Source organism: Streptomyces sp. NPDC088732 (assembly GCF_044751205.1).
Taxonomy (GTDB): domain Bacteria; phylum Actinomycetota; class Actinomycetes; order Streptomycetales; family Streptomycetaceae; genus Actinacidiphila.
Window position 1 is genome coordinate 114,323 of record NZ_JBIVLI010000009.1, and the last position, 55,812, is coordinate 170,134.

Sequence of the window (55,812 nt, forward strand, 5' to 3'; positions counted from 1 at the left end):
GGCCGCACGGCCCTTGCGCTTGAGATTCACGCGGCACCGCCCGTCCGGCCCGCGGGACCGTTGGCCAGCGTCCGCCGGGCGGCGAGCACACGCCGGCGAGCCCGACGCAGACGCCGGGCGTCCACCTCAGTGGGGGTGCGATCCAGCGTCATGATTTGTGCGTCCAGCAGTTCGACTTCCGCCAGGACGACGGGCATCTCACGCTCGATCGCGGACAGCTCGGCGTCCGACGGTTCACCGTCGGACGCGGTGCCGGTAACAACCGGCTGACGTGCAGCGATGTACGCCATGGGTCACAGTTCCTTTCACGGAGGAACGGCCCGAACAGCGGCCCCGGTGCTCGAACACCGGGGCCGCGTGCCGTTGGAGACAGGAGATCCGGCTCCCCCCAGCGCTGCTCGTACGAGACGAGCAGCGGAGGCAACCGGCCGCGGTAAAGAGCCGCGGAGAGGTCGAACAGTGCGCGGGCCTAGCGCCGCGCAGGACCGCCTTCTTTCGGCTGAGGACAGGCGATAGATCCTCGGTCCACTGTTCAGTTCTCAAGGAACGAGCGCTTCCTTCTGGCCCGTCTCACGGGGCCCTCCGGGCGTCGCAGGCAACCCAAAGAAGGGCCACCTCGCCTCGCTGTCCTAGGACTGTGAGGCGCTGAGAAGACGATGACGCACAGTCCCAGGACTGTCAACAGTCCTGGGACTGTGCTTCACTGGTCGGTATCGAGAGGAGTGCCGCATGGCGCCCAAGTGGCGGGAACTTGCAGACCGGCTGGCCAACAAGATCAGGAACGGCGACTACGCACCTGGTGACCAATTGCCGCAGATCAGGGACCTGGTGGAAGCAGGCGAAGGGTCGAAGTCCACTGTCCATGCCGCCTACAAGGCGTTGGAGGCCGAGGGCTTGATCACGTCGTCGCGCGGCCATGGAACGGTGGTGCGTGCGCAGGCGCCTCTCAAGCGGCTGGGCATCGCGCGGTACGACAAATCAAAGTGGAGAGACGGCGACGAAGTCGCGTTCATCGCGGACCGCGTGGCGTCGGGGCGTGGGTACCGGCGGAACGAGCAGACCCAGACGGTTAGCCGGGTGACGGCGCCAGCGATCGTGGCGGAAGCCTACGGCTTGCCGGAAAGTGCGGAGGTGTACGCGCGCGCCCGCTTGGTCCGGGAAGGCGTGCAGCCGACGCACACGCTGACCAGCTACTACCGTCCCGAGCACGTGGAAGGGACGCGCATCGTCGACCCGAGTCCGGGTCCGGCCGGCCGGGGTGGCGGCTTCCGCGTGTTGTACGACGCTGGCTACGAGATCGACCACATGCAAGAGACCTTGTTCGCGCGCGTCCCCACAGCAGAGGAGAGTCAGCTTCTCCAGCTCTCACCAGGCGAGTGGGTAGTGGAACTGCACCGCACCACGTACACCACCGACGGGACCGTGGTGGAGTTTGCGATCGGGGTCCACGCAGCCACCCGTTTCGCCTGGACGTACGAATTCAAAGTGCCCGACTCTGCCAGTCAGGATGGCGGGACCTCGTGATCTCGGCTCAGACGTGGGCGGACGCGCAACGGCTCTGGGACTTCCAGCAACTGGGTCATGAGCCGCGTCCTTGCTCGGTTGCCATCGGACTGGGTAGCCACGACCTTGGGGTTGCAGACACGACCGCGGACCTCTATCACCGTGGAATGATGCCGCTCATCGTGTTCACTGGCGCGACCAGCCGGACGACACGCGAACGCATGCCCCGAGGTGAAGCCGAGCATTACCGTGCGCGGGCGATCGAGTTGGGGGTCCCAACAGAAGCCATCCTCGTGGAGCCTCAAGCCCGGAACACTGGTGACAACATCCGCTTCTCCCGAGAACTGCTTGAAGGCCACCACGTCGCCGTCACATCGGCGTTGTTGGTCAGCAAGCCGTACGAGGAAAGGCGGGCGAACGCAACCGCCCGCAAGCTGTGGCCTGGGGTTGAGTGGATCAGCGCCTCTGCCTCGGTGTCCTTCGCTGAATATGTCGACTCAATCCAGGATGTCCGCCTCGTGATCGACATGTTGGTAGGTGCACAGCAACGCTTGGTGGTTTATCCCCGAGAGGGGTTCATGATCGAACAGCACATTCCTCATGACGTGGCCGAAGCGTACGAGCGTCTTTGCGCCGCAGGCTTCACGAGTCGGCTTCTGTCCTCAGCCTGATGCTGACAGGGTCCGACGCAAGCCCTGCCATTCTGAGCGATCTCGTACCTGGCGCCAGATACCATGTCAGAATGACTCTCCCAGGAAATGCTTCTGTGTCGTCATGAGTGCATGACACTTACATCTGAAGGGAAAATCTCGTGACTGCCCCCATAAACGTTGCCCTGCTTGGGCTGGCTCGTCGCGCGGAGAAGAACGATCCGCGCACACTGATGGAAACATTCGTGAACGCCGGCCCTCTTCTGACTCTCCTGCAGAGCCAGGACAATCAGGTCTTGTTCGGCAGGCGCGGAACGGGAAAGACGCATGCCCTTACATACCTCGCGGAATCGATTCGTGAAAACGAACACGATAAGGCAATCTTCGTCGATCTCCGCAATATCGGTTCCTCGGGCGGGCTGTATGCCGACAGTGCTTACAGTTTGAGCGAGAGGGGCACTCGATTGCTGATCGATGTGCTTGAAGTAATTCAAGGTCAATTGGTAGACATCGGGCTCGAAGGTGCCTATACTTCGGCAACCGAAGGTCATGCCTTGCCTTTGTTGGATAAACTTGCCGACGCCATCTCGGAGGTCCGGGTTTCGGGCCCAATTGAGAGAGAAGTTACGGGGCAGTCCGAGAATTCCAGTCAAGTTTCTATGGACGTCAAGGCCGGGAAGGGCGCACTCAATGTGGGTGCATCTTCATCCAGCACCCAAAAGGACTCGGAAGGGTATCGATACAAAGAATCTGGTGTGGCGACGCACACGATCCGCTTCGGCGCAATTTCGCAACTGCTTCCGAAGATCACGCAGTCACTCGGAATTCGCCGACTGTGGGTGCTGTTGGACGAGTGGAGTAGTTTGCCTCTTGAGCTACAGCCGCTTCTGGCGGATCTGCTCCGGCGTAGCATTATGAACCTTCCTTCTGTCGTCGTGAAGATTGCCGCTATTGAGGAACGCTCAAGGTTCTTCGTCCACGGGGAGCACCCGGGAACCGGTGTCGGAATGGAGGTCGGTGCCGACATTGCTGCCGACATCAACCTCGACGACTTTATGGTATTCGAGCAGGACGAAACCCGGGCCAGCGTGTTCTTTGGCGAACTGCTCTTCAAGCACGTGACGGCCGTTATGCGTGATCGTGGTGATGACCCTGCTTTTCGTGGGATAGCAATCCCGTCTAATAGGGATGACTTCGTACGTGCAGCGTTTACGCAAAATAGCGCGTTCACGGAGCTGGTGCGAGCCGCGGAAGCGGTGCCCAGGGACGCCATCAATGTCGCTTTCCTTGCCGCACAGCAGGCGGATAGCGAAAAGATCTCAGTCTCGATCATTAGACAAGCAGCGCAGACCTGGTACAACCGAGACAAGCAGAAGGATATTGCTGAGCACGAAAAGGCTCTTGCTCTCCTTCACTGGATTATTGACGAAGTAATTAAGCAGAAGCGGGCGAAGGCTTTCATGCTGGAGCAAGGGAGGCCGACTCAAGACCCCCTCATTCGGCTGCTCTACGATGCCCGGATTCTTCACATCATCCGCAAGGGGATCGCGCATAAGGACACGCCTGGCCGGTACAACGCTTACGCGATCGACTATGGGTGCTATGTGGACCTCATGACCACTCAGCGAGCCCCTCTCGGCCTCCTGCCACTCGACTTCGGAGACGTAGAGGGTTATGCGCAGCGAGCTGCGGACCTCGATGTACCATCCGAGGACTTTAGGTCAATTCGTCGAGGAATTCTCAAGATTGAAGAATTCGAGACGGTCTGGCTGGCCACTCACCCCGAAGATCATCCGGCCGGTTCGGTCGAGGAAAATCGTGAGGCGAATGTCTAGGGAGAGGGGACGTCAGCGAAGTTCGTTGCTGCGCCGCGGTCGAGGAGTTCAGTAGCCCAGGGTCCTGTGATGACCTCGTTTCACGGTTGGGTTCGCCTTGTGGGTGACGGGGAGTTCCGTAAATTATCCTATTCGGCTCCCCCGTCCCTTTTCCACCACCATCCAGCCTCCTTCCTTCTCCTATCCCAATTTTGCGCCGAATCGTCCAGCTTACGCTCCAGGCCTGATTGCAGGTGGCGATTTGATATCGCCAAAGACTTAAGCCTGTATTCTATTTCTTCCTCGCGTAAGTCCGAATATTCGTGGGCCATTGTGATGGCTAGATCTACCTCTCCGCTTAGGCGGCGATGTAGAGACTGTTTTGACACTCCGTAGAAACCGGCGAGGGCATCCCAAGACACGCCGCCCTGTCGTAGGACCGCACAAGTTAGGGCTTCCAGGGATTTTATTTCACCTCTGATCAGCGGCCAGGTACGGGGGGTGTTGGCCAACTCAGTGGTCGGGTCTGCCAAGTTAGCGAGGGATGAGGCAACCCCAAGTGCTGTCGCAGACCTTGCCACCAGCAGTTTTCGCATGCTTGCTTCGGAGGATGTACCCATAGCAGCCAGGATGGCAGGGAAACGTCAGCTTTTTGCTGACTTCCCGGAACCGCCTCACTGGAGAACCTAGAGGTGCAAACAAGGTCCGCCCGCACCGCAGAGGTTGGCGCCAGACACGGTACGGGCGGCTAGGACACCCTCAGGAGGCATCGACATGAGTCTCATCCATGCGCTACCCGGCCTGTCAAGTATTGACCAGCAGTCACGCTGGGGTCTCATCGTGATCGTGGTGGTGATCATTCTGCGTGTACCGCCTCAGAGTCTGCCTGGTGTGCTTACCGATCTGATCACCCTCGGTGTCTTCTTGGCTGAGCAGGCGCATACGACGCCGAGGCAAGTGGGGCGGGGAACCGATCCTCTTGGGTTCGGGCGGATGCGGGCCGCCTGATCTAGGTTTACCGACCTGAGTGGGATGTGGTGGGCCATGTATGGGCCAGCGCCAGCGGTAGCGAGACCGTTGAGGCATAACACGCAGGTCAGGTGACAGAAGGGCGCGGCCGGCGTGACGCCCTTGAAAACCGTCGTGGCAGCGATGTCACCGTGGGTTCAAATCCCACACTCTCCGCCCATGGACAGCCCCCGACCAGCGGTTCTGGTCGGGGGCTCGTTGCTGTCCGAAGGGCCGTGAGTGACCGCTGTTCCCCGGTGGCTACCGCCTCGTATGGCACGCGGAGGTGCGGCAACTTTCGCCGCTGGCCGGGACGCTCAGCTCCCGCAGGAGCATCCGCGGCCGACTGCGATCGGGGTGATGCCCTGGACGGCATCGCTCGCTTCGTCGGAGCCACAGCAGGTGGCCGGCGTTCCGTCCGCGCTCTTGCCGAGGGTGTCGGCGTCGGCCTTGACGACGTAGACCTCCCAGGGCTCCTTGCCAGGGCCGGTGACCCAGACCTTGTCCTGGAGGGCGTAGCAGCAGGAGGTGTCGTTCTCCTCGAAGGTGGCCAGCCCGGTGCCTTGGAGTCGGTCGGTGGCGGCGGTGACCTGCTCGGTGGAGGCGACCTCGACGCCGAGGTGGTCCAGGCGGGTGTCTTGGTCGGCCTCGCCTTCGATCAGGACGAGCTTGAGCGGGGGCTCGGTGACGGCGAAGTTGGCGTAGCCGGGGCGGAGTTTGGCGGGCTCGACGCCGAAGAGCTTGGAGTAGAACGCGATCGACGCTTCGAGGTCGGCGACGCGGAGGGCGAGCTGAACGCGGGACATGGCGGTCTCCCTCATCTGCTTCTGTATCGACATCCGTCGATACAGCTCGACGCGGTCGAGGTTGCCACCTGCATCGACAAGCGTCAACATAGACACATGTCGAAATCAGAGCTGCGGGTCCTCGGGCAGGACGATCAGGCTGTCGCGTGCTGCTCGCCGATGGTCCGCGAACCGCTCGGCGAGTCGGATGCCGTGGACCTGGCGCGCATGTTCAAGGCGCTGGCGGACCCAGTACGGCTGCGCCTGCTGTCGCTGATCGCGTCCTTCGAGGGCGGCGAGGCGTGCGTCTGCGACCTGACCGGGCCGTTCGACGTGTCGCAGCCGACGATCTCGCACCACTTGAAGGTGCTGCGGGAAGCGGGCCTGGTGGGCTCCGAACGGCGCGGGACCTGGGTCTACTACTGGGTGCTGCCGGCCGCGCTCGCCCGGCTCTCCTCGCTCCTCCAGATCCCCGCCGAACCGGCCACCCCCAGGTCCTGCTGATGGCCGTCACCGCTTCGCTCGGCCGCCGGGTCGCCGCCGAGTTCGTCGGCACGGCCGCCCTGGTCGCGGTCGTGGTGGGCTCCGGCATTCAGGCCACCGAGCTGTCCCGGGACGTGGGCGTGCAACTGCTCGCCAACTCCCTGGCCACGGTGTTCGGCCTCGGCGTGCTGATCACCCTGCTCGGCCCGGTCTCCGGTGCGCACTTCAATCCGGTCGTCACCCTCGCCGCCTGGTGGACCGGCCGGGCAACCGGTGACGGACCGGCCCCGCGTGAGGTCGCGGCCTACGTGCCCGCCCAAGTTGCCGGCGCCGTCGCGGGTGCGGTCCTGGCCGATGCGATGTTCGCCGAACCGCTGGTGGCCTGGTCCACTCACGACCGGTCTGCCGGGCACCTGTGGCTGGGCGAGGTCGTCGCCACCGCGGGCCTGGTCCTGCTCGTCTTCGGTCTCGGTCGTACCGGACAGCAGCGTCTTGCCCCTGCGGCGGTCGCCTCCTACATCGGTGCGGCCTACTGGTTCACCTCGTCCACCAGCTTCGCCAACCCGGCCGTGACGATCGGCCGCGCCTTCTCCGACACCTTCGCCGGCATCGCTCCGGCATCGCTGGCGCCGTTCATCGCTGCCCAGATCGTGGGCGCCGTCGTGGGGCTCGGCCTGGTAGCCGTCCTCTTCGGCCGTACCGCTCGGGCCACCGCGGGCGTCCCCGTCCCCCCAGGTGAGCCCGAACTCGCCATCACCAGCCGCTGACCAAGGAAGACCCCGTGACCACTCCCGCCACCCCGTCCGTGCTGTTCGTCTGCGTCCACAACGCCGGCCGCTCCCAGATGGCCGCCGCCTTCCTCGACCACCTCGCCGGGGACAAGGTAGAGGTCCGCTCGGCCGGCTCCGCCCCCGCCGACACCGTCAACCCCGCCGTGGTCGACGCCATGAAGGAAGTAGGCATCGACATCTCCGCCGAGGTCCCCAAGATCCTCACCACCGAAGCGGTGCAGTCGTCCGACGTTGTCATCACCATGGGCTGCGGCGACACATGCCCCGTCTTCCCCGGCAAGCGCTACCTCGACTGGCAGCTCGACGACCCCGCCGGCCAGGGCGTCGACGCCGTCCGCCCGATCCGCGACGAGATCGAGCAGCGCATCCGCGGCCTGCTCACCGAACTCGGCACCGAATGAGGCAAACGGCGTTCCTGCACGTGCCGATGTGGGCTCTTCCGGGCGCCCATCGTCCGTGGCCGGTGCGACACCCTCGGGTGCTAGGTTCTCGAACTCTCTGGCGAAATCTTTTGGGAGTCCGAATGGTGCGTGGGGCGGCGCGGGCCGTGCTCGGTGGTGCCGGGGCGTTGCTGCTGCTGGGGTGCCAGGCCGAGGCGGCGCCGGGGCCCGGGGCGCAGGCGGGCTCGCTGGTGGTGGGGTGCGCGCCGGTCGCGGTGTTCACGTCCGGGCAGGACGGGTACCACACGTTCCGGATTCCGGCCCTGGTCACGGCCGCTCAGCCGGGTTCCGGGGGGTCCGTGCTGATCGCCTTCGCGGAGGGGCGCCGGCACTCGGAGGCGGACTCCGGCGATGTGGACGTCGTCGAGCGCCGGTCGACGGACGGCGGCTGCACCTGGTCGCCCATGGAGCGCGTGTCCGACGCCGGGACCGACACGGTGGGCAACCCCGCGCCGGTCGTGGACGGCCGCAGTGGCCGGGTGGTGCTGCTCACCACCCGCAACGCGGGTACGGCGCAGGAGCAGCAGATCATGTCCGGGGCCGTGTCCCCGAAGGACAGCCGCAGGGTGTACGTCCAGAGCAGCGCCGACGCCGGTGCGACCTGGTCGCGGCCCCGCGAGATCACGGACCAGGCGAAGCTGCCCGGCTGGCGGTGGTACGCCACCGGCCCGGGCCACGGCGTCGCGCTGACCGAGGGCCCGCACGCGGGCCGGCTGGTCGTCGGCGCGGACCACTCGGACACGCCTCCCGCCGGCAGCCGTGACACCGGCACCGAGTGGCGCTACAGCGCCGGGAACTCCCTGCTCAGCGACGACGGCGGCGCGACGTGGCGGATCGGCTACGTCGACCCCGCCGACGACGACGGCATCAACGTCAACGAGACCGCGGTCGCCCAGCTCCCCGACGGACGGCTGTACTTCGCGGCCCGGGACCAGAACGGCCGGGCGCCCGGCAACCAGGCGCACGCCTGGAGTTCCGACGGCGGGGCGTCGGTCGAGGCACCGTTCCGCCAGAACACCGGGGTCACCGCGCCCATGGTCAAGGCCTCGGTGCTGCAGACCGACGACGGCAGCGGAACGGGGCCGCTGCTGATGGCCGCGCCCTCGGACGCGCGGGAGCGCGTCGGCATGGGCGTGCGGGTCAGCCACGACGGGGGCGCCGGGTGGTCCGCCGCACGGCGGCTGTCGTCCGCGCCGGCCGCCTACTCCGACCTCGCCCAACTCGACCGGGACCGGGTCGGCCTGCTCTACGAGACCGGGGTCCGCTCCGCCTACGAGAGCATCGTCTTCACCCGGCTGTCCCTGCCGGCGCTCGACGGCTGAGGGCCGGGTCCGTACGGGACGGGACCCGGCCCTCGGCGATCAGTGGTCGACGTAGACGGTGTCGAAGCCGGAGAGGGTGTCGAGGTAGGCACCGCTGGGCGTCCGGTACACGGCGCGCCAGGCGCCGTCCCACTGCGCGGTGAACCGCTTGCTGAAGTGCCCGCGGGAGTCGGTCCAGGCGTAGCCCACGGGGGCGAGCCGGTCGCTGCCGTGGACCTGGAAGTAGATGCCGACCTTCTGGTTGGCGAAGGCGGTCCACGTGCTGCCCGACTGCCGCTGGAGGTTGCCGCTGACCGTGATCGGCCGGCCGGCGACCACCGGCTCCGGGGCCGCGTTGAACGTGGTGATGCGGGTGGCGGTGCGCACCAGGTGCTTCACCGGGCTCGTGGAGGCGGTGAAGACGCCGTTCGCGGCGAGGCTGATGCGCCAGTAGCCGCGCGGGGTGGCGTGGACCTTGCGGTAGGTGAAGTTCCCGTTTGCCGGGGCGTCGAAGGCGCCGATGTTCTTCCAGGTCCGGTTGTCGGCGGAGTACTGGACGGCCAGCCTCGGCACAAGGCGGCCGCTCAGGGTCTTGGCGGTGCCCCTGAGGGTGAGCAGCCCGTCGGCGCCGATCGAGGCGCCGGTGATGCCGATCTTCACCTGGTCGTGGACGTCGACGGTGTACTTGGCCGTGCTGTGCTTGAGGTACCACCCGGCCGGTACGGCGTCGCGGTAGTCCACAACGCTCACCGATCCGCCGTTGACGTCGGTGGGCGGGGCGACGGCGATCGAGAAGCGCCCGTCGGTGTCGGTGCGCCCGACGAGACCGGCATTGTGGACCGTGGTCCGCACGGGCATGCCGGCCAGCGGCTTCCAGCCCTGTGCCGTGTGGTCGAAGTAGTCGACCCGTCCCGTCACCGCCGTGCTCTTGCCGCCAACCAGCGAGAGGGCGCTCTTGTCGAGCGTGATCCGGGTGTTGCCGGCGAAGTAGCCGACGTGGTGGTCCTGCCCGCACTGCGTGTACGAGAAGAGTTCCGGTTCCCAGATGCAGGGCTGAACACTGGGGAGCGGCGAACTCAGGCCCTGCGGGCCGACGGTGATCCGGTACGTGCCGTCCTCGGCGGTCACGGCACTGGCCGAGGAGAATTCCTTGACAACGATCTGCTTCCCGGCGACAGGCCCGATCAGGGTGCCGTCGGGGTGGGTCCGGATCACCTTGCCGGACAGGGTCACGGTCTGGTGCACCCAGTCCGTGGTCTCCGGCGCCATGTTGTCCTCGACGAACCAGTCCTCGTCGCCGTAGAAGAGGTCGCCGGACCCCTTGCTGTGGTTGCCCTCGGCGTCGGTGACGTCCGCGGTCACGAAGTAGCGCGGGTTGGCGGCCAGGCCGGTGGGCGTCGCCTGCCACAGGGTGTTGCCGGAGACGTCCGTGCCCGCCTGGTGGAAGGCCTCGGCGGGGACGGTCCCCACGGCGGTTCCGTTGGGCAGGATGATGGTCGCGGTGATCGACCGGGCCTGGATGTAGGGGGCCACGGCCACCTGGAGCGCGATCGCGTTGTTCGCGTCGTGCGTCCTGGCGACGTAGGGGACGGCCGGCCCGACGGGCGCGCTCTGCGCGCTCGCGGCGGTGGGCAGCATGCTCAGCATGGCCGCGGCGGTGGTCGCCGCCAGCAGGGCGTACCTGTTTCTGGAGGATGCGTTCACATGGCATGAGACCTGTGGGCGGGCGTTGGAGTTGTACGGGTGTGCGATCGCGTTCGGGCGTCGTGCGGCAGGCGGTCCGGTGAACGGGCCCCGTGGCCAGTCGAGTTCGTGCAGTTTCAGAAGGGAGGTCGAGGGACGAGCCCGTCAGGACGGGTGGCTCGGCGGCAGGGACTGCTCCGTCCAGATCGTCTTGCCGTCCGCGTCGTAGCGGGTGCCCCAGGCCTGCGCGAGCTGGGCGGTGATGAACAGGCCGCGGCCGCCCTCGTCGACGGTGCGGGCGTGGCGCAGGCGCGGGGCGGCGGGGCCGGCGTCGCGGACCTCGCAGGTGAGGGTGCGGTCGTTGATGAGGCGCAGGGCGAGCGGTGCGGCGCCGTGGCGGATGGCGTTGGTGACGAGCTCGCTCACGATCAGCTCGGTGTTGAAGACGATGTCGCCCTCGATGCCCCAGGCCGCGAGCTGCTCACCGGCGTGGTGGCGCGCGGCGGAGACGGCGGCGGGGTCGGCTTCGAGGTGCCAGGAGGCGACCCGGTCGGCGGGGAAGGGCCGGGTGCGGGTGAGCAGCAGCGCGCCAGCCCGGCCGGACAGGCCCTCGGGGAGGGAGTAGAGGATGTCGTCGCAGAGGTCCGCGAGGGGCCGGCCGGTGTGCCTGCCCGCGTCCGGGCTTTCCGTCTCCGGCCGGCGGCCGAGCAGCCCGGGGTGGCCGGCGAGATGGGCGGCGACGACGGGTGAGCTGGACAGGGCGAGGATGCTGCCCTCCTCCAGCCCGATGTCGCTGGTGGTGAACGGCGCGCCGCTGGTGACGCCCAGCGGCGGCCCGGCCGGGACGTCGGGGATCTCGGCGGTGCCGTCCGGGCGCACGATCACCGGGGCGAGATGGCCGGAGCGGGCGATGGTGCACATCCGGGTCAGGGGGTCGTAGACGGCGTACACGCACGCGGCGGTCAGTGCCTCGCGGTGCAGCGGGTCGCCGCTCGGCAGGGACGCCCGCTCGGCGGCCAGCAGCGTCGCGGTGTCGTTGAGGCGGGCGAGGAGCTCGTCCGGGGGCTGTTCGAAGGCGGCCAGCGAGCGGATGACGGTGCGGAGTTGGCCCATGGTCGCGGTGGCGTGGATGCCGTGCCCGGCGACGTTGCCGATGACCATGGCGGTGCGCGCGCCGGACAGCGGGATGGTGTCGTACCAGGAGCCGGCGCCGTTCGTGGCGGTCGGTACGTACGCCGTCTCCAGGGCGGTGTGCGAGGCGGGCCGGTGCGGCATCAGGTGGCGCTGGACGGTGGAGGCGATGGTGTGCTCGCGGGTGAAGCGCCGTCCGTTGTCGATGCACAGGGCGGTGTGGTCGGCCAGCTGGAGGGCGAGTTCGATGTCGTCCTCGTCGTACGGCTCCTGGTCCCGGCCGCGGTAGAGGCTGAGGAGGCCCAGGACGCTGCCGCGCAGGGCCAGCGGGACGACCAGGAGCGAGCACGCCCCGGACGCGAGGATCGCCTCGGCCCGGACCGGGTCGGTGGACATCCACGGCGGCTCGGCGTCCAGGGCGATCACCCGGGGCCGCAGGTCGGACAGCGCCTGCGTGAAGGGTGTCGGCCCGGGCAGGCTGAGCACGGCGCCCACCGGGTGCGCCTGCGGCTGGTCGGGGCCGCGGCTGTTGCGGGAGGCGGCCCGCAGCAGGGGCACGCCCTGGGGGAGCGGGGAGAGCGGGGGGTCGTCGCCGCGGAGCACCGCGTCCACCAGTTCCACCACAGCCCCCTCGGCGTAGCCCGGGACCAGGGTGCGGACCAGCTCGTCGCAGGTCACCACGGAGTCCATCGTGCGGCCCACCCTCTCGCGCACCATGTCCAGGACGCGCAGCCGTTCGAGCGCCCGTTCCCGGGGGGTGACGTCGATGACCGACAGGGCGAGCCCCAGCACCTCTCCCCTGGGGTTGTCGAGGCGGAACACCGACATGGCGTAGTACCCGGGCGGGGCCGTGCCGCCCTTGCGGCGCGCCCGCACCAGGCGCTCGCGCAGCGGCACGCCGGTCTCCAGCACCGTGCGGACCGCCGCCTCGTGCTGGTCGCCGTCGATGATGTCGTAGGCGTCGGCGAAGCGGTGGCCGATCAGGGACTCGGGCGTCACGCCCCGCATGGCGCTGGTGGCGGTGTTGACCCGCACCACGCGCAGATCGGTGTCGAGCAGGTGCAGGCCCACCGGCGACTGGGTGAAGAGGGCGTCGACCATCGCCGCCTCCGCCTCGCCCATCGGCGGGGCCGGGTCGCCGGATGCCACGTGGTCGTCCTTCCCGCCGGAGCCGCGGGCGGGCACTACTTGCCCCGTGTCTCGTCCCGGCTCCGGCCGGTGGGACGGACGATGTCGAGGACGGCCATCATGCCCATGTCCTCATGGTTCAGGATGTGGCAGTGCAGGACGGTTCGCCCGGTGAAGTCCCGGAACGGGATCCGCAGGACGACCTGGCCGCGGGCGGGCACGTTCACCGTGTCGAACCAGCGGCGGGACGCCGGGTGCGGTCTGCCGTTGGTGCTCATCAGCTGGAACTGGTTGGTGTGGACGTGGAACGAGTGCTCCTCGTCGCTGTCGTTGCGCACCGTCCACTCCTCGACGGTGCCGAGCACGGAGGTGAAGTCGTTGCGCTTCGCGTCGTAGGTGCGCCCGTTGACGTAGAAGACGGTGCCCGCCGCGTTCTCCGTGAAGACCACGGTCTTGCGGTCGGCGATCCTGGCCTTCGACAGGTCCTCGTTCGGGGCGAAGGCGCCCGGGATCGCGGCCGGCCGGACGGGGGCGCCGCCGGTGACGAGGGTGGCGAGGTCGGCGCGGGGGAACTGGTTCCCGGCCTTGCCGGTGTCGTACGGCAGGGTCTCCAGGCGCGTGGTGCCGGGGGAGCCGCCCTGGACCAGGACGTCGTAGCGGGCCCCGGCGGCGACGACGAGGGAGTCCGCCGACCACACGCGCCGGACGGGGTAGCCGTCCTGGGCGATCACGTGGAAGCGGTGCCCGGGCAGGTGCAGCTTGTAGTAGATGTTGGCGCCGATGTTGGCCAGCCGCCACAGCTGGGTCTCGCCGGGCCGGATGCCGATGACGGGGTTCGCCTGGCCGTTCACGGTGCGGTTGGTCGCGGCACCGATGCTCAGCGGGTGGGTCCTGATGGCGTCGCCCTCGACCTGGAAGTCCTTGAGCGCGACGACGTGCTCGGTGATGCCGCGCAGGGACGCGGGCAGGTACTGCCGCAGGCCGTCGACGACGATGACGCCGGACTCGCCTCCGGCGACCTGGGCGGCGGACATCATGTCGGCGTGGGAGTGGTACCAGTAGGTGCCGGGGGTGATGCCGCGCGGCAGCCGGTAGGTGTAGTGGTACGAGGCCCCGTACTTGATGGCGACGAAGATGTCGTCCGACGGGCTGCGCGGCGAGACGTGCAGCCCGTGGACGTGCAGGTTGGTGGCCTCGTCGACCTTGTTGGTCAGGGTCAGGTCGATGGTGTCGCCGGGCCGCACCCGCAGCGTCGGAGGCATGTACATGCCGTTGTAGGTGGTCGCCCACAGCCGGCGGTCCCCGACCCGGACCTTGCGCCGCTCCACGACGACGGTGGCCCGCAGGAGCCCGTCGCGGCTCACCAGTTCGGGCGGATCCTGGAGGCGCGGCCCCGTGGCGGCCGGTGAGGCGGGGCCGTCCTGCGGGCCGGGAGCGGGGAGGCCGTGGCCGCATCCGGCGACCCAGGCGAGGAGGAGCGCCAGGCCGGTGGCGAGCCGGGCCGCGGCGGAACGGGGCCGAGTCACACATCTCTCCCTACGGGAAGCCGTGCGGCGGAGCGGGTCGATCCACGATCGCCGGACGAGCCTATGGAGACCGGCGGCCGGCTCCCCGGCGCGCCACGCCCCCCGGCGCGCTATCCGCCCCAACGGCAGCACCCGCGGAACCCGCGGACCCGGGCCGGCCGCAGGTTGGCCGAAAGCCGTGCCTGAACGTTTTGTCGCTTGCCGCACCTGAGCGGTGTGCCCCGTCGTACGGCCGATCCGGTGAATTGCGACGACCATGGAGGTTTGTCGACAGATCGTCACGCTTGCGAGCGAAATGGGCCGGAGGGCCTGGTTGGCGGCCCGGGTGCTGGGCAACTCTGGTTGCGGCGACGTCGCACAGTCGGCGGAGCGGTCGGCCAACCGCCCCGCACACCCCCGTATCCAGTCCTCTGGAGGGAAAGACATGGCAAGCACCCGTACCGCCCGAGTCCTGGCCGCAATGGCCTCGCTGCCGCTGGCCGCGGCACTGTTCGCCGGGACGGCAGTGGCCGACAACGGCGCCCTGTCGGGCGGCGGTTCCAACGCGACCGTGGTGAGCAACAGCGGTGGCAGCGTGGGGCGTGACAACTTCGGGAGCGTGACCACGACGCAGCAGGCCGCCACCGGGGCGGGCGCGTCCAACCAGAACAACAACGCCAGCGTGGTCGGCTCGGCGTTCACCGAGATCCACCAGTCGAACGTGAACATCCACTTCGGTCCGCTGTGGTGACCGGGGCCCCTGGGGCTCGCTGACAAGGGGCGACTGCGCGACGGCAACCTCACTGCCGTCGCGCAGTCGCGTTTGTGTGTCCACAGGCTGTGGACAGTGCGGCGGCGCCTTGCCCCCGGCGCGCCCCTCCTCGACACCGTACCGGCCGGAGCGGGGGTGAGGAGCCGGGTCGGCATCTACCGGTGAACGCCCGCGGCGGCCAGCCCGGGCGGCCGGACCGCACGTGGTGCACGGCGGCGCGAACGGACTGCGCGGAGACCGGGGCAGTCGCGCCGATCAGCGGCCCGGCCTACGGAACGCGCAGGTCAGGGCAGGTGCGGGGCGTCCCGTCACCGGGCCGGCGCGCGGTGCCGCGGACCGGCCGGGCGGCACCGCGGGACCCTCGAAGATCACGACGTCCGCGTTGCTGCGTCCGGCTGACTCCCGGGCGTGGCGAACCCTCCGGCGGGCCCTCGCGCCCTTTCACTCGACGCATGCACGAACACAAGCCGATCATCCGATTTGCGGCGATCGTCGGGCTGGCGCTCGCCTGTCTGGTGACCGGACCGGTCTCCGCGGCAGGCGCCGTCCCCCGGCTCGCCGCTGCCCGCCCCGCCGTGCTCGCGCCCGTTCCGGCGTCGGCCATGGCGCCGCGCGGCGACACGGATCCCGGCGACCCACTGAGCGGGTACGACCTCGGCCCGGACCTGTCCGGACTGCTCATGCCGTACGACGCCTACGGCGGCGAGGAGACCGAGGACGGCGCCACGCCCGAGCGGCGCAACTTCAAGGGCTACGGCTTCGACACCTGCCGCGCCCCGTCCCTGGCCACCATGCGCGCCTGGCTGAAGTCCAAGTACCGCGCCATCGGCGTGTACTTCGGCGGCCGCGCCCGCGCCTGCAGCCAGCGCAACCTCAATCGCGACTGGGTCCAGTCCGTGCACAGGATGGGCTGGCGCATCATGCCGATCTACGTCGGCTCGCAGTCGCCCTGTGTGCGCGGCAAGCACCTGCGCAACTACCGCATCGACCCGGACAACGCCTGGGGCCAGGGCGAGAGCGAGGGCTATGACGCGGTCCAGAGCGCGGCCGACCTCGGCTTCGAACCCGGCAGCGCGCTCTACCTCGACATGGAGGCGTACCACGCCGGCAAGGCCCGCTGCGCCGACCAGACCCTGGACTTCATCCGGGCCTGGGACCGCCAGGTGAGCGACAACGGCTACCTGCCCGGCCTGTACAGCAGCTCCGAGTCCGGCATCCGGCACATCGAGCGGGCCCGCCAGCAGGGCGTCGACGACCTGCCCGAGGCCGTGTGGTTCGCCCGCTGGAAGGGCAGGCCGGCGGTGCGCAGCGAACCGGTGCTCAGCGACGACGCCTGGAACGGCGGCCGGATCCACCAGTACTCGGGCGCCGTCCGCGAGAAGCACGGCGGCAAGCGGCTGTCGATCGACCGCAACCGCCTGGACGGTCCCGTGGCCGTCGTCAACTGAACGGCCGCGCACGACGCGCCCGGCCGCCCCTGCGGGGTGACCCCGTAGGGGCGGCCGGGCCGTTCTCCGCCCTGCGGAGGTGGGGCACACCCCCCTCGTACGACTTCAGGGTGACCCCGCTTCGGCACCTGCGGCGGATCCCCGGGCCGGGCCCGCGCTCCTAGCGTGGAGCCATGACCACGCCCGTGTGCACCAGCGCCTCGCAGGCACAGTTCACCAGCTACGTGCGGGCCAAGGGCCCGGCGCTGCTGCGGACCGCGCGCTCGCTCACCGCCAACCCGAGCGACGCCGAGGACCTGCTGCAGACCGCCCTGGTCAAGACCTACCTGGCGTGGGACCGGATCGACGACCACCGGGCGGTCGACGGCTACGTCCGCCGCACCCTGGTCAACACCCGCACCTCCCAGTGGCGCAAGCGCCGCGTCGAGGAGTACGCCACCGACGAACTGCCCGAGCCGTACGGCCCGGCGGCCCTGACCGGCCCCGACGAGGCCGAGCGGCAGGCCCAGCGCGACTCCGTGCTGCGCGCGATATCCCGTCTCCCGGCCCGCCAGCGGGCCATGGTCGTGCTGCGGTACTACGAGGACATGAGCGAGGCCCAGACCGCCGAGGCGCTGGGCGTCTCGGTCGGCACCGTCAAGAGCGCCGTCTCCCGTGCGCTGGGCAAGTTGCGCGAGGACCCCGAATTGTTTCCGGGGTAGTGACATACCGCTCGGTATGACACCAGAATCACAGCACCCACCTACCTTTGCGTAGCCGCTTCGACGAGGAGGCGCCCGGTGCTGAGCACAATGCAGGACGTGCCCTTGCTGGTCTCACGGATCCTGACCCACGGCACGGCCGTGCACGGCAGGTCGCAGGTCACCACCTGGACCGGCGAGGGCGAGCCGCACCGCCGCTCGTTCGCCGAGATAGGAGCACGCGCCGCCCGCCTGGCCCGGGCCCTGCGCGACGAGCTCGGGGTCGAGCGCGACGACCGGGTCGCCACCTTGATGTGGAACAACGCGGAGCATGTCGAGGCCTACCTCGCCATCCCCTCCATGGGCGCGATCCTGCACACGCTCAACCTGCGTCTGCCCGCGGACCAGTTGGTCTTCATCGCCAACCACGCCGCGGACCGCGTCGTCCTCGTCAACGGCACCCTGATCCCGCTGCTGGCCCCGCTGCTCCCGGCGATGGAGTCGGTCGAGCACGTCGTGGTGGTCGGCCCCGGCGACACCACGCCCCTGGAGGGCTGCCGCCCCGCCCTGCACGCGTACGAGTCCCTGATCGAGGGCCGCCCCGACACCTACGACTGGCCCGAGCTGGACGAGCGTTCGGCCGCGGCCATGTGCTACACCTCCGGCACCACCGGCGACCCCAAGGGCGTCCTCTTCTCGCACCGCTCGATCTACCTGCACTCCATGCAGGTCAACATGACCGAGTCGATGGGCCTGACCGACCGCGACACCACCCTGGTCGTCGTGCCGCAGTTCCACGTCAACGCCTGGGGCCTGCCGCACGCCACCTTCATGACCGGCATCAACATGCTGATGCCCGACCGCTTCCTGCAGCCCGGCCCGCTCGCCGAGATGATCGCCGCCGAGCGCCCCACCCACGCGGCCGCCGTACCCACCATCTGGCAGGGCCTGCTGGCCGAACTCGCCGCCAACCCGCGCGACATCAGCTGCCTGCGGCAGGTCACCATCGGCGGCTCCGCCTGCCCGCCCTCCCTCATGGAGGCGTACGACAAGCTGGGCGTGCGGCTCCGCCACGCCTGGGGCATGACCGAGACCTCCCCGCTGGGCACCATGGCCCACCCGCCGGCCGGCCTCACCGAGGAGGAGGAGTGGCCGTACCGCATCACCCAGGGCCGCTTCCCCGCCTCCGTCGAGGCGCGCCTGGTCGGCCCCTCCGGGGAGGTCCTGGCCTGGGACGGGGAGTCCGCCGGCGAGCTGGAGGTGCGCGGGCCGTGGGTCGCCGCGGCGTACTACGGCGGCGCCGGGGCCGAACCGATGCGCCCCGAGGACAAGTTCAGCGAGGACGGCTGGCTGCGCACCGGTGACGTCGGCACGATCACCCACGACGGCTACCTGACCCTCACCGACCGCGCCAAGGACGTCATCAAGTCCGGCGGCGAGTGGATCTCCTCCGTCGAGCTGGAGAACGCGCTCATGGCGCACCCCGCCGTCGCGGAGGCGGCCGTCGTCGCGGTCCCCGACGACCGGTGGGGCGAGCGCCCGCTGGCCACCGTCGTGCTCAAGGACGGCTTCCAGATCGGCTACGAGGAACTGCGCGCCTTCCTCGGCGAGCACATCGCGCGCTGGCAGCTGCCGGAGCGGTGGGCGGTCATCTCGGCCGTGCCGAAGACCTCGGTCGGAAAGTTCGACAAGAAGGTGCTGCGACGGCAGTACGCGAGCGGCGAGCTGGACGTCACCCGGCTCGGCTGACGGGCCCCGCACGCGAGGCGGCCCCCGGGGATCCCCCGGGGGCCGCCTCGTGCGTACGGGCCGTCAGGAACCGATCTTGCCGAGCAGGTCGACGATGCGGGACTGCACGTCCGTGGTCGTGGAGCGCTCCGCGAGGAAGAGCACCGTCTCGCCGGAGGCCAGGCGCGGCAGCTCCGCCGGGTCGATGTCCACGGCGGTGTAGACGACCAGCGGAGTGCGCTCCATGCGCCCGTTGGCGTGCAGCCAGTCGACGATGCCCTGCCGCCGCCGGCGCACCAGCATGAGGTCCATGACCACCAGGTTCGGGTGGAACTGCCCCGCCAGGTTCATCGCGTCGGCCTCCGAGGAGGCGTGCGCCACCTGCATGCCGCGCCGCTCCAGCGTGCCGGCGAAGGCCTGGGCGATCGGCAGGTGCTCCTCGATCAGCAGGACGCGCGGCGGGTGCTGGTCGCTGTCGCGCGGCGCGAGCGCCTTCAGCAGCACCGCCGGGTCCGCGCCGTACGCGGCCTCCCGGGTCGCCTGGCCCAGGCCCGCGGTGACCAGCACCGGCACCTCCGCCTGGGCGGCGGCCTGGCGCAGCGACTGGAGCGCGGTACGGGTGATGGGCCCGGTGAGCGGGTCCACGAAGAGCGCGGCGGGCGGCTCGGCGACCTGCGCGTCGACCTCCTCGCGGGAGCGCACGACGACCGGGCGGTAGCCGCGGTCGGTCAGCGCCTGGTGGGTCGAGACATCGGGCTCCGGCCACACCAGGAGACGGCGCGGTTCGTCGAACCCGGCCTCCGGCTCGTGGGGCCCCTCGTCGGTGACGTCGACCGCGCCGTTCGGGCCGTCGAGCGGTTCGGGGCCCTCGGTGTCCTCCGTCGGGGCGCCTATGGCGTACGCGCGGCCAGGGGTGTCCGCGCCCTTCGGGGCGCTCTGGCCGTTCGGGGACGGCGCGGGCGCCGGAGTCGCCGCCGGCGCCGCGGGCGTCGCGCCGCGGGCGTCGGTGTCACCGGGGTTGGCCAGCTTGCGCCGGCGGCCGGTCGGTGTCACCGGCTGCGCGGTCTGCTCGCTGATCTGCTGGGCGAAGGGCACGCCCTGGCCGAGGGTCCGCACGCTGATGGCGCGGCCCTGGGTCGTCGACGACTGGGGTTGCACCATCGGCTGGACCGGGGCGGGGGCGGGGGCGGGGGCCATAGGTTCCGGCTGAGGGGCGGGCGGCTCGGGGCTGCGCTGCGCCTGCTCCGGGATCACCGGCGCGGGGGGTTCGGGCGCAGGCGCCGGCTCGGGCGCCGGCAGCAGGACCGGGGCGGGCGCCGGGGTGGGGGCGGGCAGCCGGCGCGGGTCGACGATGGCGGACGGCCGCGGGGTGCTCTCGATGATCCCGCGCGACCGGGGCGCCGAGCCGACGGCCTCCGGCCACTCGGGTGCTGGGTTGCCGTTGCCGTTCGCGCTCGGTGCCGGGGACGGCGCGGGCGGAAGGGCGGGCAGCAGATCGGGCTGCGGCTCCTGCGGGGCGGGGGCCGCGGCGCGCCGCGCCCGGCGGCCCGTGGGCTGCTCCGCGACCTGCTGCGGGATCTGCTGCGGCACCGGCACCGGCACCGGCGCGGGGGCCAGGGGCGCGGGCGCCGGGACGGGGATCTGCGGGACCGGCGCGGCGGCGGGGATCTGCGGCGCGGGGATCTGCGGAGCCGGGACCTGCGGGACCGGGATCTGCGGCGCCGGGGCCGGGACGGGAATCGCGACGGGACGGGCCTCCTGCACCGGCTCCGCCTCGGGACGCCGCAGCGCCCGGCGGCGGCCGGTGGGCGTCGGGGAGTCCGTGCTGGGCGCCGCGGGCAGCGCCGGAGCGGAACCACCCGCGGGCGGCAGCGCGGGCAGCGCGGTGGCACCGGCCGGCCGCGGCGGTGCCAGGGCCGGGGGGGCCACCGCCGGGAGGGCGGGGGCCGCCTGCGCGGTCCCGCGCGCCGGCTCCGTCGGCACCGGCATGACGGTCGTCTCGGACTCCCGCTTGGGCTCGTTCGCCGCCGTCCTGCCGCGGGCCGTGCCCACCGGCACCTCGACCACGTACGCACTGCCCTGCCCGGGCACGTCGTGCGTCTGCAGCACCCCGCCGTGGCGCTCGACGATGCCGCGCGCGATCGGCAGGTGCACCGGGTTGGCGCCGGCGTGCGGCCCGCGCACCTCGATGCGCACGGAGTCGCCGCGCTGCGCCGCCGCGACCACGATCGTCGAGTCACCGCTGTTCGCCACGACCGGCACGTTGCCGGCCGCGTCCACCCCCGCCACGTCCGCGATCAGGTGCGACAGCGCCTGCGACATGCGCTCGGGGTCCACCGTCGCCTCGATCGGCGGGGCGTGCACCGCGTACTGGGCCCGGCCGGGCCCGATCAACTCGATGGCCGCCTCGACGCCGGAGCCGACGACCTTGTCCATGGACGTGGTCTCACGCTGGAGCTTGTCCTCGCCGCGGTCCAGCCGCTGGAAGGTGAGCACGCTGTCGATCAGCGTGGTGATCCGCGCGTAGCCCGCCGTCAGGTGGTGCAGGATCTGGTTGGCCTCCGGCCACAGCTGCCCGGCGGGGTCGTTGGCCAGCCCGGCGAGCTCGCCGCGCAGCTCGTCCAGCGGGCCGCGCAGCGTGTCGGCGAGCAGCGACCGCAACTGCTCGTTGCGGGCCGCGACGGCGTCGAAGCGCGAGCGGTCGGTGAACGTCATCACCGCGCCGACGAGCTGGTCGCCCTCCCGCACCGGCGCCGTGATCAGGTCCACCGGCACCGAGCGCCCGTCCTTGCGCCACAGCACCTGGCCTCGGGCGCGGTGCTTCAGCCCCGAGCGCAGGGTGCCGGCGAGCGGGGTCTCCTCGTACGGCAGCGGCGTGCCGTCCGGGCGGGAGTGGTGGACCAGCGGGTGCATCTCCTGGCCGCCGAGGTCGGTGGCGCGGAAGCCCAGGATCTGCGCGGCCGAGGGATTCACCAGGACGATCTTGCCGTCGGTGTCGACGCCGATCACGCCCTCGCTCGCCGCGCGGAGGATCATCTCGGTCTGGCGCTGCTGGCGGGCGAGTTCGGCCTCGGTGTCCAGGGTGCCGGTCAGGTCGCGGACGACCAGCATCAGCAGCTCGTCGCCGGTGTAGCTGTAGGTCTCGGCGAAGGGTGTGCGCGCGTCGTCGAGGTTGGCGCTCGTGACCTCCACCGGAATTTCACTGCCGTCGGTCCGGCGGGCGATCATCCGGGTGGGTTTCGTACGGCCCGCGTCGTCGTCGGGGCGGCGCATGGAGCCGGGGATACGGCGCGCGTCGAAGGTCGGCAGCAGATCCAGCAGGCCGCGGCCCACCAGCGCCGTCCCGGGGGACTCGAAGGTCTCCAGGGCGATGGAATTCGCGTTGACGACGGTGCCGTTGGCATTGACCAGCAGCAACGCGTCCGGGAGCGCGTCGAGTATTGCCGCGAGGCGAGCAGCGCCTCGGGATGGCCTGCTGCTCACGAGACGCGTCCCTCCTGGAAACCGCATTTGCCGCCGCGCCACCACCCACTGAGGGGCTTCTACCGGTGACGGCCCATCTTGCCGCCGACCGGGAGGCATGTCACTAGAGCGAGTGTACGGGCAGCCGTTGGACGGGAGGCTCCGGATGCCCATGTCCCGTACGTACGGGTATGGTTCACCGTTGCCCGGCTTCGATGTGGTCTCCGTCACGCCCGCCCGCCGCGACGTGGTGGTTCGGTGACGGTGCTGTGCCGCCGCCCGAGGACGCGCCGGGCGTCGCCGGGAGCACCGGGGCCATCCGCCGCCAGCGGTCGGCCTCGCAGCCGTTCGTGCGGTCGTAGCGGTCGTCCACCGGGCGGCCGTCCCAGGTGCCGCGCACCCGCGCCCGCTGCGGGCCGCTGTAGATCATCGTGCAGAGCGTGCCCTCCGGGGCCGGCCCCACCGGGCCGCCCAGCCGCCGCAGCCGCGTGCAGGCCCCCCGCGCGTCGGGGTGCGTCCCCGAGCCGCCGCCCGGGCCGCAGCGCAGGTCGTACGAGGACAGGCCGCCGTTCCCGTCGTCCACGATCACCGTCAGCCGGTCCCCCGACCGGTCCGGCGGGCAGGCGACGGCCGGTACGGCCGCGGTCAGCGACAGGCCGAGCGCGAGCACGGCGGTCAGGGACATCCGAGCCATTCGCATGCCTCGTCCCTACCGCCCCGCCCCCGCCGCGGCCCGGCAACCCACCCGATCGTGGGCGCGCCGCGGCCACGCCCGCCGCAACGCCTTTGCCCTGCCCATGGGCGGCCTAGTAATCTGGTCAGCGATTGGTCCCAGCCCAGTGGGCTGTGTCATCATCTGCGTGCACCCGCTCGCGCGGGGACACCTGGAGGCGTCGCCTAGTCCGGTCTATGGCGCCGCACTGCTAATGCGGTTTGGGCTTTACCGTCCATCGAGGGTTCAAATCCCTCCGCCTCCGCTCCCCGGAAGCCCCGGCCACTCGGCCGGGGCTTCTGCCGTTCCCGGGCCCCTTCCTGACCCTCCGCTGGGGCGTTTCCGCAGCTCACGCCGGGTGCGGCTAATGGATTTCACCTCACGGCGCAGGTCATGTAATGTTGTTCCCGCAACGCCGACCGGCAAGAAAACGTCGGGAAGCACAAGCACTCGTAGCTCAACGGATAGAGCATCTGACTACGGATCAGAAGGTTGCAGGTTCGAATCCTGCCGAGTGCACAGCAGCTCAGAGGCCCCCGGAGATGATCCGGGGGCCTCTGGCGTTGGGGCGTACAGTTGCCGGTTTCTTCCCGGGAGAACCGCGGTGGCCGGTCGGCGCGTTGTCGTGTTCGCCAGCGACGGCTGCGGCTCGCTGTTCGCCATGGACCGGCGCGGAACGGTTCACACGTCGCAAGGCGCGAGCCGGGACGTCGACTTCCTGCCGGCCGCCCAGGATCCGGCGACCTTCCTGGACCTCCTCAGCCGCTCCGTCACGGACTTCATCGCCACCGGTCACGCAGGACACGCCAGAACCGGCGACAGCGGCAGATGGAGCGCGACAGGCCACTACTACGATCGGATCATGTCGATTCGGAAGCACGCCGTGCCGCCGAGGCCGCTCGCCGTCGGTGATGTGGTCGCCGCTCATTCGCAGGACCTGGGTGAGTGGACGGTCGCGCAGATCGTCCGGCTCGATGCCGATGCGCAGACGGCTGCCGTGCTCGAGCTGGACTGGTCCGGTCCCGAACCGTCGTCCCTGGCCGACCTGGGCGACGTCGCCCCGCTCAGGCTCACCCACCACGCGTGGAACGGAAGCCTGTCCTTTTGCAACCAGGAATGGGTTCTGCCCCGGAGCCACAGGGTCGTCGGAGCGCTTCCCCTGCTCCACGACGGGCCCGCGAACTGCTACACGTCCGGATGGCACCTGGGGGACCAGCTCGCCCGGCAGCGGCGGTGGGACAACGGTGTCGGCGAAGACCCGCTCGTCGCCTGGCAGGCGGAGTACACCGGAGACACGGTCAATGAATTCCTCAGCCGGTCGACTGCTCCAAGACCCGAGGTCACACAGCTGACGATCAGGGACATCGACTCCCTCGACTGCGGTCGGCTCGTCCAGCGCTTCCCCGAGGTGGCATGGCTGCGGCTGCATGGACGCCTGGGGGTGCTCTCCGGCGCGGGCGAGCTGAACCGGCTGCGCGGTCTCCGGCGCATTTACGTTGTCGACCTGTTCGGGATGACGGGAGAGGACGGCCTTCGACCGCAGTGCGTTCCCGAGCTGGAGGCGCTGGACCTCTACAGCGTCCCCGCCGCCTACGCCTCGGCCATGGGCAGCACTTGGCAGCCCGAGATCCCGGCAGGCACCTACGTGTCGATTCTCCGGCCCCGCGAGCCCGAATGGGCCGAGGAGAATCGCAGCAATCCCTTGCGTGACTGGGACGGCCGCGAACAGATCAGCGCCTCCACCTACAAGAGGGCCGTCACCCAGTACAGGACGACGCGGAAGGCGATCCTCGACGTGTTCGCCGACGAAGCGGCGGACGCCCATGCGGCACGCATGGAAGAGATCGGGCGTGCCTACGGTGAGGCGTTCAACGAGCTCGACCTCCGATCGGAGTTCATTGAGACCGTCGAGCGCGATGAGCTCTTCGACGCCCTCGACCGCATCGTGACCGAGGCCGAGGCACTTCACGGCCTCGTCCTGGCGGACGCCCGCGACAGCCTCAACTCCGGTGTGGACTCGGTCCGGGACTGGTAGCGAGGTGCGTGGGCGGCTGACGAGGATTTGGTCATTTCCAGACCGTTGGCACAGCAAGTGCCGAGCCCCACTGGATATCGTTCGCCGGCGCGTTCTGCTCCGCAGCAGACCGCGACGCCGGGCGTGAGAGGCGCGCCCGTCCGGGACCTGCTGGTCGCGCCGAGCATCACCAAGAAGGCCACGGTGACCGGGACCGTCCGCACGGGTTCCGAGGTGACGTGCTCCGCGGCCTGGTCCGGCTATCACGCGACCGGCGTGTGGTCATGGCTGCGGGACGGCAGGACCGTCCCGGGCGCCACCGGCACGGCCCGCACGCTCACCCCGGACGACTACACGCACACGATCTCGTGCAGGGTCGTGGTCGGCAACGGCGCGGGTTCGGTGGGCTCCACGTCACCGGCCGTCCCGGTCGGTGCCGGCCCGTCCCCGAAGGCCGTCAAGGCGCCCTCCCTCAGCGGTACCCCCGGGGTGGGCCACCGCCTGACGGCCGGACACGGGACATGGTCGCCGGAGGCCACCTCGTACTCCTACTCCTGGAGACGCGACGGCAAGGCCATCACCGGCGCCACCGCGTCCGGCTACGTCCTGGTGCTGGTGAAGGCCGACAGGGGCCGGAAGATCACCGTGACGGTGACCGCCCACCGCTACGGCTGGACCAACGGATCGGCGACCACCGCACCGGCCGCGGTGCACTGAGGGAAGCCGCAGCTTCCCGGCCCCGGTTGCCGCTTGCCGCGTCTGCGAACTGCTGGTGCGTGACACGTGGGCAGGGACGCCGGGTCCGATCCGCTGGACCGTGGCATGGGCTGTCGCAACGGCGGGGTGGTGGCTGGTGGGCCGGGTGATGGAGCATCCGCCGAGTCTGGTCGTGTGCGCGTTCCTGGGCGCGGTGCCGGTCGCGATCCCCGGCCCTCGGGGGACGCATCCGCCACAGGTGAGGACCGCCGCGCGAACCGGGCACGGCAGCAGGTGCGTTGAGCCGGTCCGTGGTCACCCCGCCGGTTCCGGCGGCGGGGTGAGGAACTCGATCCACACGGTTTTCCCGCGTCCGTTGGGGGAGCTGCCCCAGGAGCCCGAGATGTTCTCGACGATGACCATGCCGCGCCCGTTCTCCGCCTTCGACCTGCCCTCTTCGGACATGGAGAACGAGGAGGGAATGGGCGGCGCGGAGTCCGAGTCCCGGACTTCGAGCCGTACGCGGTCGGGGTATCGGTAGAGGCGCATGTCCACGTCGCTGCCCGCGTGGATCAGCGCATTGGTGACGATCTCGGACACGGTGATCTCCAAGTCGTCGGAGATCTCGTTCAGTTGCCAGGTGCGCAGGCTGTTCCGGGCGAACTTGCGGGCCGTGGAGACGGTCCGCAGGTCGCGGGGCTGGATCTCCAGGCGGGCCATCTCGAACGTGGTGCGATCCGCCGCCGTGTCGGCCTTGACCAGCAGCAGGGCGGCGTCGTCGTACCGCTGGGCGGGGTCGGGGACTCCGGAGATCAGCCGGTCCGCCACGTCCTCCACGTTGTCCTGCCCGTCCGCGGCGCATTCCGCGAACAGGCGGAGCGCGAACTCCTCGGTGTCGCACTGCCGGTTCTGGATCAGACCGTCCGAGTACAGGAGGAGCATGCTGCCGGGGGACAACGGGAATTCATAGGATTTCGGCGGCGACTGCGGGCAGGGGACGCCCAGGGGTATCCCCGGTGGGGTGTCCAGCTTGCCGATGCTTCCGTCCTTGTCCCGGACCAGGGGCGCCAGATGGCCGGCGGACGCCACCTCCAGGACGCCGTTCGCGACGTCGACGCACACGATGCAGCAGGTGGCCAGCAGGTCGGAGCCGAAGGTCAGGAACAGTTTGCTCGTCCGCTCGATGATCGCCGAGGGGCCGTGCCCCTCGGAGGCGAAGGCGGAGACCGCGCTCCGTACCTGTCCCATGACGGCCGCGCTGTCGATGCCGTGACCCTCGACGTCGCCGATGGCGAGCACGACCCGCCCGTTCGAGGCGGCGATCACGTCGTACCAGTCCCCGCCCACCTCCGACGAGGAGGAAGCCGGAACGTAGCGGGCGGCGCTGACCATTCCGGCGACATCGGGAAGTGACCGCGGAAGCATTTTTCTCTGCACGCTGGAGGCGAGTTCGAGTTTCCCCTCGGTGAGCTGGAGGCGTTCCAGTGTCGAGCCCAGCAGGTTGGCCATCATGATGAGCAGGGATTTCTCCTCGGGCGCGAACCGCCTTTCGTCGGGGAAACCGAGGTGGCAGACGCCCGCGATCCCGTTGCTGCCGAGAAGGGGGAGGTAGACCTCGGCCTCCCCGGAAGGCAGGGCGGGGTCGGGCGGGAATGCGTAGAAGGTGGTCCCGTTCTCGAGGAAGAGCGGCCTTCCGCTCATCGCCTCCGCCAGGGGGCCGCGTGACTGGATGCTCGCACCGTGGAACATCCTCACCATGTCGCGCGAGGCGCCGTTGTGGCCGACCACCCAGGTCCGCCCCTCGACGAATCTGGACAGGATCACGGCACGGCAGCCGAAGGGCACGGAAATCCGCCGGTGTGCGGCCGCGATGACGTCCTTCATTCCCGTGGCGGAATTCAGTTCGCTGGAGAGGCGCCGGAGCTGGTACATGCACGTCATCCCCACGGAGGCGGCGACCTCGGGGATTCCCCAGCGCGACGGCGTGGGATCGCAGGGTCCCGCCGAATCGCTCACGGGGACGATCACGGGGGTCGGCCCGACGCACATCTCGGACTCCGAGAATTGCGACAGCTCGTTGGCGAGCCGCGTTGCTACCTCCTCGAGCCGGCTCACTACGCCGGCTTCTTCTTCTTTGTCCGGAATCGGGTCGCGAAGTATCGTGACGGTTCCCAGCGAACGGCCTCGGGAAATCAGCGGGGCGGCGGCCGCGGTGTAGGGGAACATGCTGATGTGCCGGTACTGCTGGAAGATGTCGGCGGGGTCCTCGCCCTCCGTCAAAGCCGTCGATTGTGTGCGGAACGCGCGTGCCGATATGTAGGGCGAGTCGACCGGAATAAGTTCCGGAATGGCGAACACCGCCGGCTGGCGCCCCCCTATCATCGAGGCTCGCAAGTGGCTTCCGCTTGCTTCGACCAAGTACACCGTCGCAGCCACCGCTTCGAATGTCTTCACGGCATTGCGAACGGTTGCGAGCAGCAATGAAGTGAATTCGTTCACAGATTTGCCGTTCGAGGATTTGGTGTTTGTTGGCTACCAGGATAACTCCGACCCCGCAACCTCACCACTGCTGGCTATTCGCGTGACCGCCGGATTTCCTGGGGAATCACGGGTTCGTGTTTCCGCGGGGAAATTCCGGCGGGAATTCCCGCGTGCGCGGAGTCTCCGGCGACCGTGTGTTCGATTTGAGTGGTGGATCTCGTTGCCGTCGGCCCGGGGGGCGGGCTAGCGTGAGACTAGATAGAACGTTCTATCTAGCAGTGCGGGGCGCACCACCGTCCCGTGCCGGTCCCGCCAACCCGCCAGGAGGCACCAGGTGTTCCAGCACCGTCGTACCCACAACCGCCGCGTCCGCCTCGCCGTCGTCGGAGCGGCGGGCCTCGCCCTCGCCGCCGGCCTGGCAGCGACCGCCACGGCCGCGCCCGGTGAGCGGCACGGCACCGCCGGGCCCGCCGCCGCCAAGCCGACCGTCGTGCTGGTCCACGGTGCCTGGGCCGACTCGGCCGGCTGGAGCGGCGTGATCAAGCGCCTCCAGGCCGACGGCTATCCGGTCGCCGCCCCCGCCAACCCGCTGCGGGGCCTGGCAAGTGACTCGGCCTACCTGAAGGACTACCTCAAGACGATCCACGGCCCCGTCGTCCTGGTCGGCCACTCCTACGGCGGCAGCGTCATCACCAACGCCGCCACCGGCAACCCCGACGTCAAGGCGCTCGTCTACATCGCCGCCTTCGCGCCCGACAAGGGCGAGAGCCTCGGGTCCATCAGCGCCCGGTTCCCCGGCAGCCACCTCAGTGACGACCCCACCGCGCCGGTGCCCACCGCGCTCAACGCCGTCCCGTTCACCCAGCCCGACGGCGGCACCGGTGTCGACCTCTACATCAAGCCCGACAAGTACCGCGACGTCTTCCTCAGCAACCGGCTCAACCGCGCCGCCGCCGCGCAACTCGCGGTCAGCCAGCGCCCGATCGCCGCGCAGGCCTTCGGCGAGTCCTCGGGCACCCCGGCCTGGAAGACCATCCCGTCCTGGTACCTCGTCGCCACGGCGGACCACGCCATCCCGCCGGCCGCCGAGCGGTTCATGGCCTCGCGCGCACACGCCCACACCGTCGAGGTCAACGCCCCGCACGCCGTCCCGCTGACCGACGCGGGCGCCGTGACGCGCCTCGTCGAGCGGGCGGCCACCGCCCGCTGACCGGGGCGCGGCCCCGGCCAGAGGCGACCGTCGCGCCGTCGCGCAGGACCACCCTCACGCCGGCCGAACGCGTGTGCCCCGCCTGACGGATCGCGCTCTCCCGGTCCGGGTACTCGGCGGCCATGTGATGAAGGGGCGGGCGCGGAAGCCCGGGCCGCGGACCTCGTCGCCGATTCCGCGCGCCACCGCCCGGAGGAAGGCCGCGAGGTCGCCGGCCTCCTCCCGCGCCGCGGTCAGGGCCGCGCGATGTGCTGCCCCGACCGCGGCGTGCCGGTGGAAGGTGCTGCGCGCGGCTTCCGCCTCTCGGCAGCCGCTTTCGTGTCTCGGACCGGGACCGACCCGGCGCGGGCACACCTCTCACGTCGGACGCACCGGCGCATGCACCCGGGGGACCGGAAGCACCCCTGGCCGGGCAGGGTCCCAGGACGGCTAGGGTGTGGCCCGACGGACCGACACATACATGGAGGGGTGGTCACGATGGCCGACATCGAGGCGTGCAAGCGAGCGTTCACGCGGTACGACATCGACGGGGACGGTCTCATCACGGCCAGCGAGTACAAGAGCGTGATGGCTCAGCTGGGTGACTTCAACGTGACCGAGACGGTGGCCCAGTCCGTGATCAGCAGGGTCGACACCAACGGCGACGGCAAGATCTCCTGGGACGAGTTCTGGGCGGCCCAGCAGGTCTGACCTCAGGCCGTCTCGTCGAGGACGAGTCGGGGGACCTCGGCCGCGCCGCACAGGCGCAGCGTCCGGGCGTGCAGCCGCGGGCAGCGGACGGTGACGCGACCGGCGGGGCCGAGGGACGCCGCGTGGCGGATGAGGACGGCGGCGCAGTGGGCGTCGATGAAGCCGAGCCCGGTCAGGTCGACGACGTGCGGCGGGCCGGCCGGTGAGCCGAAGGCATGGCGCAGGCCGACCTCGAAGTCGGTGCGCGTGGCGAGGTCGGCGTCGCCGCTGAGGACGAGCGTGCCGCCGTGCCGCTCGACATGGAGGGCGCCGGACGGCGCCCGCAGCCACACCGGATGCGCGGCGCGCACCCGCGCCAGCAGCGAGGTGTGGAAGCGCCGCTGGTCGTACTCGCAGACGGCGGTGAGCCCGAGGACCGCCAGGACCTGGGTCATGGCGGCCTCGTGGCCGACGAGCCGGTCCCGGTCGAGGCCCGGCCGCAGGGCCCAGGACATGTCGCCCGCGGCGCGCAGCCCGCGGTAGCCGAGGCGGTGGGCGGCGTCGGTGAGGGCGGACCAGGCGGCGGCGGAGTCGTAGCCGGGGACGAGCGGGGTGATGACGAGTGCCCCGCGGCGCACCGCCTCGGCGGCGCGGACGCCGAGCGCGGTGAGCCGGCCGACGGCCTCGGCCGGGGGTGTGCCGCGCCCGCTGAAGAGCAGCACGCGTTCCCCCCGGGCCAGGCCGATGGCGGTGAAGGCGGCGCGGACCTCCCAGCGGGCGTCCTCGTCCGCGAAGCCGAGGCAGGCGTGGTCGCCCGACGCCATGCGGTCGACCGGGACGGTTCGGGGCACGGTGCCGCTGTCCATGGGCCGAACATACGCCCGGCCCCGCTGCCCGGCCGGGTGCTGAACGGCTTTGAGCGGAGCCTTCCGTTCCTGATGAACGGCTGTCCCCGACTGCCGTTTCGCTGACGGACTCAGAGCCCGAGCGCCACCGCGAGCCGCCGCCACTCCTCGCGCGGCAGACCGCTGCGGTCCCCGTCGGCGGTCAGCACCTGGACGGCGACGTGGTCGGCGCCCGCGTCGAGGAAGGCGTCGATGCGCTCGCGCACCCGCTGCTCGTCGCCCCAGCCGATGAGCGCGTCCACCAGGCGGTCGCTGCCGCCGTTGGCCAGGTCGTCCTCGGTGAAGCCCAGGCGCAGCCAGCTGTTGGTGTAGTTCGGCAGCGTGAGATAGAGGGAGAGCATCGCGCGGGCGGTCGCCCGGGCCCGCGAGGGATCGGTGTCCAGGACGACCGTGAACTCCGGGGCGAGCAGCGGGCCCCGGCCGAGGATCTCGCGGGCCTGCGCGGTGTGCTCGGGGGTGACCAGGTACGGGTGGGCGCCCGCGGCGCGGTCGTGGGAGAGCTCCATCATCCTCGGGCCGAGCGCGGCCAGTACACGGCGGCCGGCCGGGACCCCGGCGGCGTCCAGCGCGTCGAGCCAGCCGGTCATGGCCGCGTAGGGGCGCTCGTACTGCGCGGCGAGCTTCGCGTGGCTGACGCCGAGGCCGAGCAGGAAGCGGCCCGGGTGCGAGGCCTCCAGGGCGGACCAGCGGGCGGCGACGTCCGCGGCCTCGTACTGCCAGATGCTGAGGATGCCGGTCGCGACGGTGATGGACGAGGTCGCCTCGATCAGCGGGGTCGCGTGCTCCACGCCGGCGCTGCCGCCGAGCCAGAGGGCGCCGTAGCCCAGGTCCTCCAACTCGGCCGCGGTCTCGGCCAGTTCCCCGGCGCGTGAGGGGTCGGGGTCGCGCAGGCCGCTGTTCCACAGTCCGTACCGGCCGATCGCCCGTGCCGTCGCGCCGCTGTCACTGAAACCCATGGGCCGTCTCCCACCATCAGGTCGGCTGAAGTCCGATGTCCGTCGTACCAAACGTCGTACCAAACGCGGTCCGGCGATCGGGGCATTCCCCGCGCGGCGGCGTGTCCGCCCCCGCCCCTGGCGGGCCGTCACCCGTCACGACGGCGTTCTTCTCAGACAATTCACAGATACCGCCAAGGGTGTTCTCAGCGGCGGCTCACAGGATTCCCCCATGACCGCGTCTCCTTCCTCCGCCGCCGCCGACCTCGCGCGTCCGGACGGCTCCCCCGTACGGGTCCTCGTCGTGGACGACGAGACCGCCCTGGCCGACCTGCTCTCCATGGCCCTGCGTTACGAGGGCTGGGACGTCCACACCGAGGGCACGGGCGCCGACGCCCTGCGCGCCGCCCGCGAACGGCAGCCGGACGCCGTGGTCCTGGACATGATGCTGCCCGACATGGACGGCCTGGAGGTCCTGGCCCGGATGCGCCGCGACCTGCCCGACGTACCCGTGCTGTTCCTCACCGCCAGGGACGCCGTCGAGGACCGCATCGCCGGGCTCACCGCGGGCGGCGACGACTACGTCACCAAGCCCTTCAGCCTGGAGGAGGTCGTCGCCCGGCTGCGCGGCCTGCTGCGCCGGGCCGGCGCGGCCGCCGCCCGCCAGGAGTCGCTGCTGGTCGTCGGCGACCTCGTGCTGAACGAGGACAGCCACGAGGTCAGCCGCGACGGCATCGGCATCCACCTCACCGCCACCGAGTTCGAGCTGCTGCGCTACCTGATGCGCAATCCGCGCCGGGTGCTCAGCAAGGCGCAGATCCTCGACCGCGTCTGGTCGTACGACTTCGGCGGCCAGGCCAACGTGGTCGAGCTGTACATCTCCTACCTGCGCAAGAAGATCGACGCGGGCCGTGCGCCGATGATCCACACCCGGCGCGGCGCCGGATACCTGATCAAGCCGGGCGAGCCGGCGTGAGCCGCGGCGCGCCCGGAGCGCGCCGAGCCCGGACCCGGCGCCGCTGGTCGCTGCGGACCCGGCTGGTGGTCTCCTCGGTCGCGCTCATCGCGGTCGTCTGCGCGGTCATCGGCACCGTCACGGCGCTCGCTCTGCAGTCCTTCCTCTACGCCCAACTGGACGGCCAGGTCGCCGCGGTCGCCAAGCGCGCCCGCATGGATCCCGGCGACCAGCCGGGCCCGCTGCCCGAGGACCACCGGGTCACCGGCGACGACTCCCCCCTGCGTTTCATCACCGGCCCCGGCATCCCGCCCGGCACCGTCGGGGCGCAGGTGGACCGCTCCGGCGCGGTCGTCGCCGCCGGCGTCAGCTCGCAGCCCAGCAGCACCGCGGGCACCCGGCTCGACGTCGCACCGCTCACCGCCCGGCAGGCCGCCGTCTTCGCGGACGTCCCGCCGGACGGCGCCCCGCACACCCTGGACGTCCCGGGCCTCGGCGCCTTCACGGTGCGGTCGGTGACCGACGCCTTCGGGCAGGCCCGGATCGTCGGGCTGCCCACCGCGAGTGTCCGCGACACCATCGGCACCCTGGCCGTGGTCGAGGTCTGCGTCACCGCGGCGGGCCTGGCCGCCGCGGGGATGGCCGGCTTCGTCATGGTCAGGCTCAATCTGCGGCCGCTGCGCCGGGTCGCCGCCACCGCGACCCGGGTCTCCGAACTGACCCTGCACCAGGGCGAGGTGGCGCTCCACGAACGGATGCCCGACGCCGACACCGACCCCCGCACCGAGGTCGGCCAGGTCGGGGCCGCCCTCAACCGCATGCTCGACCACGTCGGCAGCGCCCTGCACGCCCGGCAGGAGAGCGAGACGCGGGTGCGGCAGTTCGTCGCCGACGCCAGCCACGAACTGCGCACCCCGCTGGCGTCGATCCGCGGCTACGCCGAGCTGACGCGGCGCGGGCGCGAGGCCATCGGACCCGACACCCGCCACGCGCTGGGCCGCATCGAGTCCGAGGCGGCCCGGATGACCACCCTCGTCGAGGACCTGCTGCTGCTCGCCCGGCTCGACGCGGGCCGGCCGCTCAGCCTGGCCGGCACCGACATGTCGCCGCTGGTCGTCGACGCGGTCAGCGACGCCCGCGCGGCCGGCCGCGAGCACCGCTGGCGGCTGGAACTGCCCGACGACCCGGCGGTCGTACGGGGCGACCCGCAGCGGCTGCACCAGGTGCTCACCAATCTGCTGGCCAACGCCCGTACGCACACCCCGCCCGGCACCACCGTGGTGGCCCGCGTCGTGCCGCACGGCCCGGAGGTCCGGGTCGAGGTCGCCGACGACGGCCCCGGCATCCCGCCCGTCCTGCTGCCGCACGTCTTCGAGCGCTTCGCGCGCGGCGACGCCTCGCGTTCCCGGGCGGCCGGCAGCACGGGCCTCGGACTGGCCATCGTGCAGGCGGTGGTGGCCGCGCACGGCGGACGGGTCTCCATCGACAGCCGGCCCGGGGCCACCGTCTTCCGCGTCCACCTGCCCGCCGCGCACTCACAGGCACCGCTCAGGGCGGCCACACCGTCATGACAGCGGGCCCCGGGAGGGTCGTCGGTATGCGAACCCAACAGCTCCCGCCGGCCGGCCAGGAGGAGCGGAGCCCGGGGAGCCTCCCCGCCCGCGAACACCTGGCCGTCCCCCAGACCGAACCGGTGCTGGACGTCGTGATCCCCGTCTTCAACGAGGAGAAAGACCTCGAAGGCTGCGTTCGCAGACTCCACGCCCACCTGGAGCGGACCTTCCCCTACCCCTTCCGGATCACCGTCGCCGACAACGCCAGCACCGACCGCACCGCGGTGATCGCCGAGGCACTGGCGGCCGGGATACCGGCCGTCACCGCCGTCCACCTGGAGCGCAAAGGCCGCGGGCGCGCCCTGCGCGGGGTGTGGTCCGCCTCCGACGCACCCGTGCTGGCGTACATGGACGCCGACCTGTCCACCGACCTCAACGCGCTGCTGCCGCTGGTCGCCCCGCTCATCTCCGGCCACTCCGACCTGGCGATCGGCTCGCGGCTGACCCGCAGTTCGCGTGTCGTCCGCGGCGCCAAACGGGAGTTCGTCTCCCGCTCCTACAACATCCTGCTGCGGACCTCGCTGGCCGCCCGCTTCTCCGACGCGCAGTGCGGCTTCAAGGCGATCCGCAAGGACGTCGCCGACCGGCTGCTGCCGCTGGTGGAGGACGCCGGCTGGTTCTTCGACACCGAGATGCTGGTGCTGGCCGAACGGGCCGGGCTGCGCATCCACGAAGTGCCGGTCGACTGGGTGGACGACCCCCACTCCACCGTGGACCTCGTCCGCACCGCGGCCGACGACCTGCGGGGCCTGTGGCGGATCGGACGCGGCCTCGCCACGGGGATGCTGCCGCTCGACCGGTTGCGCCGGCCCTTCGGCGACGACCCGCGCGACCGCGACATCGCCGGCGTGCCCGCCGGGCTCGCACGCCAACTGGCCGGATTCTGCGTCGTGGGCGGCCTGAGCACCGTCGTGTACCTGCTGCTCTTCGCGCTCCTGCGCGGCCCGGCCGGGGCCCAGCCCGCCAACGCGCTGGCCCTGCTGGTGTCGGCGCTCGGCAACACCGCCGCCAACCGGCGGCTGACCTTCGGTGTGCGCGGCCGGGACCGCGCGGTGCGCCACCAGGCGCAGGGCCTGGTCGTGTTCGGCATCGGCCTGGCGCACACCAGCGGCTCACTGGCCGCCCTCCACAGCGCGAACGGCAGCCCCTCGCGCGGCACCGAGATCGCCGTCCTCGTCGCGGCCAACCTGGCCGCGACCGTCCTGCGCTTCCTGCTGCTCCGCGCCTGGGTCTTCCCGGACCGCGCGGGCCCCGGTGCCGTGCCGCCCGTGCCGCCCGTGCCGCCCGTGCCACCCGTGCCGGTCCGGCCGGGCGCCCGGCACGCCCTCCCGACGCCCTTCGTCCCGCACGATGCCGCGGCGCCCGTGACGACCGCGGACCACGAGGCACACGACCCCGGGAGCCACCGATGACCACGTCGCACCACGCGCCGGAGGGGACCCCGCCCGCCGTCCCTCCGCTTCCGGGGCACACTCCCGCGGCCGTCCACCGCTCCCCGGTCCCGGCCGACGCGCCGCCGCCGGGGACCACGGGGCGCAGCCCGGTCCCGCAGGGCGCGCCCCCGCCCGCTCCCGGCCTGCGGCCCGCCGACCCCCGCTGGGCCCGGCCGGCCCTCGTCGCGCTGCTCGCCCTCACGGCCGTGGTGTACCTGTGGGACCTGGGCGCCTCGGGATGGGCGAACTCCTTCTACTCGGCCGCCGTCCAGGCGGGCGCCGAGAGCTGGAAGGCGTTCTTCTTCGGCTCCTCGGACGCCGGCAACTCCATCACCGTCGACAAGCCCCCGGCCGCGCTGTGGCCGATGGCGCTGTCGGTGCGGCTCTTCGGGCTGAACTCCTGGGCGATCCTGGTGCCCGAGGCGCTGATGGGCGTGGCCGCGGTGGGCGTGCTGCACGCCACCGTACGGCGGCGTTCCGGCGCTGCCGCAGGACTGATCGCCGGGCTCGCGTTCGCCCTCACGCCGGTTGCCGCGCTGATGTTCCGCTTCAACAACCCGGACGCCCTGCTGTGCCTGCTGATGGTGGTCGCGGTGCACTGCGTGCTGCGCGCCCTGGAGGACGCCCGGACGAAGTGGCTGCTGCTCGCGGGCGTCGCCTTCGGGCTCGCCTTCCTGACCAAGACGCTGCAGGCGTGGCTGATCCTGCCGCCGCTGGCGGTCGTGTACGCGGTGTGCGCGCCCACGCGCGTCCGGCGGCGGTTCGGGCAGCTCGGCCTCGCGGGGCTGGCCGCCGTGCTCTCCGGGGGCTGGTGGGTCGCGGTCGTTGAGCTGTGGCCGGCGTCCTCGCGCCCGTACATCGGCGGTTCGCAGGACAACAGCTTCCTGTCGCTGACCTTCGGCTACAACGGCCTCGGCCGGATCACCGGCGACGAGACCGGCTCCGTCGGCGGCGGTGGCGGGGGCGCGGGCGGCGGCCAGTGGGGCGCGACCGGCTGGAGCCGGCTGTTCGGCACCGACATGGGCGGTCAGATCGCGTGGCTGCTGCCCGCCGCCCTCGTCCTGCTCGTGGCGGGCCTGTGGCTGACCCGGCGGGCGCCGCGCACCGACACCACGCGCGCGGCCCTCCTGGTGTGGGGCGGGGCGCTGGTCTTCACCTTCCTGACCTTCAGTTTCATGTCCGGGATCTTCCACCAGTACTACAACATCGCCCTGGCGCCCTACATCGCGGCGACGGTCGGAACGGGCGCCGTGCTGCTGTGGGAGCGGCGCCGGCACCCGGCCGCGTCGGCGCTGCTCGCGGGCACGGCCGCCGTGACGGCCGTGTGGTCGTGGGTCCTGCTGGGGCGCTCGGCGGACTGGTTCCCGTGGCTGCGGTACGCGGTGCTCGCCGCCGGGATCGCGGCGGCCCTCGGGTTGCTGCTCACGGCACGGCTGGGCCGGCACCTCGCCCTGGCGGCGGCCGGGCTGGGCCTCGCGGCGGCGCTCGGCGGGCCGCTGGCGTACACGCTCCAGACGGCCGGTACCGCGCACACCGGCTCCATCGTGACGGCCGGACCTGCGGTCCGCGGCGGCATGGGCGGGCCGGGCGGCATGCGCCGCGGCGCCGGGGGCTTCCCGGGAGGCGGGCAGGGGCAGCAGGGCCTTCCCGGAGGCGGCACCGGCGGCTTCCCCGGTGGTGGACAGGGCGGCGGCGGCCAGGGGCAACGCGGTCAGCAGGGCCAGGGCCCGCAGGGCTTCCCCGGCGCCGCCGGCGGACGCGGCGGTACGGGCGGCCTCGGCGGCCTGCTGAACGGGGCGGCCGTGAGCGACGCCGCCAGGGAGGCGCTGCTCGCCGACGCCGACCGGTACACCTGGATGGCCGCCGCGATCGGCTCGCAGAACGCGGCGAGCTACCAACTGGCGACCGGGAAAGCCGTGATGGCCATCGGCGGCTTCAACGGCAGTGACCCCTCGCCCACGCTCGCCGGCTTCAAGGCCTATGTGGCACAGGGGAGGATCCACTGGTTCATCGCCTCGGGCGGCATGGGCGGCGGCGGCCGGGGCGGCGGCGACAGCGGTACCGCCGCACAGATCAGCTCATGGGTGGAGGAGAACTTCGGCTCCACGACCCTGGGCGGAGTGACCGTCTACGACCTGACCGACCCGAGCTGACCCAGGTCGTAGACGCGGGAAGGGCGGCGGCCAGCCGGCCGCCGCCCTTCCCCTGCCCGCGGTTCAGTCCTCGGAGGGCGCCAGCCGGGCCGGGAAGCCGCCCGTCGCGATGGGCCCCCACCGCTCGGGGGTCACCCGGACCAGCGACTTGCCCTGCTTGAGCATCGCGGCACGGTACTCGTCCCAGTCCGGGTGCTCGCCGGCGATGTTGCGGTAGTACTCCACGAGCGGCTCGACCGACTCCGGCGGGTCGATGACCTCGGCGGTGCCGTCGATCTGGACCCAGGGCCCGTCCCACTCGTCGGAGAGCACGATCACGCTCGCCCGCGGGTCGCGGCGCGCGTTGCGGGTCTTGGCCCGCTCGGGGTACGTGGAGATCACCAGCCGCCCGGAGTCGTCGACGCCGCAGGTCACGGGGGAGCCCTGGGGGCGGCCGTCCGCGCGGGTGGTCAGCAGCAGGGCGTGGTGGCGCGGGCGGACGAACTCCAGCAACTGATCGAGCTGCACGGAGGTGTTGGTCGCGATGTAGGCCATGACAGCAGCCTATGCCGCCGGTGGCTGCGGGGCAGGGAGGGCGGTGCCCTGCACGGCCTGGATGTCGAGCTCGACCTTCACGGTGGTGCCGACGGCGACGATGCCGGCCTGGACGACCTGGTTGTAGTGCATGGCGAAGTCCTCCCGCCGCAGTTGGGCCGTGGCGCGGAAGGCGGCGCGCATCCCGCCCCACTGGTCCGGGCCGGTGCCGAGGTACGCCAGGTCGAGGTCGACCGGGCGGGTGACGCCGCGCATCGACAGCTCGCCGTGCACGGTCCAGCGGTCCTCGGCGGCCTGCTCCAGGGAGGTGCTGCGGTAGGTCACGCTGGGATGCGCCGCGACGTCCAGGAAGTCGGGGGAGCGCAGGTGTGCGTCGCGGGTGCCGTTGCCGGTGTCGATGGACGCGGCGTCGATCACGGCCTGCACGGTGGACAGCAGCGGCTGCTCGGCGATCTCGATGCTCGCCGCGAAGCCCTTGAACCGGCCGTGCACGCTGGACAGCCCGAGGTGCTGGGCGACGGCGCGGATCTCGGAGTGGGCGGGGTCGACGGTCCACACGCCCGGCGGGGGCAGTTCGACGCCGCCGGAGCGGGCGAGCGTCACGGTGCCGACGTCGGCCGATCCCGAGGCGGTGACCAGGGCCGTCGCCGCCGCGGGGCGGTAGCCGACGGCCGTCACGATGACGGTGTACGCGCCCTGGGCCAGCGCCGCGGTGCGCACCGCGCCGTCGGCGTCCGCGGTCTCGCGGGCGACCTGCTGACCCGTCATGTCGGTGACCGTCAGCACGGCGTGCGGCACTGCCCAGCCGTCCTTGGTCCGCACCCGCCCCCGCAGGCCCGTCTTTCCGGTCGTGGTCATGCTCATCGCTCGCCTTCCGTTGCGTGTGTGTCCCCCCGGGGACCGGGGCCCGGGGCATTCCCCGGGCCCCTGCGGGGGCCACCTGGCGCGGTCCGTCCCGGACGGTGCGCGGCCGTCCCCTGCCGGCGCCGTCCGGACCTGGACCAGGTGTCCCCCGGGGCAACCGGTTCGTGCGTCTCCGCAGGCACACGAGCCGGCCGTTCTGGAGCGGGTCCCGCTCACCCCTCGGGGTGGCTGAGCTCCACGTCGACGTCCTTGGCGCTCTCGTCCCCGACCCGGATCGTGGTCGCGACCGGCGGGTAGCCGCTGGCTATGAGCGAGTACTCGCCCGCGTCGAGGTCGCCGAAGGCGTACGCGCCGTCGCCGCCGGTCGTGGAGGTGGCCACGACGTTGCCGGCGCCGTCCACGAGGGTGACGCGCGCCTCGGGCAGCGGCGTCCTGGTCGCGCCGCCGAGGACGGTGCCCTGGATGCTGCCGCCGAGCCGCAGCGCGACGTCGACGTGGGTCGGGCCGGTGCCGCCGACCTCGACGGGCAGGGCGACCGGCCGGAAACCGGTGGCGTTGACCGCGAGGGTGAAGTCGCCGGCCGGGAGGGTGCCGAAGCCGAAGCCGCCGTCCTGACCGGTGCCGCCGCTGGCCAGCACCTCGCCCCGGATGTCGGTGACGACGACCACGGCGCCGTGCACCGGGAGGCCGTCGGCCTCGGAGGTGACGGAGCCGGTGAGGCCGCTGGTGCCGGACAGGACCACGTCGTAGGGGACCGGGTCCTTACCGGCCACGACCGTGGAGGCCTGCGGCTGGTGGCCGTCGGCCGCCGCGATCAGCACGTACGAGCCGGCGCCGGGCGTGGTGAGCACGTAGCCGCCGTCGGGGCCGGTGGCGGCCCGGCCGAGCTGCTTGCCGGTGAGCGAGATCAGAGTGAGCGTGGCGTGTTCGACGCCGGTGCCCTCGGAGTTGCGGACCTGGCCGTGGATCATGGGGCCCTCCTGGACGGGTACGGGCGCTGGTGCGGGTTCGTGCGCGGGCGCGGGGACGGGTGCGGGTGTGGACACGGGCAGCGGGGCGGCCGTGGGCGCAGGCTCCTGGTGCGCGGGCACGCCGGCGGCCTGCTGCAGACCGCTCGAGGTCCGCAGCGGCACCTCCTTGATGAAGAGCACCACCAGCAGCGCGAGGAACGCCACGGGGGCCGCCACCAGGAACACATCGCCCGCGCCGTGGCCGTACGCGGTCTCCACGACGTGGCGGATCGGCGCCGGGAGCGACGCGAGGTCCGGGATGCCGCCACCGGAGGAGCCGGTGGAGTCGACGCCCAGCGCGGACAGGCCGTCCGTGGTGTAGCGGGTGACCCGGTTGGCGAGCACGGCGCCCAGCGCGGAGACGCCGACCGCGCCGCCGAGGGTGCGGAAGAAGGTGACCATGGAGCTCGCCGCGCCGAGGTCGGCGGCGCCCACCTGGTTCTGCACGGCGAGGACCAGGTTCTGCATCATCATGCCCAGGCCGAGGCCCAGCAGCGCCATGAAGATCGCCAGGTGCCAGTAGACGCTGTCGTACCGCAGCGAGCCGAGCAGGCCCAGGCCCGCGGTGAGCAGCACGCCGCCGGAGACCAGGATCGCCTTCCAGCGGCCGGTCCGGGTGATGATCTGGCCGGAGACGGTGGAGGAGACGAACAGGCCCGCGATCAACGGGATGGTCAGGACACCGGACATGGTCGGCGACTTGCCCCGCGCCAGCTGGAAGTACTGGCTCAGGAAGACGGTGCCGCTGTACACCCCCACGCCCACGAAGAGCGAGGCGACCGAGGTCAGGCTGATGGTCTTGTTGCGGAACAGCCGCAGCGGCATGATCGGCTCGCGCGCGCGGGACTCGACCAGCACGAAGACCAGGGCCAGCAGCACCGCGCCGCCGGTCATGGTCCAGGTCTGCCAGGAGATCCACGCGTACTTGTCGCCGGCGAAGGTGACCCAGACGAGCAGCAGGCTGACGGCGGCGGTGACGAACGTGGCGCCCGCCCAGTCGACCTTGGCCTGGCGCTTGACGACCGGCAGGTTCAGGGTCTTCTGCAGCACGATCAGCGCGAGGACCGCGAAGGGCACGCCGACGTAGAAGCACCAGCGCCAGCCGAGCCAGTCGGTGTCGACGATGACGCCGCCGAGCAGCGGGCCGCCGACGGTGCCGACCGCGAAGGCCGCGCCGAGGTAGCCGCTGTACCGGCCGCGCTCCCGCGGCGAGATCATCGAGGCCATGATGACCTGGGTCAGCGCGATCAGGCCGCCGACGCCGACGCCCTGCACGACGCGGCAGGCGATCAGCTCGCTCGTGTTCTGCGAGACGCCCGCGACGAGCGAGCCGACCACGTAGATCACCAGTGCCAGCTGGACCAGCAGCTTCTTGCTGAACAGGTCGGACAGCTTGCCCCACAGCGGGGTGGTGGCGGTGGTGGTGAGCAGCGCGGCGGTGATGACCCAGGTGTAGGCGCTCTGACCACCGTGCAGATCGGAGATGATCCTCGGCAGGGCGTTGGAGACGATCGTGGACGACAGGATCGCCACGAACAAGCCGAGGATCAGCCCGGTCAGGGCCTCCATGATCTGCCGGTGCGACATGGGGGCCGCGTGTCCCGCGTGGGCCTCGGCCCCCCGCACACCGGCCGGTGATGCGGTTGTTGCCATCGTCATCCTCTTCACGTCGTGATCGTTTGCGTACGGGGGCGGCAGTCGGCCGTGAAGGCCGTGCGCAGCCGTTCCAGCAGCCCGCAGAGGACCATCACGTCCTCGTCGGGCCAGTCCCGCAGGTGGTGGGCGAGCGAGGCGGCGACCCCGTCGAGTGCGGCGTGGAGCACGTCCCTGCCGCCGGGGGTCAGCCGCAGCAGGCGCGACCGTCTGTCGTGCGGATCGGGCAGTCGGTCGATCCAGCCGCGTTCCGCGAGGTGCGCGACATGGCGGCTGGTGACCGACATGTCGATGTCGAGCAGTTCCGCCAGGCGGCTCATGCGCAGCTCGTCGTGGCGGCCCACCGCCGCGAGCACGCCGAGCGAGGCGGGCGGGCAGTCCTGCGGGCACGAGCGGCTGAGCTCGCGGGCCACGGCGGGGATGGCGCGCAGCTGGTGTGCCAGCTCCCCGTACAGCTCCTGCGATGCCATGGGACCGTCGCCTTCCCTTCGGACTATTGGTTGCCTTGAGCAACCGTAAGATTGTTTGGTTGCTGCAGGCAAATTCTTTCGGGTAAAAAAAGTCCAAAAGGAACGGCCCGCCTCCGGTCAAGAAGGCGGGCCGGGCGGTAAAGCGCAGGTCAGGCGGATGCCTCGGTGAGCAGCTCCAGCTCCTCGGCGGTCAGCTCCAGCTCCGCCGAGGCCAGCAGCGCGGGCAGCTGCTCGGGCGTCCGGGCGCTGGCGATCGGCGCCACCACCGTCGGCCGGGACCGCACCCAGGCCAGCGCCACGCTCGCCGGCTCGGCGCCGTGCGCGGCGGCCACCTCGTCCAGCGCGGCCAGCACGCGCGGGCCGCGCGCGGACTCCAGGTAGGCACCCGCCGCACCCGCGCGGGGGCTGTCCACCGCGACGCCGGGCCGGTACTTGCCGGTGAGGAAGCCGCGGGCCAGACCGAAGTACGGGACCGAGGCCAGCCCGTGCGCCCGCACCACCTCGCGCAGCGCCCCCTCGTACTCCCGCTCCACCAGGTTGTAGTGCTGCTGGAGCGCCACGTACTTCGCCAGGCCCTCCCGGTCGGAGAACTCCAGCGAGGCCGTCAGCCGCTCCGGGCTGATGTTGGACGCGGCGATGTACCGCACCTTGCCCTCGCGGACCAGCGCGTCCATCGCGCCGACGATCTCCTCGACCGGCGTCTCGACGTCGTCGAAGTGCGTGTAGTAGAGGTCGATGTGGTCCGTGCCGAGCCGGCGCAGCGACTCCTCCGCCGCGGCCTTGATCGTCTCGGCCTTCAGCCCCTTGAAGTCCGGGTGCGAGCCGACCTTGGTGGCGACGATCACGTCGTCGCGCCGCCCGCGCCCGGCCAGCCATGCGCCGATCAGGCGCTCGGACTCGCCGCCGCTGTGCCCGGGGACCCAGGCCGAGTAGGCGTCCGCGGTGTCGACGAAGTTGCCGCCGGCCGCGGTGTACGCGTCCAGGACGGCGAAGGAGGTCTCCTCGTCGGCCGTCCAGCCGAAGACGTTGCCGCCGAGGGAGAGGGGGAAGACATCGAGATCAGAACTGCCGATAAGTGCCATGGAACGTGCGACACCGTTTCGACGGGCGGTATTCCCGCACCCGTTCCCCGGTTGTCCGGGCCCCAGGGGTGACCGGCCCGACATGACTTCGCTAGGGTCCTGCACCATGACTACCCCTGACAACAATTACGACCCGGCCGGCAACACCCAGATGTTCCGCGCCTTCGTCGACGAGGAGCCCGCGCAGGCCCAGGCCTCGGGCGGCGGCAACCGGACGGGACTGATCGTCGGCATCATCGCGGCCGTCGTGGTCGTGGCCGCCGTCGCCTGGTTCGCCCTGTCCTGACCCGTCACCGGTGCCCGGGACTCCCGGACACCGGAGCAGTGCCGCCGGTTCGAGGCGGGAGTGTGCGCCCGGCCTGCTGAAGGTGCGCGCCCCGCCGGGCGCCCGGCCCACCGCGTTCGCGCGCTCACGGGACCCGGACGGAGACGTCCCGGGTCTCGACGTGCATGCCCGGTGGGACGCGCCAGGCGTCGACGCACACCGTCCACGTCCGCGTGGACCGCGCCCCGCCCGCGAGGGGCACCGGCACCGGGTCGCTGCTCCCGATCGTGGCCCAGTCGATGCCGAGCAGGCCGACGATGTGGGTGCCGAACTCCAGCGTGCCCGAAGTGGCCGGACCACCACCGGTGTTGGCCAGTGTCACCGTGACGTTCTCGCACCAGCGGTCCTCGGCGGCGGTACGGGCGACCGCGCTCACCACCAGGCGGGCGGGCCCGTCCGCCGACGCGGACGGTGTCGCCGCGGGCACCGGGGAACCGGATGCCGGGGCGGACCCGGTCGGGGCGGCGGTGGCGGACGCCGTCGCGCTCGTGGTGGCCGTGCTGCCCGGTGCGGGCGCCGTGGCGGATGCGGACGGCGACGGGGAGACGCTCGCCCCGGAAGTGCCCGACGGCCGGTCGTCGCGGGGTGCCGGGCTGCCGTGCCGCGGCGGAACCGCACCGCCGTCCGTGGGCACCGGCTCCCCGGCGGCGGCCGTGGGCACGTTCATCGCGGCGCTGCCCGCGGGGCCGGGGGCGCCGAGCGCGACCCGGCCCGCTCCCGCGCTCTCGCAGTCCGGGCCCAGGGCGGCGAAGGTGCCGAGGCAGACGACGGCCGCCGAGGCCGCGGCGAGTGCGCCCCGCCGACCGGTCGGTATGTGCGCCATCGCACCAGTGTAATGACGAACCGTCAGTACCGAAGCCCCGAACCGGCGCATCCGTCACGGCCGGTCCGGGCAACGGCTCAGTGCTCCGCGGTGAGCCCCTCGCGCAGCTGCGCCAACGTGCGGGTCAGCAGCCGGGAGACGTGCATCTGGGAGATGCCGACCTCCTCGCCGATCTGCGACTGGGTCATGTTGGCGAAGAAGCGGAGCATGATGATCCGCCTCTCGCGCGGCGGGAGTTGGGCGAGCAGCGGCTTGAGCGACTCGCGGTACTCCACGCCCTCCAGCGCGGCGTCCTCGTAGCCGAGCCGGTCGGCGAGCGAGCCCTCGCCGCCGTCGTCCTCCGGCGGCGGGGAGTCCAGCGAGCTGGCGGTGTAGGCGTTGCCGACCGCGAGGCCGTCGACCACGTCCTCCTCCGACACGCCCAGCGCGACGGCGAGTTCGGCGACCGTCGGCGAGCGGTCCAGCTTCTGCGCGAGCTCGTCGCTGGTCTTGGTCAGCGCCAGCCGCAGCTCCTGGAGCCGGCGCGGCACCCGCACCGACCACGAGGTGTCGCGGAAGAAGCGCTTGACCTCGCCGACGATCGTGGGCATCGCGAAGGTCGGGAACTCCACACCGCGGTTGCAGTCGAAGCGGTCGATGGCCTTGATGAGGCCGATCGTGCCGACCTGGACGATGTCCTCCATCGGCTCGTTGCGGCTGCGGAAGCGCGCCGCCGCGTACCGCACGAGCGGGAGGTTGAGTTCGATGAGCGTGTCCCGCACGTAGGCCCGCTCGGGGCTGTCGTCCGTCAGCTCGGAGAGCCGCAGGAACAGCGAGCGGGACAGCGTGCGGGTGTCGACGACGGCGGGACCGGCGATGTCGAGGCTGTCGACAGGAGCATCGTGCGGCGCCTCGGTGTTCAGCACCTTCGGACTGCCCACTTCTACGGACATGCCACCCCCTTGAGGTCGCGGACGGGTGTCGCGGGCGACGGTTCGTTCCTCCACTGGAATACCGGAGGCCGGACCGCGACAAACGCTGTTCCCGCAGAATGTCACATGTCGGCAACACGCTGTAGCGCCATGTCGACTTATTTCCGCAGGGAGGGTCGCCCGCAAAGGTTACGATTCGAGCTGATTTGCGGATCGCAGCCGAGCGAAGCTCCGGGACAGCAAACGTGACACATGCATCTGCGAAACCCCCAGTTCCGCACTGATCTGGGACTGGGTCAGATTGCCGAAGTAGCGCAGCAGGAGGATCCGCCGCTCGCGCTCGGGCAGCTGCACCAGCAGGTGCCGTACGAGGTCGCGGTGCTCGACCCCGGTCAGCGCCGGGTCCTCGTAACCGAGCCGGTCCAGCAGCCCCGGCGACCCCTCCCCGCCCTCCTGCGCCGCCTCCAGCGAGGTCGCGTGGTAGGCCCGCCCCGCCTCCAGGCAGGCCAGCACCTCGTCCTCGGACAGCTTCAGCCGGTCGGCGATCTCGGCGGTGGTGGGGGTCCGCCCGTGGGCCACCGTCAGGTCCTCGATGGCGCCGCTGACCTGCACCCACAGCTCGTGCAGCCGGCGGGGCACATGGACGGTGCGGACGTTGTCCCTGAAGTAACGTTTGATCTCGCCGACCACGGTCGGCATCGCGAAGGTCGGGAACTGCACGCCGCGTTCCGGGTCGAACCGGTCGATCGCGTTGATCAGCCCGATCGTGCCGACCTGGACGACGTCCTCCATCGGCTCGTTGCGGCTGCGGAAGCGCGCCGCCGCGTACCGCACCAGCGGCAGGTTGACCTCGATCAGGGCGGCCCGCACGCGCGCGTGGTCCGGGGTCCCCGGCTCCAGCCCGGTCAGCTGCTCGAACAGCACCTGGGTCAGGGCCCGCGCCTCGATCGCGTTGGTGTTGGTGGTCCCCGAGCGGGTCCCGCCGGGCCGGCCGACCGGGCGGCCCGTACCGTCCGGACCGGATCCGCCGTCCTGCGGCTCCCCGGCTTCCGGCGCGGCGTGACCGTCCTGGGCGCCGGGGGCCGCCGTGTCCTTCGCGTCACCGGCGGGCTCCCGCCCGTCGTGGCCGTCCGCGGCCTCCCGGGCACTGTGGATCAGCCGGCCGTCCCGGCCGCTCCCTCCCTCGCCCCGGGCGTCCTCCGTACCGGTCCCGCTGTCGTCGCCGGGAATTGCTGGTGACGCCGTACGGGCCGACACGGGCATGCCACTCCTCATCGGTCCACTCATCCGGCAAAAGCGGTCATAGCATCACAATTCATGTGCACTGTGTGCAAGCGAGGCGCGGTGCTAGACGAAAAAGCCCTCCGCCCGGCGGGCGAAGGGCTGTTCGGGACCGGGGCCGGCCGGGGCCGTCACTCGACGACGTAGTCGGCGACCACCCAGGTGGCGAATTCCTGCCACTGCGCCACTCCTGCCTGGTGGGCGGGGTGCCACAGATAGGCGGCGAGGTCGCCCTCGTCGGCGACCGAGGCGTTGAGGGCGAAGTCGTAGGCGATGGGGCGCGGCGAGATGTTCCAGCCGAGCTCCCAGGAGAGGAGTTCCGGGATCAGGCCGTCGAGCTGTTCGAAGGCCCGTACGCCGGCCACCACGCGCGGGTCGTCGCGCTCGACGCCCTCGTTGAGCTTGAACAGGACCAGGTGGCGAATCACGGCGCCGACTCCTCGTGGTCGTGGCCGATCAGTTGATCAGCGCGGTCATGAACTCACCGACGCCCTTGGCGGCGTCCGATATGCCCTGGAAGCCCACCTGTACAAGGTCAGCGGCACGTCCGGGCGACGTGATGATCGTATAGAGCACGAAGACCACGAGGACGTACATGGTGACTTTCTTCGCCTGCGCCATGGCTGGAGTGTATCCACCGGATGGGCTAATCAGGCGGTCTCATGTGGCGTCACCTCAGGCTCTTCGCAGGTGCTCCGGAGAGGTGGCCGCGGCGGCTCGCGGGCGTGCCCGGAGGGCCTCGGCGGCCTGCCCGGACGACCGTGCGCGGAGCAGCCGTGCCCGCCCGGCGCGGGGCCGACGGGGCGTCAGCGGGCCCGGTTCCCGCCCCGTCTTCCGGGCCGTCAGTTCCCGCGACCGCGGAGCGGCACGCCGGATGATCACCCGGATGCGGACGCCCGGTGGCAGGGGCATCCCCCCGCCCCTACGGTGCGTAATTGACTGATCACCATACGGAAAACGCGCTTCGTCCCCCCACGACCGCGCCCCTTTGCGGAGGTTTCCTTGACCGTGCGTCAGATATCCCGACGCTTGTCGCTCCCCCGTGTCGCGGCCGCCGTCGTCGCCCCGGCACTGCTCGCGCTCGGACTGCCCGCCGTCCTGCCGGCCGCGGCCGCCGGGACCGGCACCCCCGTGCCCCCGCTGACGCTGCAGCGGACCGTGACGACGGCGGGCGACGGCTTCGCCCACGCCGGCGGGGCCGGCGGCACCGGCGCGCGGCTCGTGGCGGCACCCCCCAACGGCAGCACGCTCGACGCCGGTTTCGTGTTCTTCTCCTCCGACAGCGCTCCCGCCGACCCGGCCGGCGTCGACAGCGCCTACCACTTCGGCGACGGCACGACGTCCGTGACCCTGCCGGACGCCGCCGTCACCACCACGACCGTGGGCGGCCGCACCATCGCCATGGCACAGCTGCCGGCCGTCTTCACCGGCAGGGCCGCCGACGCCACCTTCACCGGCACCGTCGACGGGGGCACCGCGACCCGCTGGCGGCTCGCCGCCACCTATACCGGGGGCGCCGCCAAGGGCGCGGTCCCCAAGCGTGTGGTGCTCGTCGCCGGTCCCGGCGCCCTGGTCGAGGACGGTGACACCCCGCGCGCCGCGTCCCCGCAGATCGCGGCCGCGGCGGCACGGACGGTACGGGTCGGCGGTCTGCTCGACGACGCCGTCGGCGCCGGGGCCTCCCCGGTCGGGGTCCGCGTCGACAGCGGGGCGACCAAGGGGTCGCCGGTGACCATCGGCGCCGGGGAGTTCGCCGCCGTCGGCGACAGCGCCTGGCAGCCGGGGGCGACCACCGCGGACGGCAGGTTCACCGGCGGCCGCGGCACCGCGGGCGTCGCCCTGGGGTACGGCTTCAGCTACCCCCAGGCCGCGCAGCCCGAGTTCAGGACGTCGAGCATCACCGACGTCGACGGCGGCGGCCTCGCCCCCGGGGACGCCGTCGCCGTCTCGCGCGCCGTGGTGAACACCGGCGACGCCCCCGCGACGGGCGTCGTCCTCACCGACACCCTCACCAATCTCACCGACGTGACGAACCTCCGGGTCGACGGCGCCGCGCCGCCGACGGACACCGTCACGGTCACCGCGTCCTCGGTCACCGCACGGCTCGGCACCGGCGCAGGTGCGGCGTCCGGCGGCACGCTGGCCGCCGGAGGGACGGTGACCCTCTCCTACACGGCACGGGTGGCCACCGCCCCCTCCGGCCCGACCGCGACCTCCTCGGCCACGGTGGCCTTCGGCAACGGGGTGGCCGGACCCAGCGACCTGAACCTGGGCATCGCCACGCCCGACATCGCGCTGAGCCCGGCGAGCCTGGACTTCGGCAGCGCGCCGCTGAACACCACCGGCGCGGAACGGACGTTCACGCTCACCAACCGCGGCGCCACGCCCCGGACCGTGAACGGCGTGACCCTGTCCGGTGCGGACGCAGCGGACTTCGCCCTCGGCACCGGCACCTGCGCGGGCACCCTCGCCCCGCGGGCCCGCTGCACGATCGCCGTGACCTTCCGGCCCACGGCGACCGGGCCGCGCACCGCCGCGCTGACCGTGGACACCACCGCGGGCGTCCGCAGCGCGGCGCTGTCCGGCACGGGTCTCGCGGCCACGGGCGGCACCGCCGATGTGCAGATCACCCTCAGCGCGCCCGAGGGGGTCGGCCCGCGCGGCCCGATGACGTACACCGTGCGGGTGGTCAACAACGGCCCGGACACCGCCACCGGCGTGGCCGCCACGCTGGAGCTCCTCGGCCGCGGACGCCCCTTCGAGGACGATCCGGGCCCGGGCCCCGAGGACGGACCCGTCCCCGACATCACCTGGTGGGGAGCGAGCACCCGCGCCTCCGGCGGTGTGCGGTTCCTCAGCGGCGGCGGCCCGCACCCGTCGATCCAGCGGGTCGTGTGGACCATCGGTGATCTCGCGCCCGGGCGCACGGCGACGTTCGAGGTCGACCTGACCGCGCCGTCCGGCCTCGGCCCGGTCACCGCGACGGCCCGTGCGGTCGCGAGCACGCCCGACCCCGATCCCGGCAACAACCTCGCGACCGTCACCACCCGGGTGACGCGCGACGAGGACTGACCCGCGGCGCGGGCAGCGGGCCGGCGACGACGTGGGACCCGGCAGCTCGGGCTGCCGGGCCTCCGGCGGCGTGCGGTTCCTCAGCGGAATGGCCAGGGCTACGGCGCTGGTTCTCCCGTCCCCGGGGCCCTTGTGCGGGCCGAGCTGAGACCGGATGTGGGAGCAAAGCCGAAGGGCGGCACCCAGGAAAGCTCCTGGGTGCCGCCCTTCACCTGCTCAGAGCGGTAGCGGTGGGATGTGAACCCACGGAGGAGTTGCCCCCTCACCAGCCTCTACTGAGGGACGGCGGAGGCGCTGAGCGACATCGCGGAGGCGGCGGGGAAGGTGCAGGCGGCTTCTCGACGGAGGCAGTCACCCCGTTCAGTGCGGTGGTGGTGCCGGGTCCAGGGCGTTACCGACGGTGCAGCCGCTCTCTCCGGGCATCCGCTGGATCTGGGGCGGCACCCACACCTCGGTGGCGCCGGGACTCACGCGGGCAAGAAGGCAGTCCTGTGCGTCGAAGCCGTTGCCCTTTACCGACAGGAGGACACCGACCCGGCCGTCGTCCGCCTTCACCTCGGTACGGATCGCCGGATCCAGGTCCAGGGCAGCGAGCGTGCGGCGCACCTCAGCCTCGTCCACCCGGTCGCCCTCCGGCACCCGGGGTAGTTTCACCTGGAGCTCCTCGTACGGCAGCCGGGGCGGTTCGGGTGGCGGGGCGAAGGTCAGCGGGGGGCCATCCGGGCAGTCCACGTCACGGGGATCCTCGCGCCACTCTGACTTGGGCGACACCCGCACCGCGAAACAGCGCTGCACGGTGACCTCCTCGGCGTCGAGCCATCTGTTGTACGCCGAGCCGGATGTGCGGACGACCACGTCGATGCCGTCCCCGTTGTGTGTCGAGGTACCCGTCACCCGCAGGACCTCCACCCCGTCGATGCCGGAAGCGGAGCGCCCGACCTCCTCCGCCGTCCGCGGACGCTGCCCGTAGAGCCGCTCGCCGGCCTTCCGCGCCACCTCACGCGCGGCGTCCGTCGCCTCGTCCTCGGAGGACTGCACCACCCCGCAGCCGGCGGTGGACAGCAGCAGCGGGGCGAGCAACAGCGGGGCGAGCAAAAGCAGTCGACGCATGCGTTCACCCTTCCGGCGCCGCGCGCGGCGGGCAACCGCCGGCGTATCAGACCGGTGCAGGTGATCGTACTCAGCCGGTGCGGCCCGCAAGGGGGCGAGCCACCTTTCGTCACTGGCCCAGGACCCTCATGTGCGCCGCGACCTTTCTCGGCCGTGGCGTGGGACGGGAAGCCGATGACGCCGGTCTCGGTGTACGCCTTCATGCCTTCGGTGAGGAGGAAGCGACGTTCGCCGCCGTCGTGGTCGGCGGTCTCGTGGCCGGGGCCGACGAGGGACGGTTCCGCGTGGTGGAGGATCGAGGTTTTGATCTCTCCCGCGTGCATGTCTTTGTGCGCGTTGGTTGCCGGGCCGGCGCGCTCGCGGGCGCGGTGCCATTCGCCGCTCTGCGGAAAGAGGCTCATGCGCGGCTCGATGAGGTGGGCTTCCCGGACGATGTTCGACAGGACGTAGTTCCCGCCGTGGGCGTTCACCAGGACGAGCTTGCGGATGCCGGCCGCTTCGAGGGACTGCGCGATGTCCGTCACGAGCATGTGGAGCGTCCGCCGCGCCGATGCTGACCGTTCCAGCCCACGTGCCGTGCTGCAGACCCCGTCTCGCAGAACATTGCCGGCAAGCCAGGAAGCACCCTGTGGTGCTCCCCGCGGGATGAACCGGAGGAGGACGACGGCGGCTCCTCAGGAGCCCTCGTACCGGCCAGCTGAGACCGGAACTGAGACCAACGGACGAGGGGCGTCACCTAGGAAGTTCCTAGGTGACGCCCCTCACCTGCTCAGAGCGGTAGCGGTGGGATTTGAACCCACGGAGGAGTTGCCCCCTCACACGCTTTCGAGGCGTGCTCCTTAGGCCGCTCGGACACGCTACCGAGGGAGAGCTTAGCGGACGTCCGGGTGTGCTCCGAAATCGTTTGTGCGGAAGAAGCGCGTGAGCAGCTCACCGCACTCCTCCGCGAGCACCCCGGAGATCACTTCCGGGCGGTGGTTCAGGCGCCGGTCGCGGACCAGGTCCCAGAGCGAACCGGCCGCGCCGGCCTTCTCGTCGAGGGCGCCGTAGACCACGCGGTCCAGCCGGGACAGGACCACGGCGCCCGCGCACATGGTGCACGGCTCCAGGGTCACGACCAGCGTGCAGCCGCCGAGCCGCCAGGAACCGGCCGTCCTGGCGGCCTCGCGGATCGCCAGGACCTCGGCGTGGGCGGTCGGGTCGCCGGACGCCTCCCGTTCGTTGCGGCCCCGGCCGATGACCGTGCCGTCCGGGGACAGCACGACCGCGCCCACCGGCACGTCGCCGGTGCGCGGGGCGAGGGTCGCTTCGTGGAGGGCGAGCCGCATGGGCCCGGCCCAGGGGTCGCGGAGCGGGTCGGGGTCGGTCAGCGGACCGCCTCCAGAACGTCCGCGCAGCCCAGCGAGTCGGCGATCTCGCCGAGGGCCTCGCCCGTCAGCGCGCCGTCGCCGCTGAGCGCGAGCAGCTCCTTGTCGTCCATCCCCAGGTCCTTGAGGAGCTCGGCGTCGCCGAGGGGGCCCACGGGTACGTGTACCTCCTTCGGCCCCGGCACCACGTCGTCGTCGTCGAGTTCCTCGCTGTCACCCTCTTCGGTGCCGTCGAGGTCGACGATCTCGTCCAGGTCCTCGGGGTCGCGTCCCAGCAGCTCGTCGGTGAGCAGGATCTCGCCGTAGGAGCTGCGGGCCGCGGCCGCGGCGTCGGACACGTAGATCCGGGGGTCCTCCTCACCGTCGACGCGGACGACGCCGAACCAGGCGTCCTCCTGCTCGATGAAGACCAGGACCGTATCCTCCTCGGTCGAGGCGGCGCGGGCCACCTCGGTCAGGTCGCCGAGGGTTTCCACATCGTCGAGATCGGTCTCGCGCGCTTCCCAACCGTCCTCGGTGCGCGCGAGCAGTGCGGCGAAATACACCGTGACTCTCCCACAGGTCTCAGGCCGTCCGGACTTTCGGGCGGGAGCCGGATGATCAGCTCGGGGTCCCCGCCCACACTCGGCATCGTGGCAGAAACCTCGGCTTTGCGAAGGGTCTTCCGCGCGTGCCGCGTGCCAGGGCTTCCGGCTTTTTCCCTGCGGCGGCCTGCGCGGACCCGCCGGAACACCTCCGGCGGGGGTGGTTCGCCCGTCCCGGTGGCCTACCAGCGGAAGGTGCGCATCCGCATCTGCTGGCGCGCCCGCGCCGCGCGCGCCCTGCGCGGCTGCACGCGGTCACGGAGTTCCTTGGCCTCGTTCAGCTCCCGCAGGAACATCGCGCGCCGCCTTCTGCGTTCCGCGTCGCGCTCCTGCTGGGTACGGGCGTCGCTCTCGTCGGCGCCACTGTCGTCGTGCTCCCCCATGGGGCACCACCTCTAGTGATCCGCGGGGCCCGGGCGGGACGGTCCGGGCGCAATGGCTCGTCTTCCCCCTTCAGTGTGGTTTCAATGCGGCCCTTTGCACAGGCGCTCCGGGCGGCCGCTTCTGCCCGGCGCGGGCCACGCCGTTAAAGTCGTGGGCATGCGGATCCATGTCGTCGACCACCCCCTGGTGGCGCACAAACTCACCACGCTGCGCGACGAGCGCACCGACTCGCCGACCTTCCGGCGGCTGGCCGACGAGCTGGTCACCCTGCTCGCCTACGAGGCCACCCGTGATGTGCGCACCGAGCAGGTCGACATCACGACGCCGGTGGCGCGGACCACGGGCGTACGGCTCTCCCACCCGCGGCCGCTGGTCGTGCCGATCCTGCGCGCCGGACTCGGCATGCTGGAGGGCCTGGTGCGCCTGCTGCCGACCGCGGAGGTCGGCTTCCTCGGGATGATCCGCGACGAGGAGACGCTGGAGGCCAAGACCTACGCCACGCGCATGCCGGAGGACCTGTCCGGCCGGCAGGTGTACGTGCTGGACCCGATGCTGGCCACCGGCGGCACCCTGATCGCCGCGATCGACCTGCTGATCGAGCGCGGCGCGGACGACGTGACGGCCGTGGTGCTGCTCGCCTCCCCGGAGGGCGTCGAGGCCATGGAGCGCGCCCTGGCGGGCAAGCCGGTCACCGTCGTCACCGCCGCCGTCGACAGCCACCTCAATGAGAGCGGCTACATCGTCCCGGGCCTCGGCGACGCGGGCGACCGCCTCTACGGCACGGCGGGCTGACGGGCCGCGTTCGCAGACGTCAGGGCGGTACGGACCCCGGGGTGCGGGGTCCGTACCGCCCTGACGTCGTGAAGGAGCGCCCTAGCAGCCGGCGGGCCGGGGGGCCGTGCTCGGCTTCGCGAGGACGACGAGGTTCTGCTTGACGACCCTGTCGGCGGCGAGTGTCGTGAAGCCCTTGCCGATCATCAGGTCGACGGTGTTGGGCGCGTGCTTGCTCTTGGGACCGGCGGGCTTGAGGGTGGTGGTGCCCTTGAACTGGGCGCCGACCAGCTTCATGGCCGCCTCGGCCTTCGTGCCGGAGCCGCCGAGCAGCAGGGCGGCCGCGGTGACCTTGCGGTCGTACTGGGGGTCGGCGTTGCCGAAGGTGCCGATCTTGAAGCCCCGGGCGGCGAGCTGGTCGGCGGTCTTCTTGGCGAGGCCGCTCTTGGCGGTCGCGTTGTAGACGTTGACCGTGAGCTGCCCGGGCTCGGGGAACGCGGTGGGTTTGGCGCCGGACGTACCGGGCGCGGGGGCGGCCGCCTTGCAGGCCCGCTCCTTGGAGGCGTTGGCCGCCTGCGCGGTCCTGCCCTTGGCCGCGGCGTCGCCGTCGAAGACATCGACCAGCTGCAGCGTGCCCCAGCCGGCGAGGCCGAGCACGGCGACGGTCGTGACCAGTACCGTCACGATCCTGAACCGGCTCCGCGGACGGCGCATTCGTGGGTACTGGTTCCCGGTGACACGGTACTTCCCGCCCATGCCAGGGGGCGTCAGCATGCTCATGTGCGCAGCGTAGTGCTGGATTCCGACTTGGCCTACTAAACGATCAACCAATCGCGGCCAATCGGGACGACTTGAACCCGAAAGGGTCAACAATCGGCTGAACGGATGTCAGGACCGGCCCGAAAGTGCCGCCTCACCCGTCCGGGCCGATGCGGACCGGACCGGCGTCAGTCCATTTCCAGCACGCGCGCGTGCAGCACCTGGCGCTGCTGGAGCGCCGCGCGCACGGCGCGGTGCAGCCCGTCCTCCAGGTAGAGGTCGCCCTGCCACTTCACCACGTGGGCGAACAGGTCCCCGTAGAACGTCGAGTCCTCGGCGAGCAGGGTCTCCAGGTCGAGTTGCCCCTTCGTGGTGACCAACTGGTCGAGGCGTACCGGACGTGGGGCGACGTCCGCCCATTCACGGGTGCTTTTCCGGCCGTGGTCGGGATACGGCCGCCCGTTTCCGATGCGCTTGAAGATCACACGGAAAGCCTACCGGGCAAGGGCGTACGGGCGCAGCAATGGCGCAGGAGTGCGATGGTGGGCAAATACGGTGATAGCGGGAGCAGCGGAGCAGCCCATGACCACGCCGACGACGCCCGACGCCGTCCGGGCCATCGCCCAGGGGTACGCGTTCACCGGACCGGCGCTCGAACTCGGGGCGCTCCTGTGGGACGGACGATGCCTTCCGGACGCCCCCGTCCGCGTCCCGCTCGGCATGC

The 55,812-nt window shown here is 71.5% G+C and carries 52 protein-coding genes and 3 tRNA genes (2 of these 55 only partly in view); 26 read left to right on the forward strand and 29 right to left on the reverse strand.

Going from position 1 to position 55,812, the window contains the following annotated elements:
- Both ACIP9H_RS17220 and ACIP9H_RS17225 read right to left on the reverse strand, forming a co-directional pair.
- Positions 1–30 carry the beginning of a DUF2637 domain-containing protein gene (locus ACIP9H_RS17220; RefSeq protein WP_401959631.1) on the reverse strand. The gene continues 843 nt to the left of window position 1, outside the view, so only the first 30 of its 873 coding nucleotides appear in the window; the start codon lies at positions 28–30; its stop codon lies off the left edge, out of view.
- Positions 27–290: a DUF6284 family protein gene (locus tag ACIP9H_RS17225; protein WP_401959633.1), complete on the reverse strand. Its 264-nt coding sequence runs from the start codon at positions 288–290 to the stop codon at positions 27–29. The genes ACIP9H_RS17220 and ACIP9H_RS17225 overlap by 4 nt, the downstream gene beginning before the upstream one ends.
- A gap of 439 nt (positions 291–729) precedes the next feature.
- Here ACIP9H_RS17225 and ACIP9H_RS17230 point away from each other — a divergent pair, with 439 nt between their 5' ends.
- From ACIP9H_RS17230 to ACIP9H_RS17245, 4 genes are all read left to right on the forward strand, one after another.
- The gene (locus ACIP9H_RS17230) at positions 730–1,524 is read left to right on the forward strand and encodes a GntR family transcriptional regulator (RefSeq protein WP_401959634.1); all 795 of its coding nucleotides are present in this window, start codon (positions 730–732) and stop codon (positions 1,522–1,524) included.
- Positions 1,521–2,174, forward strand: coding sequence for a YdcF family protein (locus tag ACIP9H_RS17235; protein ID WP_401959636.1), 654 nt, complete (start codon positions 1,521–1,523; stop codon positions 2,172–2,174). Before ACIP9H_RS17230 ends, ACIP9H_RS17235 begins: the two co-directional genes overlap by 4 nt.
- Before the next feature lie 140 nt (positions 2,175–2,314).
- On the forward strand, positions 2,315–3,988 hold the full coding sequence (locus ACIP9H_RS17240; protein ID WP_401959638.1) for a hypothetical protein: 1,674 nt from the start codon (positions 2,315–2,317) through the stop codon (positions 3,986–3,988).
- A gap of 753 nt (positions 3,989–4,741) precedes the next feature.
- The gene (locus tag ACIP9H_RS17245; RefSeq protein ID WP_401959639.1) at positions 4,742–4,975 is read left to right on the forward strand and encodes a hypothetical protein; all 234 of its coding nucleotides are present in this window, start codon (positions 4,742–4,744) and stop codon (positions 4,973–4,975) included.
- A gap of 317 nt (positions 4,976–5,292) precedes the next feature.
- Here ACIP9H_RS17245 and ACIP9H_RS17250 read toward each other — a convergent pair whose 3' ends face one another.
- A complete protein-coding gene (locus tag ACIP9H_RS17250) occupies positions 5,293–5,781 on the reverse strand; it encodes an ArsI/CadI family heavy metal resistance metalloenzyme (protein WP_401959641.1) in 489 nt (162 codons plus the stop codon).
- Positions 5,782–5,877: 96 nt separating this feature from the next.
- On the opposite strand from ACIP9H_RS17250, the gene ACIP9H_RS17255 reads away from it, so the two are divergent.
- From ACIP9H_RS17255 to ACIP9H_RS17270, 4 genes are all read left to right on the forward strand, one after another.
- On the forward strand, positions 5,878–6,264 hold the full coding sequence (locus tag ACIP9H_RS17255; RefSeq protein WP_401959643.1) for an ArsR/SmtB family transcription factor: 387 nt from the start codon (positions 5,878–5,880) through the stop codon (positions 6,262–6,264).
- Positions 6,264–7,010 (forward strand): aquaporin, encoded by a 747-nt coding sequence (locus ACIP9H_RS17260; RefSeq protein ID WP_401959645.1) that lies wholly within the window; start codon positions 6,264–6,266, stop codon positions 7,008–7,010. The genes ACIP9H_RS17255 and ACIP9H_RS17260 overlap by 1 nt, the downstream gene beginning before the upstream one ends.
- Before the next feature lie 14 nt (positions 7,011–7,024).
- Positions 7,025–7,435, forward strand: a complete 411-nt coding sequence (locus ACIP9H_RS17265; protein WP_401959647.1) for an arsenate reductase ArsC — start codon at positions 7,025–7,027, stop codon at positions 7,433–7,435.
- A 122-nt stretch (positions 7,436–7,557) separates the two neighbouring features.
- Positions 7,558–8,796 carry an exo-alpha-sialidase gene (locus ACIP9H_RS17270; protein ID WP_401591798.1) on the forward strand — a complete coding sequence of 413 codons (1,239 nt, stop codon included), beginning with the start codon at positions 7,558–7,560 and terminating at the stop codon, positions 8,794–8,796.
- A 39-nt stretch (positions 8,797–8,835) separates the two neighbouring features.
- Here the strand turns inward: ACIP9H_RS17270 and ACIP9H_RS17275 are convergent, their stop codons facing one another.
- From ACIP9H_RS17275 to ACIP9H_RS17285, 3 genes are all read right to left on the reverse strand, one after another.
- Positions 8,836–10,479 carry a hypothetical protein gene (locus ACIP9H_RS17275; protein ID WP_401959648.1) on the reverse strand — a complete coding sequence of 548 codons (1,644 nt, stop codon included), beginning with the start codon at positions 10,477–10,479 and terminating at the stop codon, positions 8,836–8,838.
- A gap of 144 nt (positions 10,480–10,623) precedes the next feature.
- Positions 10,624–12,738: a SpoIIE family protein phosphatase gene (locus ACIP9H_RS17280; protein WP_401959649.1), complete on the reverse strand. Its 2,115-nt coding sequence runs from the start codon at positions 12,736–12,738 to the stop codon at positions 10,624–10,626.
- Positions 12,739–12,773: 35 nt separating this feature from the next.
- Positions 12,774–14,243 (reverse strand): multicopper oxidase family protein, encoded by a 1,470-nt coding sequence (locus ACIP9H_RS17285; protein ID WP_401959650.1) that lies wholly within the window; start codon positions 14,241–14,243, stop codon positions 12,774–12,776.
- Between the two features lie 424 nt (positions 14,244–14,667).
- Between ACIP9H_RS17285 and ACIP9H_RS17290 the strand changes: the two genes are divergently transcribed.
- The 4 genes from ACIP9H_RS17290 to ACIP9H_RS17305 all read left to right on the forward strand — a co-directional run bounded on the left by ACIP9H_RS17290 (position 14,668) and on the right by ACIP9H_RS17305 (position 18,871).
- Positions 14,668–14,973, forward strand: coding sequence for a hypothetical protein (locus tag ACIP9H_RS17290; RefSeq protein WP_319663772.1), 306 nt, complete (start codon positions 14,668–14,670; stop codon positions 14,971–14,973).
- A 473-nt stretch (positions 14,974–15,446) separates the two neighbouring features.
- Entirely contained in the window at positions 15,447–16,442 is a 996-nt protein-coding gene (locus ACIP9H_RS17295) for a DUF1906 domain-containing protein (RefSeq protein WP_401591789.1), read from the forward strand.
- 173 nt (positions 16,443–16,615) lie between these two features.
- On the forward strand, positions 16,616–17,143 hold the full coding sequence (locus ACIP9H_RS17300) for a SigE family RNA polymerase sigma factor (protein WP_401959651.1): 528 nt from the start codon (positions 16,616–16,618) through the stop codon (positions 17,141–17,143).
- A 78-nt stretch (positions 17,144–17,221) separates the two neighbouring features.
- Complete coding sequence (locus ACIP9H_RS17305) at positions 17,222–18,871, forward strand: long-chain fatty acid--CoA ligase (RefSeq protein ID WP_401591785.1); 1,650 nt, start codon at positions 17,222–17,224, stop codon at positions 18,869–18,871.
- A gap of 63 nt (positions 18,872–18,934) precedes the next feature.
- Here ACIP9H_RS17305 and ACIP9H_RS17310 read toward each other — a convergent pair whose 3' ends face one another.
- On the reverse strand, positions 18,935–22,333 hold the full coding sequence (locus tag ACIP9H_RS17310) for a PAS domain-containing protein (protein WP_401959652.1): 3,399 nt from the start codon (positions 22,331–22,333) through the stop codon (positions 18,935–18,937).
- A 175-nt stretch (positions 22,334–22,508) separates the two neighbouring features.
- The gene (locus ACIP9H_RS17315; protein WP_401959653.1) at positions 22,509–23,006 is read right to left on the reverse strand and encodes an SSI family serine proteinase inhibitor; all 498 of its coding nucleotides are present in this window, start codon (positions 23,004–23,006) and stop codon (positions 22,509–22,511) included.
- A gap of 192 nt (positions 23,007–23,198) precedes the next feature.
- Here ACIP9H_RS17315 and ACIP9H_RS17320 point away from each other — a divergent pair.
- The 4 genes from ACIP9H_RS17320 (at position 23,199) to ACIP9H_RS17335 (ending at position 25,755) form a co-directional block, all read left to right on the forward strand.
- Positions 23,199–23,289: transfer RNA gene (locus ACIP9H_RS17320), tRNA-Ser, on the forward strand.
- A gap of 181 nt (positions 23,290–23,470) precedes the next feature.
- Positions 23,471–23,543 (forward strand) — tRNA-Arg (locus ACIP9H_RS17325).
- Positions 23,544–23,628: 85 nt separating this feature from the next.
- Positions 23,629–25,059, forward strand: coding sequence for a hypothetical protein (locus tag ACIP9H_RS17330; protein ID WP_401959654.1), 1,431 nt, complete (start codon positions 23,629–23,631; stop codon positions 25,057–25,059).
- A gap of 123 nt (positions 25,060–25,182) precedes the next feature.
- The gene (locus ACIP9H_RS17335; protein ID WP_401959656.1) at positions 25,183–25,755 is read left to right on the forward strand and encodes a hypothetical protein; all 573 of its coding nucleotides are present in this window, start codon (positions 25,183–25,185) and stop codon (positions 25,753–25,755) included.
- Positions 25,756–26,049: 294 nt separating this feature from the next.
- Here ACIP9H_RS17335 and ACIP9H_RS17340 read toward each other — a convergent pair whose 3' ends face one another.
- Positions 26,050–28,014, reverse strand: coding sequence for a SpoIIE family protein phosphatase (locus tag ACIP9H_RS17340; RefSeq protein WP_401959657.1), 1,965 nt, complete (start codon positions 28,012–28,014; stop codon positions 26,050–26,052).
- Positions 28,015–28,549: 535 nt separating this feature from the next.
- Between ACIP9H_RS17340 and ACIP9H_RS17345 the strand changes: the two genes are divergently transcribed.
- Both ACIP9H_RS17345 and ACIP9H_RS17350 read left to right on the forward strand, forming a co-directional pair.
- Positions 28,550–29,425, forward strand: coding sequence for an alpha/beta fold hydrolase (locus ACIP9H_RS17345; RefSeq protein WP_401591773.1), 876 nt, complete (start codon positions 28,550–28,552; stop codon positions 29,423–29,425).
- Positions 29,426–29,902: 477 nt separating this feature from the next.
- Complete coding sequence (locus ACIP9H_RS17350) at positions 29,903–30,115, forward strand: EF-hand domain-containing protein (RefSeq protein WP_360904243.1); 213 nt, start codon at positions 29,903–29,905, stop codon at positions 30,113–30,115.
- 2 nt (positions 30,116–30,117) lie between these two features.
- Here ACIP9H_RS17350 and ACIP9H_RS17355 read toward each other — a convergent pair whose 3' ends face one another.
- Positions 30,118–30,960: an MEDS domain-containing protein gene (locus ACIP9H_RS17355; protein ID WP_401591771.1), complete on the reverse strand. Its 843-nt coding sequence runs from the start codon at positions 30,958–30,960 to the stop codon at positions 30,118–30,120.
- A gap of 110 nt (positions 30,961–31,070) precedes the next feature.
- Entirely contained in the window at positions 31,071–31,955 is an 885-nt protein-coding gene (locus ACIP9H_RS17360) for an LLM class F420-dependent oxidoreductase (protein WP_401591769.1), read from the reverse strand.
- A gap of 211 nt (positions 31,956–32,166) precedes the next feature.
- Here ACIP9H_RS17360 and ACIP9H_RS17365 point away from each other — a divergent pair, with 211 nt between their 5' ends.
- Genes ACIP9H_RS17365 through ACIP9H_RS17380 form a run of 4 tightly spaced genes read left to right on the forward strand, consistent with a single transcriptional unit; the run spans position 32,167 to position 38,088 of the window.
- Entirely contained in the window at positions 32,167–32,910 is a 744-nt protein-coding gene (locus ACIP9H_RS17365) for a response regulator transcription factor (protein ID WP_401591767.1), read from the forward strand.
- Positions 32,907–34,460 (forward strand): ATP-binding protein, encoded by a 1,554-nt coding sequence (locus ACIP9H_RS17370; RefSeq protein ID WP_401959661.1) that lies wholly within the window; start codon positions 32,907–32,909, stop codon positions 34,458–34,460. Before ACIP9H_RS17365 ends, ACIP9H_RS17370 begins: the two co-directional genes overlap by 4 nt.
- 26 nt (positions 34,461–34,486) lie before the next feature.
- Complete coding sequence (locus ACIP9H_RS17375) at positions 34,487–35,914, forward strand: glycosyltransferase (RefSeq protein WP_401959662.1); 1,428 nt, start codon at positions 34,487–34,489, stop codon at positions 35,912–35,914.
- Positions 35,911–38,088, forward strand: coding sequence for an ArnT family glycosyltransferase (locus ACIP9H_RS17380; protein WP_401959664.1), 2,178 nt, complete (start codon positions 35,911–35,913; stop codon positions 38,086–38,088). Before ACIP9H_RS17375 ends, ACIP9H_RS17380 begins: the two co-directional genes overlap by 4 nt.
- 63 nt (positions 38,089–38,151) lie before the next feature.
- Here ACIP9H_RS17380 and ACIP9H_RS17385 read toward each other — a convergent pair whose 3' ends face one another.
- The 5 genes from ACIP9H_RS17385 to ACIP9H_RS17405 all read right to left on the reverse strand — a co-directional run bounded on the left by ACIP9H_RS17385 (position 38,152) and on the right by ACIP9H_RS17405 (position 43,701).
- On the reverse strand, positions 38,152–38,622 hold the full coding sequence (locus ACIP9H_RS17385; RefSeq protein ID WP_360904222.1) for a PPOX class F420-dependent oxidoreductase: 471 nt from the start codon (positions 38,620–38,622) through the stop codon (positions 38,152–38,154).
- 9 nt (positions 38,623–38,631) lie between these two features.
- Positions 38,632–39,480, reverse strand: a complete 849-nt coding sequence (locus ACIP9H_RS17390; RefSeq protein WP_401591758.1) for a YceI family protein — start codon at positions 39,478–39,480, stop codon at positions 38,632–38,634.
- Between the two features lie 218 nt (positions 39,481–39,698).
- Complete coding sequence (locus tag ACIP9H_RS17395) at positions 39,699–42,149, reverse strand: MFS transporter (RefSeq protein WP_401959666.1); 2,451 nt, start codon at positions 42,147–42,149, stop codon at positions 39,699–39,701.
- Positions 42,150–42,160: 11 nt separating this feature from the next.
- Complete coding sequence (locus ACIP9H_RS17400; RefSeq protein ID WP_401591754.1) at positions 42,161–42,619, reverse strand: MarR family winged helix-turn-helix transcriptional regulator; 459 nt, start codon at positions 42,617–42,619, stop codon at positions 42,161–42,163.
- Positions 42,620–42,768: 149 nt separating this feature from the next.
- Complete coding sequence (locus ACIP9H_RS17405) at positions 42,769–43,701, reverse strand: aldo/keto reductase (RefSeq protein WP_401591752.1); 933 nt, start codon at positions 43,699–43,701, stop codon at positions 42,769–42,771.
- Between the two features lie 106 nt (positions 43,702–43,807).
- Here ACIP9H_RS17405 and ACIP9H_RS17410 point away from each other — a divergent pair, with 106 nt between their 5' ends.
- A complete protein-coding gene (locus ACIP9H_RS17410) occupies positions 43,808–43,987 on the forward strand; it encodes a hypothetical protein (protein WP_360904210.1) in 180 nt (59 codons plus the stop codon).
- Between the two features lie 124 nt (positions 43,988–44,111).
- On the opposite strand, the gene ACIP9H_RS17415 is transcribed toward ACIP9H_RS17410, so the two are convergent.
- The 5 genes from ACIP9H_RS17415 to ACIP9H_RS17435 form a co-directional block, all read right to left on the reverse strand.
- Positions 44,112–44,849, reverse strand: coding sequence for a hypothetical protein (locus ACIP9H_RS17415; protein ID WP_401959669.1), 738 nt, complete (start codon positions 44,847–44,849; stop codon positions 44,112–44,114).
- 77 nt (positions 44,850–44,926) lie between these two features.
- A complete protein-coding gene (locus ACIP9H_RS17420; RefSeq protein ID WP_360904204.1) occupies positions 44,927–45,781 on the reverse strand; it encodes an RNA polymerase sigma factor SigF in 855 nt (284 codons plus the stop codon).
- Between the two features lie 168 nt (positions 45,782–45,949).
- Entirely contained in the window at positions 45,950–47,023 is a 1,074-nt protein-coding gene (locus ACIP9H_RS17425; RefSeq protein WP_401591748.1) for a SigB/SigF/SigG family RNA polymerase sigma factor, read from the reverse strand.
- Positions 47,024–47,172: 149 nt separating this feature from the next.
- Positions 47,173–47,469, reverse strand: coding sequence for a Dabb family protein (locus ACIP9H_RS17430; RefSeq protein ID WP_401591746.1), 297 nt, complete (start codon positions 47,467–47,469; stop codon positions 47,173–47,175).
- A gap of 28 nt (positions 47,470–47,497) precedes the next feature.
- Entirely contained in the window at positions 47,498–47,662 is a 165-nt protein-coding gene (locus ACIP9H_RS17435; protein ID WP_319663804.1) for a hypothetical protein, read from the reverse strand.
- Between the two features lie 408 nt (positions 47,663–48,070).
- Between ACIP9H_RS17435 and ACIP9H_RS17440 the strand changes: the two genes are divergently transcribed.
- Entirely contained in the window at positions 48,071–50,113 is a 2,043-nt protein-coding gene (locus ACIP9H_RS17440) for a choice-of-anchor D domain-containing protein (RefSeq protein WP_401591744.1), read from the forward strand.
- 360 nt (positions 50,114–50,473) lie between these two features.
- Here ACIP9H_RS17440 and ACIP9H_RS17445 read toward each other — a convergent pair whose 3' ends face one another.
- The 6 genes from ACIP9H_RS17445 to ACIP9H_RS17470 all read right to left on the reverse strand — a co-directional run bounded on the left by ACIP9H_RS17445 (position 50,474) and on the right by ACIP9H_RS17470 (position 53,557).
- On the reverse strand, positions 50,474–51,109 hold the full coding sequence (locus tag ACIP9H_RS17445) for a translation initiation factor IF-2 (protein ID WP_401959672.1): 636 nt from the start codon (positions 51,107–51,109) through the stop codon (positions 50,474–50,476).
- Positions 51,004–51,753: a creatininase family protein gene (locus tag ACIP9H_RS17450; RefSeq protein WP_401959674.1), complete on the reverse strand. Its 750-nt coding sequence runs from the start codon at positions 51,751–51,753 to the stop codon at positions 51,004–51,006. The genes ACIP9H_RS17445 and ACIP9H_RS17450 overlap by 106 nt, the downstream gene beginning before the upstream one ends.
- A 245-nt stretch (positions 51,754–51,998) precedes the next feature.
- Positions 51,999–52,085: transfer RNA gene (locus ACIP9H_RS17455), tRNA-Ser, on the reverse strand.
- A 10-nt stretch (positions 52,086–52,095) separates the two neighbouring features.
- Complete coding sequence (tadA, locus tag ACIP9H_RS17460) at positions 52,096–52,551, reverse strand: tRNA adenosine(34) deaminase TadA (RefSeq protein ID WP_401591740.1); 456 nt, start codon at positions 52,549–52,551, stop codon at positions 52,096–52,098.
- 38 nt (positions 52,552–52,589) lie between these two features.
- Positions 52,590–53,135, reverse strand: a complete 546-nt coding sequence (locus tag ACIP9H_RS17465; RefSeq protein WP_401591738.1) for a hypothetical protein — start codon at positions 53,133–53,135, stop codon at positions 52,590–52,592.
- A 221-nt stretch (positions 53,136–53,356) separates the two neighbouring features.
- Positions 53,357–53,557 carry a hypothetical protein gene (locus ACIP9H_RS17470; protein WP_401591736.1) on the reverse strand — a complete coding sequence of 67 codons (201 nt, stop codon included), beginning with the start codon at positions 53,555–53,557 and terminating at the stop codon, positions 53,357–53,359.
- Positions 53,558–53,714: 157 nt separating this feature from the next.
- On the opposite strand from ACIP9H_RS17470, the gene upp reads away from it, so the two are divergent.
- On the forward strand, positions 53,715–54,350 hold the full coding sequence (gene upp, locus ACIP9H_RS17475) for a uracil phosphoribosyltransferase (protein ID WP_360904179.1): 636 nt from the start codon (positions 53,715–53,717) through the stop codon (positions 54,348–54,350).
- An 81-nt stretch (positions 54,351–54,431) separates the two neighbouring features.
- Here the strand turns inward: upp and ACIP9H_RS17480 are convergent, their stop codons facing one another.
- Positions 54,432–55,109 (reverse strand): LytR C-terminal domain-containing protein, encoded by a 678-nt coding sequence (locus tag ACIP9H_RS17480; RefSeq protein WP_401591734.1) that lies wholly within the window; start codon positions 55,107–55,109, stop codon positions 54,432–54,434.
- A gap of 167 nt (positions 55,110–55,276) precedes the next feature.
- Positions 55,277–55,573, reverse strand: coding sequence for a type II toxin-antitoxin system VapB family antitoxin (locus ACIP9H_RS17485; RefSeq protein ID WP_319134963.1), 297 nt, complete (start codon positions 55,571–55,573; stop codon positions 55,277–55,279).
- Positions 55,574–55,670: 97 nt separating this feature from the next.
- On the opposite strand from ACIP9H_RS17485, the gene ACIP9H_RS17490 reads away from it, so the two are divergent.
- Positions 55,671–55,812, forward strand: partial view of a helicase HerA-like domain-containing protein gene (locus ACIP9H_RS17490; RefSeq protein ID WP_401591731.1) — the 5' end (the start) only. Its footprint extends 1,415 nt past the window's final position; the window shows 142 of its 1,557 coding nt (coding positions 1–142); it begins with the start codon at positions 55,671–55,673; its stop codon lies off the right edge, out of view.

Coding starts and splice junctions, on each gene's coding strand:
- ACIP9H_RS17225 (WP_401959633.1), bottom strand. CDS start 290: ATGGCGTACATCGCTGCACGTCAGCCGGTTGTTACCGGCACCGCGTCC.
- ACIP9H_RS17230 (WP_401959634.1), top strand. CDS start 730: ATGGCGCCCAAGTGGCGGGAACTTGCAGACCGGCTGGCCAACAAGATC.
- ACIP9H_RS17245 (WP_401959639.1), top strand. CDS start 4,742: ATGAGTCTCATCCATGCGCTACCCGGCCTGTCAAGTATTGACCAGCAG.
- ACIP9H_RS17250 (WP_401959641.1), bottom strand. CDS start 5,781: ATGTCCCGCGTTCAGCTCGCCCTCCGCGTCGCCGACCTCGAAGCGTCG.
- ACIP9H_RS17255 (WP_401959643.1), top strand. CDS start 5,878: ATGTCGAAATCAGAGCTGCGGGTCCTCGGGCAGGACGATCAGGCTGTC.
- ACIP9H_RS17260 (WP_401959645.1), top strand. CDS start 6,264: ATGGCCGTCACCGCTTCGCTCGGCCGCCGGGTCGCCGCCGAGTTCGTC.
- ACIP9H_RS17270 (WP_401591798.1), top strand. CDS start 7,558: ATGGTGCGTGGGGCGGCGCGGGCCGTGCTCGGTGGTGCCGGGGCGTTG.
- ACIP9H_RS17290 (WP_319663772.1), top strand. CDS start 14,668: ATGGCAAGCACCCGTACCGCCCGAGTCCTGGCCGCAATGGCCTCGCTG.
- ACIP9H_RS17295 (WP_401591789.1), top strand. CDS start 15,447: ATGCACGAACACAAGCCGATCATCCGATTTGCGGCGATCGTCGGGCTG.
- ACIP9H_RS17300 (WP_401959651.1), top strand. CDS start 16,616: ATGACCACGCCCGTGTGCACCAGCGCCTCGCAGGCACAGTTCACCAGC.
- ACIP9H_RS17315 (WP_401959653.1), bottom strand. CDS start 23,006: ATGGCTCGGATGTCCCTGACCGCCGTGCTCGCGCTCGGCCTGTCGCTG.
- ACIP9H_RS17350 (WP_360904243.1), top strand. CDS start 29,903: ATGGCCGACATCGAGGCGTGCAAGCGAGCGTTCACGCGGTACGACATC.
- ACIP9H_RS17355 (WP_401591771.1), bottom strand. CDS start 30,960: ATGGACAGCGGCACCGTGCCCCGAACCGTCCCGGTCGACCGCATGGCG.
- ACIP9H_RS17360 (WP_401591769.1), bottom strand. CDS start 31,955: ATGGGTTTCAGTGACAGCGGCGCGACGGCACGGGCGATCGGCCGGTAC.
- ACIP9H_RS17365 (WP_401591767.1), top strand. CDS start 32,167: ATGACCGCGTCTCCTTCCTCCGCCGCCGCCGACCTCGCGCGTCCGGAC.
- ACIP9H_RS17375 (WP_401959662.1), top strand. CDS start 34,487: ATGCGAACCCAACAGCTCCCGCCGGCCGGCCAGGAGGAGCGGAGCCCG.
- ACIP9H_RS17380 (WP_401959664.1), top strand. CDS start 35,911: ATGACCACGTCGCACCACGCGCCGGAGGGGACCCCGCCCGCCGTCCCT.
- ACIP9H_RS17385 (WP_360904222.1), bottom strand. CDS start 38,622: ATGGCCTACATCGCGACCAACACCTCCGTGCAGCTCGATCAGTTGCTG.
- ACIP9H_RS17390 (WP_401591758.1), bottom strand. CDS start 39,480: ATGACCACGACCGGAAAGACGGGCCTGCGGGGGCGGGTGCGGACCAAG.
- ACIP9H_RS17395 (WP_401959666.1), bottom strand. CDS start 42,149: ATGGCAACAACCGCATCACCGGCCGGTGTGCGGGGGGCCGAGGCCCAC.
- ACIP9H_RS17400 (WP_401591754.1), bottom strand. CDS start 42,619: ATGGCATCGCAGGAGCTGTACGGGGAGCTGGCACACCAGCTGCGCGCC.
- ACIP9H_RS17405 (WP_401591752.1), bottom strand. CDS start 43,701: ATGGCACTTATCGGCAGTTCTGATCTCGATGTCTTCCCCCTCTCCCTC.
- ACIP9H_RS17410 (WP_360904210.1), top strand. CDS start 43,808: ATGACTACCCCTGACAACAATTACGACCCGGCCGGCAACACCCAGATG.
- ACIP9H_RS17415 (WP_401959669.1), bottom strand. CDS start 44,849: ATGGCGCACATACCGACCGGTCGGCGGGGCGCACTCGCCGCGGCCTCG.
- ACIP9H_RS17420 (WP_360904204.1), bottom strand. CDS start 45,781: ATGTCCGTAGAAGTGGGCAGTCCGAAGGTGCTGAACACCGAGGCGCCG.
- ACIP9H_RS17425 (WP_401591748.1), bottom strand. CDS start 47,023: ATGCCCGTGTCGGCCCGTACGGCGTCACCAGCAATTCCCGGCGACGAC.
- ACIP9H_RS17435 (WP_319663804.1), bottom strand. CDS start 47,662: ATGGCGCAGGCGAAGAAAGTCACCATGTACGTCCTCGTGGTCTTCGTG.
- ACIP9H_RS17450 (WP_401959674.1), bottom strand. CDS start 51,753: ATGCTCGTGACGGACATCGCGCAGTCCCTCGAAGCGGCCGGCATCCGC.
- tadA (WP_401591740.1), bottom strand. CDS start 52,551: ATGCGGCTCGCCCTCCACGAAGCGACCCTCGCCCCGCGCACCGGCGAC.
- ACIP9H_RS17470 (WP_401591736.1), bottom strand. CDS start 53,557: ATGGGGGAGCACGACGACAGTGGCGCCGACGAGAGCGACGCCCGTACC.
- upp (WP_360904179.1), top strand. CDS start 53,715: ATGCGGATCCATGTCGTCGACCACCCCCTGGTGGCGCACAAACTCACC.
- ACIP9H_RS17480 (WP_401591734.1), bottom strand. CDS start 55,109: ATGAGCATGCTGACGCCCCCTGGCATGGGCGGGAAGTACCGTGTCACC.